This window comes from Undibacterium sp. Rencai35W (assembly GCF_049340185.1).
Lineage (GTDB): Bacteria > Pseudomonadota > Gammaproteobacteria > Burkholderiales > Burkholderiaceae_D > Undibacterium.
Genome location: NZ_JBMPPC010000004.1, coordinates 230687 through 288357, shown reverse-complemented (window position 1 = coordinate 288357; position 57671 = coordinate 230687). Strand labels below are relative to the sequence as shown.

Sequence of the window (57671 nt, the reverse complement as noted above, 5' to 3'; positions counted from 1 at the left end):
ACCCGGCCAGGCCGATACTCACGACCGTCGGTACTGGCCAGCCAGCTCTGCCGGGCGCTGCAATCTTGCGCGGTGCCCACCAGCCCAATGCCAGATAGCCAAGCAACAACACCAGGTTCAGCATAAACAAGGCCTGCGCCGATGCATTTTTATCCATGCCCAGCACCGTGATCATCCACGGACCAGCCCATAAGGTCTGAAACGCAACGAAAATACCTTGTACGACAAAACCCAGCATGCCCATACGGCGAAAATAAGGATCGCTAAAGATTTCACGGTAACCGCCAGCGGCAGGCGTTTTGCCTGCGCTAGTTGAATTCACCGGTGTGCTGAACGACTGCTCTGCGTCTTTCAGCAAAAAAAACAAGGCGGTCGCGACCAGTAATAACAAGCCGCTGGTAATCCAGAACACGCCACGCCAGCCGATGGCAGGCAGCGCCGCATTCACTGGTACCGTAGCGATCAGTGCACCGGAGGTACCCGCAACCAGCATCCAGCTGGCGAGCTGGCTCTGTTGTTGTGGCGCGAACCACTGGCGATAGGCTTTAAATGAGGCCATCAGACACGCCGAGACACCTACGCCAATCAAGGCGCGACCTATCCATAGACCGAGCAAGCTATGGCTCATGGCAAAAATCGCTGCGCCGAGTGCCGCGAATAAGAGCAGCGTGGATTCGGTACGACGGGCGCCATATTGATCGAGCCAGATACCAAGCGGCAGTTGCATGCAGCCAAAACTCACGAAGTAAGCGGAAGACAACAAACCCAGATCCGCATTGCCGAGATGAAGTTCTGCGATCAGGGACGGTGCGATAACCGCATTGACCGCACGCAAGGCGTACGACAGCAGATAGCCGGATGCAAAACACAGAAAAACACGGATCGCAGCGCGGCCTTGCAGGGGGAAGGTTTTCAAATGCGGGCGGCCTAATTAATTTTGAACGAGGTCATATAGGTGTCGATGGCATCACGTGTCACCGCTTTTTCACGTCCCATCACAATCACCTGATAAACCCAGGGGCCGCGTGTGACGAACTTCGCAGCAAGTATGACGGGCTGACCATTTTGCAGATTGCCGCGTGCCTCGATATCGCTTCCTTGCAGTGTTGTGCTGGTTTTTTCGCTGGTGATGGTACCGTGAATATTGCTGAGCATACCGCTCTTCATTGCAGCCAGCACGGCGGGGATTTTAGTCGCGTCGTCAATTTTTGCACTGCCTATCGCAAAGCTGACACCATCCGCATCTGCGCCAGTCATCTGCATGGTCAGCGTTACACCTTCCAATTGCATGGCACGTGAATACGTCGATGGCTTGGCAGGCAATAGTATGCTGTAAGGCGCATCGCCACCGCGCACTTCACGCCAATCGAACTTGGGAGAGCAGGCGCACAGCAGCACTGCGCAACATAGTGCGGCGAAGCTGGCGGAGTAATGGCGAGCAGTGCAACGTGGTGTGGAGAGTGACGCGGACAAGGATGGCAGTGAGAATAATGAGAAGGACATAGAGACGATAAACTCATCACCTGTTATCAGGCGGTTTGCTGGAGAAGAGAAACGTATTGTATGCCACACGAGGCATATCGGCATCTGCCAGCGGATTTTTCGCATACCGCGGATGTAGTTGCGCATGGATACAGCCTCAAATGCTTTACCGCTTATCTGTTGCAATCACAGCTCAATCCCCCTACTCTGCCATTGGTCGCATGGCGATGGATAGAGGTTTTTGTTTGAAATACAGTGTGCTCATTGGCAGTTGAATGCCATCTCAACAATGTCACTAAGCGAAGGAATTGAATCATGAATCAGCAACAAGATCATCAAGCTAACGAGCAAAGCAGCCAGCAAAATAAGGAACAAAACAAGGAGCACACTACGCTACAGGCCATCACCGCCTTGTTGCGTGACTTGCTGTCTGAATTCGTCGCTCTGGCACGTCGTGGTTTGCGCTGGGCAAATCGGCTGCCTATGCCTCAGTTGTTATCGCTGGCAATCGGTGTCGCCTTATTGCTGACGATCTTACCTCTGGCCTTAACCCTGTTCATGGTGTTTTTAATCATCAAAGTGCTGCTGTTATGCAGCGTACTGGCGACCCGCAAGGCGCGTCAACGCGGACCCCGTTTAGAGTTCTCGCGGCCCGCTGAGTCCGGCACCGCAGGCAAGGATGAAGGCGTTCAATGAGTTCCCGCAACGGAGATAACCACATCCTGACGGTCGTCCTGGATATTTTTGAGACGGCGACTGTCTTGTGGTGGCGCTTCTTCGACTGGGTCGCCGTGATGTCGTGGAAGACGCTGGGCGTAGTCGTACTGACCGCCTTCATCATCGCTGCACCTGTGTTGAAATTGCCTGAGCTGGGTTTGTTTTTTGTGGTGATCTCGGTCGCCATCAAAGTGCTCGCAGGCGGGAAGCGCAGTGCAGATTTAAAGGCTGCAGAAGCTACCAGTAAGGCCAATGTCGAAGCTCTGGAACGACGTCTGATGGAAGCGCAAATGGCCGCGTTGCAGGCGCAGATCGAACCCCATTTTTTATTTAATACTCTGGCTCTGATCGGACAACTGATTGAGACCGATCCTTTGCAGGCATCACAAATTCATACGCATCTGATTCAATATCTGCGTTCTGCCATGCCGCAGATGCGGGAAAAAAATACCGGCAGGCTAGGGCAGCAAGTCGCGCTCTCTCGTGCATATTTGAACATCATGCAAGCACGTATGCGTGACCGCTTGACGGTGAATTTTGATGTCCCCGTGTATTTGGCGGATGCGGCGTTTCCGTCGATGATGCTACAGACTCTGGTTGAGAATTCGATCAAGCACGGACTGGAGCCAAAGACTGAAGGTGGCCATATCGATATCCGTGCAGGTCTGGCCGGTAGGCATTTGCAGGTGACCGTCAAGGATAACGGCGTTGGTTTTGACGTACATGCCGATGACGGTATAGGCTTAAGTAATATCCGTGAACGATTGAAGGTGCTGTACGGACAAGAAGCACAACTCCTGATTGAGGCACCGCTGGATGGTGGTGCGCAAGTCAGTATTTCTGTACCGTATTCACCGGGCTAGATTCAATCGCAGCGTATTTTAAAATAGGAGGATAAACCCTTTGACTACCGCCATGATTGTTGATGACGAACCGCCGATGCGCGAGCAGTTGCGCGCCCGTTTGCACGAGGTCTGGCCAGAATTGCAGATCGTTGCCGAGGCGGGAAACGGCGTCGCTGCAGTCGAGCTCACTGCACTCCATCATCCGCAGATTATTTTTCTCGATATCCGTATGCCAGGTCAAAGCGGTATCGAAGCGGCGCGCCAACTGCTCGGTCAGGCGCATGTTGTCTTTGTGACGGCCTATGACGAATACGCGGTACAGGCTTTTGAACAAGGTGCGGTCGATTATTTGTTAAAGCCAGTAGATATCGAACGCCTGCGCACAACCTGCGAACGGATACGTCAGAGAATTGCAGTCTCATCTGCGGTATCGCCTCAGCCGAGCACCAGTATGAATACGGGCAGCAGCGGTAGCGCTGCTAACAAGCCGCAGGCAGCATCGCCGAGCGAACAGATCATGCAGTTGCTGAATCAGCTCAGACAGCATCAACAGCCCAAGCGCGACTATCTACGCTGGATACAGGCCAGCGTCGGCAGTAGTTTGCGCATGATCAGCACCCGCGAGATTTTATTTTTTCAATCGGATGAAAAATATACCCGCGTGCAAACCGATACCACCGAAGTGCTGATCCGTAAAACGCTGAAAGAACTTGAAGATGAACTTGATCCCGATGAATTCTGGCGCATCCACCGCTCTACCTTGGTGCGGGTGGATGCGATCACCGAAGTCGTCCGTGATTTTCGCGGACGACAATTAGTGCAGCTCAAAAATCATCCTGAAAAACTCGAAGTCAGCCGTAATCACTCACACTTATTTCAGCAGATGTAAGTGTCGTCAATGCGGTGCCGGCTGAAACGCCCGCACTGCTAGCGTCACACCCGCGCACAGCAAGACCACACCAATCAGGATTTGCGGTGCTGGCAAACTACCACGCAGGATAAACGCGTACAACAAGGCGGACAGTGTTTCAAACACGATCAATTGTCCGGCGAGACTGGTAGGGAGTTTTTGACTGGCGAGGTTCCATAACAGCGTTCCCAGCCAGGATGCCAGCAAACCTAAGGCTGCCATGACAAGAACAAACTTCAACGGCGTGCTTCCCAAAGGAAATGCAAAAACTGCTCCGCTAACGGCAGCGCCAGAATCTCGCTGTAGCCAAGCAAAGGCGCCATATCCAAGATAGCCGATCAGTGCCAGCGGCAGCGTTGCCAGACCTTGCGCCGTTGCCCAGGTGCTGGAGCTGATATGCGAATGCACCTTCATATAGCGACCATTCATGATCGGGTACCAGGTCCAGGCCGCGACCGCAATCAGCGCAATCAGACCACCTTTGACATAGTCAGCAAGACTGCGCTGGCTGTTGAGACTCACTTCGGTGAAATGCGCCATTTCAGCCGCATTTACAAAGAGTAATCCCGCCAGAATAATCAGCAAAGGCAAGGCCAGTTTTTTCCACGCGATACTGTCGCCGGGATGGTGCGGTGACCAGTTGGAACAGATCGCGATTACTACGGGCAGCATGCCGATGAGCATGGTCGGCAGCGGCGCATCCGCAAGCTGAATTGCCGTGGCAAGCGCGGAGTAATAAATGATATTACCGACCAGCGCGAGTTTCAGCGCAGCTAGCCAGTCCTGACGACGTAATTGCAAAATACGCTGACGGTCAAACCACGCAGGAACCAAGGCGATCAGGCCAAACGCTGCATAGCGGCCAAACGACAAAATAACACCCGGATAATCCGGCAAAATCAGCGGCGTGATGAATACCAGTCCCCATAACAAGCCTGCGCCGAGTGCGGCAAGTACGCCGCTCAGCATGGGATGCCATTGAATAAAAAGAGCGGCATAGTGTGAAATAACATGGTCATGGTCGTCGTTGGTAATGGAGTTTTTACGTAGTCGATCCTGCGAAGGCAGGAGTCTAGCGGCTTTCATTGGCTGACCGACGTCAATGGTCAGCGGATTCTGATTTTCTTGGTGCTGCTGGAATGAGTCACTTTACAGATAATTCTCTGATCCCTTGAGCTCTGCATGTATGAGCACATGAGCACATGAGCATGTGTCAACCAGGCTTGCCGTATCAATCGTCTGTCCGACATCATCCCAGATTTTTCATCACACCGCTTTACCGCCGCAAATGGATTTATCGCTGGCATTTTTGGATGATGCATACTTCAGCGGTGTAAGCGCCTGCACTATCTGCCAGGGGTTTCCTGCTTTTTACCAGCGATGACACAATTCGCACCAGAAAGATGAAATGCTCTGCAGGATTTGTTACCATGACATATCACCATATTTGATCGGTCTCGCGATGTCACTCCGTTACTCCCTGTGCTTATGCATCTGCGCAATGACTTTGCTCTCGGCTTGTGATCGTCTTGGTCTGCCCGACCCCGCCAAAGAAGCCGCCACTAAAGAAGCCGATGCCCGTGCGACCGGCAGTGCCTGCCGTCATTCTGGCCGGGCGATTGAGGACTGTTATGCCCTCAATCCTGATGCATCACGCGCTGCAGTCTACGCTGGCTGGAAAGAAATGAACGACTACATGCGTGAAAACAAGATCGAGACCGTCAAGCCAGAAAAAGAACTGGAAGCTCCGGCCAAAGCAGATGAAAGCGCGAGTGCCTCTGCCAGTGCCTCCGCATCTGCTTCCGCCAGCGCAAGTTCAAAATCCTCTAAATCTTCTCACTAGTAGTCCGCGGGCTGGCTGAGCGGCATGGTACAAACAGCCTCATTCATGCAATCCGCAAATCTGCGCAGGATGCATCGTTACCACCTGATGTTTAACATACTCCTATAGGGTATTTTTAAAATCACTAGGTAATTAGAGTGGATTAGGCCCTATTTTCTTAAAAAGAAGGGGAGTATATGTCCCCGCTATGTAATGAACTATCGACTCATGCAGGCTGCGGATCTCACCGCAGTCTATGCCATACAAAAGCTATGCTACCTCCCCGCGATGGTCGAACCACTTGCTTTACTCCAGTCACGCTGGCATTCGACGCCCGATACCAGTTGGGTCGCTGAGGATGAGCAAGGTGTTTGCGCCTACCTGTTTGCCTATCTCTCGGTACGAGGCAAGATCACATGTTTAGGCGCTGATTTTGCCATTGCTGCTTCTCCCGATTGCCTATATCTGCATGATCTCGCGGTCGACCCGCGCGCGGCAGGACAAGGCGCAGGAGCTGGCTTGGTACAAACTGCTTTGCAGAATGCCATGGGTTTGCGGTATTCTTGCCTGGTATCAGTACAAAGCACCCGTCAGTTCTGGCAACGGCAAGGCTACACCGAACAGATAGAACTGGACCAAGAGCAGCAGGCTTGTCTGGAGACTTACACCGGACTCGCTTCGTATTGGGTCAAACTTCTGACCGCACCATCAACAGCAGCGAGCACTGCTGTTACCGTTCAAAAAGGATTATGTATGCACCCGAATGCCAAGTTGTTAGAACAATTTTATTCCGCATTTCAACGTCTGGATGCTGAAACGATGGCGGCTTGTTATGCCGCTGATGTTGAATTCTCTGATCCGGTTTTTCCGAGTCTGCAAGGTAGCGAAGCAGGTGACATGTGGCGCATGCTGACTTCGAAGGCACAGAATTTTTCTATCGTCTTCGACGGTATCAGCGCTGATGATCAGCGCGGTCAGGCGCATTGGGTCGCGACCTACACTTTTTCACAAACCGGCCGCACCGTGGTCAACGACATCCAGGCAAATTTCGCTTTTCGCGACGGCAAGATCGTCAACCACCACGATCATTTTGATCTCTGGACATGGTCACGCCAGGCACTGGGATTAAAAGGTCTGCTGCTGGGGTGGACGCCGGTTGTCAGAAATGCGATTCAGGCGCAGGCGGCGAAGGGGTTGGCGATATTTCGTAGTAAGAAATAGTTTGTTTCGGGTTTGTCGAAAACCGAAAGTCGACATTGCTATTTTAATGATTAAATTGAGCTTCAAGTGAGTCAGGACTGACCGAAATAATTGGCCTTAAATGGCAATACTAACTAATTCTTCAATGGCAGCTTTCCCAGTACCGATTAACAGATTCCGCTCCCTGATCCAGGTTGTCGCGACGCCAACCAATAAGAAATGGGACACTGGGTTTGCTTCATTTTGGTCAAAGAGAAGAAAGATTGGTGAGCCGCTGATCCCGTGTGGTTTTGGAAACGAGCGACCTGCCCCGTCTAACCCAAAGCTTCGCTTGCGATCGAAATGAAGGCAGATATGGGAGTCTTGATTGACCCCATTTTCCGCGTATGTCGATGCTGGCACAGACATGCCAATGAACCCGTAGGGCGATACTCGAATCTCTGCAGGATAATTGCGTGTACGAGATCGCGAAGCTGGGAACCCGACTAGTCCATATCTGGCGGTAAGAGAAACAGCTTTTTTTGGCTTTAGCCAAGATAGTGGAATCGCGTACTTTTCTACGTCAAGATATGGGGGGAGGTTAGTGCCACTAAGTTGCACTGCTGCCAAGTCAATTCGATCAGTCTCTCGCGAACCGAAGTGACGGTTCGTTGCCAAAGAACCAGTCAGGAATCTTTTAACATTTGACTCACTGTAGTAATAAATCTCAGCAGGATTTGTTTGTTCAAAGACATGCGCTGCAGACATAAGCAGCAATGAGGTTTTCAATTGTACAAAGAAACCCGTGCCTATAAGCGCAGGTATGCCATCACTATCTATATAGAGTGGTACAGATAGCTTTGTGAGAGTCTTGAATGCACTCTCGAAGGTGGCTGCCAATAAAGTCAAAATCGTTGAGAAGTATTTATCTTGGTAGCATTAATCAAGTCAAAAAATTCTGATCTCACTCTTCTTTATCGGCTTTTGCAGATTTTGTTTTAGTGTAGATAATTTTCTTTTTGCCGCCATCACAAACACCGACGACGCGGTTTTTTGTTTCTACGTCTTTGCTGACGACTTGCAGGCTGTAGTTCTTGACGCCTTTGCCTTCGAGTTTTTTCTCGACTTTTTCTTTTATATCCACACAAGGCGTGATGGCTGCCATGCTGCTGGTGGAGATCAAAATCAAGCTGCTTGCCAGAATAAATGGTTTCATTGAACATGCTCCTCGGTTTTGATGGGTATTCGTGAACAGTTTTTTCTTGCTATGCAAACATCGCATATAAATCCCTACTCGGCAATCACTTGCTCGAATTCAGTAATAGTTGATGGTAAAAACGTATCATTTCTACATAGTTCTTGACTGAAATCCGTTCATTGGTACCGTGGAAGCGCGGCAGGTCCTCCGATGTTGCCCTGACTGGCGAGAATTTAAAAATATGCTGGCTCAGAGCTGAAAAATGACGTGAGTCAGTGGCGCCCAGCATCAGGCCCGGTGCCACTATCGTATTGGGAAATACCTCGCGCACGGTTCTGTGCAGATGCTGGTAGGCGGCAGAATCAATCGGTGATACAGGCGAGGGTTCCGAATTGCTGGGCATGGCGCTGACTTTAATCGCGTCATTGGCGATAATCGTATGAATGTGTTGCGCTACCGTAGTCTGGGTGTCTCCCGGTAGGGTGCGGAAGTTGACCGAGGCGTCGACCTGACCCGGTAAGACATTGTCCTTGTCGCCTCCATGGATGACGGTGAGGGCGGTGGTGGTACGCAGCATGGCGTTGGTGCTCGCACTCTTCGCGAGTTGTTGCTGCACCAGCGGACGGAACAGCCAGAGATTCGATAAGAGAACACGGTTGAGACCGTGCATTTCTGGTGCGATGGTGTCGAACATATCGAGTGCGACACCACGTATCTGCGCCGGAAATTGCTGGTCTTCCAGTCGTGCGAGTGCGACACTCATCATGCCGATGGCGGTTTTTTCGGTTGGCATGGAGGAGTGCCCCGGCGTCGCTGTGGCGCTGAGATTGAAGGTGGCGTAGCCTTTCTCTGCGACGCCGATCAGGGCTGCGGATTGGTCGAGTCCTTTGAGGATGCCTTCGGTGATCAACATTCCTTCGTCGAGAATGTAGTCGAGTTTGACAGCGCGGCTTTGCAAGAGGTTGGCCATTACTTTGGCGCCTTGCAGACCGTTAACTTCTTCATCGTGGCCGAAGGCGAGGTAGATGGTCTGACGCGGTTGAAAGCCGCTGGCGAGGAGTTTTTCTACTGCTTCGAGTATGGCAAACAAATTACCTTTGTCATCCCATGAACCCCGCCCCCAGATAAAACCGTCTTTGATGACGCCGTCAAAAGGCGCTTGTTGCCAGTTTTGTTCGGTATTTGGTGCGACGGGAACCACATCCTGATGTGCCATGAGCATGATGGGCAAGGCTTTTGGGTCACTGCCTTGCCACGCGTAGAGCAGGCTTGCTGCGCCGACAGTTTCGCGTGTTAGCCTGGCATGAATCAGCGGGTAGGCCTGATCAATATGTTGATGCAGTTTTTTAAATTCGTCCGCGCTTTGTTCCGGTAAGCCTGCTTTTCCTTGGCGTGAGATGGTTTGATAGCGCAAGGCAGTCGCCAGCCGTTGTGCTGCAGCACTCTCGTCGATCGCCAAAGGAGCGGCTGGTTGAACGGGTAGTTGACGTGAACCGGTGCTGACGGTTTTAATGAGGACTGCCGCTATCAGGCAGATCAATGCGACAAGCATAAAAAGAAAGAAGCGTTTTATCATGAAGTCTGGTCTCATTATTGTTGGCAGGTGTACGATAGTATAAGCATAGACTTTACTTATTGGATTTCTAAATCAATCGTGCGGTTATGGTGTGCTTACCATCATTACTGCCAGCAAACTGCATGACAGCACTACCTCGACCTGACAATTCAGGCAGGTTAGTCTGGAAGTACAATGACACCAGCCCTGGAAACAGAACCGGACGAGAATGCATGAAAAGTAAGGGACAACAGACAGCTCGTTTGGCTACCGCACTCGGTGTCTTTCTGGTGCTGACGATTATTGTGTCTGCTGCCGTATCAGTATGGGCCTTGCATCAGCAAGAAATCGAGAAATGGGAAGAGCAAAGCGACGCTTTTAGCCTGATGCTGGCCGAAAATACATCGCAACAAATGGGCACGGCTTATCTCGCTCTGGATAACGTGGTTGAACGGATTCAGGATCGCTGGACGATTGACGAGGACTACTTGCGCGGTTTGTCCAAGAACGCTGATTTTCACCAGATGCTGGCGGAAAAAAAGAGCCTGTCTTCACAGATTGATGTCATTTTTGTGCTGGATGCTAAGGGGACGGTGATTGTCAATTCCCGCAGTTTCCCTAGTCCGGCGATGAATCTGGAGGAGCGCGATTATTTCCGTGCTCAACGTGATGATCCGAGTAATAAAACCTATGTCAGCAGCTCGCTGATCAGTAAGTCGACGGGTAAATGGACGTTTTTCATCAGTCGCCGCCTGACGGGCAGTGACGGCGAATTTATCGGCATCGTCGGCATTGGTGTGTCGCCATCTTTTTATTCCCGTTTTTATGAAAAGATCAGCATGAACGGACGGGCCACTATCAGCTTGCTTCGCGATGACTTCACGTTCCTGGCACGCTGGCCGGAACGCGACGATCTGATGGGCAAACAGAACTTGAGCGGCAGCACTTATACCCTAGTACACGATCAGAAGAAAAAGTCCGGGGTCATTATTACTGATGCCAGGCGCATGGCAGATAACGATGCCTCACCGACACGGATGGCGGCTATTCAGGTATTGGATAAATATCCGCTCATCATCAATTTCACGATAGAGGAAGCAATTTACCTGGCCGACTGGCGCAAGATCAGCCGCGTCATCGTTGCAGTTGCTACCGGTAGCGTGGTTGCTGTCACGGTGGCTTTTATCTTGTTATTGAGTTTGCTAAAACGTCGGGAAACGGATCTCCAGGTCACCCGTGAGTTGAAACTGCAAGCCGAAGTGATTAACCGTAAACAGGCGCAGTTATTACAGGATCTGACCAAACAACAGCGAGAATTGAAAGAAGCTGCGGATCGCTTTCAGGCGGTGTTTCAAAGTGCTGCAGATGGCATTGTTATGATCGATCAGGAGGGGCGGATCGAGGCGACTAATCCGGCATGGCGGCGTATCTATGGCTATGACGAAGAAGAAGTAATAGGCAAAAATGGTCGTCATTTTTCTCCGCCAAATGGTCGGGATTTGTTGGGATTGGCCAGCAGTCATGCTGAATTCATCCAGCAGGGTAGCGTGCATATGGAAGACGAGCGGATGCGTAAGGACGGTAGCTTATTTCCCGCCGAGTTGTCGATTAGTGAATATACTTTTTCAGGGGAGCAGCGGTATCTGGTGATCGTGCGCGACATCAGCGAGAGACGCCGCATGGAGCGTATGAAGAGTGAGTTTATTTCTACCGTCAGTCATGAGTTAAGAACACCCTTGACTGCAATTCGCGGTGCGCTGGGGCTGGTGCTGGGCGGTATCGCAGGTGATTTTCCGGCTAAGGCGCAGGAGCTGATTGCGATTGCACATAAAAATAGCGAGAGCCTGACACGCCTGATTAATGATTTGCTGGACAGTCAGAAAATCGAAGCTGGCAAAATGGATTTTAATTACGAAATCTGGCCGCTGGATGATTTGCTGAAGACGGCTGTTCAGGCTAATCAGGCTTTTGCCGCGAATCTGAACGTCGGTATCCGTTTGTCTGGCGCACCGGTACTGGTGCCTGTCAGAGTTGATCCGGGGCGATTCCAGCAAGTGATGGCCAATCTTTTATCGAATGCCTGCAAGTACTCACCGCAAGGAGAAAATGTCCAGGTAGTCGCAAGGGTCCTATCAACGGAGCGGGTGCGGGTCGAAGTGATTGATCACGGTAGCGGCATCCCTAGCGATTTTGAGCAACAGATTTTTCAGAAATTTTCGCAGGCGGATTCTTCCGATAGCCGTGCCAAAGGCGGCACGGGTCTGGGCTTGGCAATTTCAAAATCTATCATGCAGCAGATGCTGGGAGAGATTGGTTATCAACCTGGTGGTGTGGGGGACGGTACCTGTTTTTATATCGAGCTGCCTATCGCACAAGGCGGATCAGATCAGCCCGAGGTCGCGTGATGTTACGCCGCTAAACACCTGATCGAGCTGTTTCGCATTCAAGCCGTAAATACCAGCGAACAGCCCGCCGAGCACCGCACGATATTCGTTGAGAACAGGGTAGTCACGATTTTGAAACAGCTTGGACGCATCGAGCCTGACCTGTTCACCTGCAACCTGCCCCCCTTTAATACCACCGCCTAACACCCAGTACACGCTGCCATGTCCATGATCGGTGCCGCGCTTGCCATTTTCGCGGAAAGTACGGCCAAATTCACTGATCACAACCACAGTCGTGTTACGCCAGGCAGCGCCCATTTCCTGCTGATAAGCGACCAGGCCGCGACCCAGTTCATCGAATTTGGTCGCCAGGGCACCGCTGGCACCGCCTTGATTAACATGAGTGTCCCAGCCGCCGACATCAACAAAGCCAAGTGCATATTTATCCCGCATGAGTTTGGCGATGCGACGGGCTTCCTGTTCAAAGCCTTTAGTCGAAATCGCATTGCGGTTAGCCACATTCATTTCATCCTGCATCTCACGCACGACTTCTTCGCGTACCGCAAAGCCTTCGCTGACTTGCTGTCCCAGCCCGGTTTTGCTATACATCTGGGAGATGATTTTGCTCTGGCGACTATCTACATTACCTTTTCCTAAAGAGCGCAGGCTGGTATTGGCGATCTGTGCGTTCCCTTGCATCATGAGTGGCAACTGGTCGGTGAAGGACATCGCAGAATTGTTGTTCAAGATTTCGGCCAGGCGGTTTAAAAAGCCCGAATGAAAATTCCGTGTGGTATTTAAAGCTTGCCCAAGTTCGATACTGTCCTGCGTTTCAAAGTGACTACGTGAGACATCGTCGGTACCAGCGAAAGGGATGAAGGCAGCTTCGCCCTTTTTATACAGCGGGTAAATGCTATCACGCAAAGCCGGATGCAGACCCCAGTCGGCATTGAGTTCCAGCGCGCTGTTGGCATCGGCACTGGGGCGGGCGATCGCGATATTCGGGCGGGATTCGTAATAAAAATTGCTGGAGGTCGGTATCAGTAAATTACTGGCATCGTAGCCGCCACGCAAGAACACGAGCAACAATCGATTCTGGGTTGCTGGTGCGGCGAATACGCTGCTGCTGATACCGCTGATGCTGGCGCCGGTGAGGGCAGTCAAAGTTTTAAGTAGGTCACGGCGGTTCATGATGGGTCTTTCTTTTAGTCGGTCTGTATCGAAGAGAATCGGTATGGGATCTGCGTGAGCGGCTGCATGTCATTGGATTACATTTAGCGCCGCATCATCTCCGGTGCCGCGAGGAAGAAGGCATTCCATTCCTGCGCTGAACTTGCCTGCGTTAATGCCTGTTGGGTACCCTGACTAAAATTCTTTGCCCAGTTTTTGACGTAAGCAGAGTTTGCCAATGCCGGCTGTGGCGGTCGCTCTTGCGGTGTTTGATTTTCAATTTTAAATAGTCCTGGGCTACCATTACCGATTGCCTTGGCGACGTCAAAACGTACCGTCATCTGACCCGGACTGGCCCAGGCGCTCTCAGTCATCGAGTAGCCGTCAGGCGTCTGGCGGCCGTTGGGCTGCTCGCCCAACATATTGACCCAATTCAGCATCGGCGCTGCGTTGACAATCGTTGTGCCGTCGTAGGCCAGGCGCACGGACGAGATGACGTAGTGCATAGGGTCTTTAAATTTGCCGCCAAGCGAAGCGATAAATTCGGGAGAGTCAAACATGCTGCGTAACACCGCCGGGATATTGCCATCGCTCTGTAAAAAACGCTGTGCCATATGATTCACCAGCCCGTCTGATGGCATATCCGAGACAAAATAAATAGCGAGTTTGCGGCTGATGAATTGTGCTGTTGCAGGCTGGCGACTCAACGTATTGATGATTTCATCGACCTCTGCCAGACCACGTCCGCGTATGTTTTTACCTAGAATGGTTTTGTCGCCGAAGTCGTGGCGGTTCGGGTTGAATTCAAAGATTCCCTGACGCACGTAGAGCCGTTGTAGCTCTGCCTTGACGCGGGGTGAATCCGTGCTCTGGTTGACGCCTACTCCGGTTAGTACCCTTGCTAATTCCTGCACATCGCCTTGCGTATAGCCACTGCCTACGCCCATGGTATGCAGCTCCATGAGCTCACGTGCGTAGTTTTCGTTGATACGGTTGGCAGCGTTATGTTCATTATCGAGATAGCGCAGCATAGCCGGATGAAATACCGTTGCCCGCAAGAGATCCCGGAAATTTCCTAGCGCATTTGGTCGTATGGCTCGCTCTTCAAAATCACCGAGCATGGCACGTACATTGTGCTTGGCATTATGGATATTGAAGTGATTCATCCAGAACCAGGTCATTTGTTCTTGCAGTTGGTTCGGCGAGTACACCGCGCGAAGCAGTGAGCGGGTTGCAGCTTCGCGCGCCAGTCGGGTAAGCTCTTGCTGATATTCCTTGCGTAAGGTGTCATCGACTCCTTTTTGCTGTTCGGCGGTGATGCGACGTGTTTCCATGTCGATCATCAATTTATCCAGAGGGCGCTGAGCGATGGTCATGCTGTCAATTTGTGCCTGGATTGCTGCGGGCAGGGGCGTTGTTTGTCCGCGTAGCTGCTGATCCAGATAACGGTCCATTCCCAATATCTGAAGTTGTTGCGACGAGGTGGAGTTGGCGCCCCAGGTGATGCGATTCAATAATTTTTCGGGGTCAACATGGGCTGCTTCCAGCGCATGACTTACAGGTGCCGCCGGGGTGACAACCTGTGAAGTCTGACGCGGTGGATTGCTACAGCTTGCTAATACCAGTACCGCACTGAGCGGCAGAGTCCAGCGTAATGTCTGTGGGAGCTTGGAAATCATGGTGAGCCTTGAGTGTGGTCGATAGCGGTATGCGCAAGAGAATATGGCTAGTGTTAGCATACAACGCAATACTGCCAAAAAAGTTATCACCGCTTGTGCAGAAATCTGAAAGTTTGGTAACAGCCTGTAACGCGTGTTTGTAGTAAGGACTATTTGTAGCAATGACTATGTCAGGAGTGATGCATGTTTTTTAGTCGAGGAATGTTCCACCGGTGGATGCTGGGTTTAATCGGTATGTGCTTGTCACATGCGGTGGCTGCGAAGGACATCGCGACCGATGCAGTACAGCCAGGTATTGCCGCAGCGGTAAGCCAGCTCGAGGCCGACGGCTTTCGTGGTTTAGTTTTGGCTGCCCATAAAGACAAGATTTTGGCAGAGGCTGTGGTTGGTGACAGCGTGATGAATGCGGGTAACAAGCAACGGCTGACGAAAGAGGATATTTTTCGCTTTGCCTCCATCACCAAACAGTTGACGGCGGTTCTGGTGATGCAGCAGGTTGACGCGGGCAAAATCGATCTGGATCAGGCATTGGGTAAATACTGGCCGGACTTTCCCAATATCGCGACGCGTGCGGTCACTATCCGGCAATTGATGATGCATATGTCGGGTTTACCTAATCCGGATAAGGTGCCTCAGTTCTACACCCGACGTAGTAAATCCTCCGGCGATATGCAGGTAACTGCACAGGGTATTTGCGCCGCAGCATTGCAGCGTACACCAGGTTCGGGGTTTGACTATAACAATTGCGACTACATTGTTTTAGGCGCTCTGCTGGAGAGAATGAGTGGCGCTAGTTTTGCAAGCTTATTGAAGGAAAAAATCTTTGCACCAGCGCAGATGACAAGCGCTGGAATGTATACAGCGACTTATCATGACAATCCGCGCCATGTACGTGGCATGATGAGCGGTGCGCCGGAGATTACTATTAATTTTGCCAGCTATGGTGCTGCCGGGGCGGCATTCGGTAGCATGCGCGACTTGCTGGCATTCGATCAGGCTTTTACGCAAGGCAAACTCATGTCTCTTACCAGCCGCAGTGAGATGGTGAGGCCAAATAATTATGGCGCTGCACTCGGTGTCTGGTCGTATCCATTTGCCGCGAAACCTGATCAGGCTCCCGTTATGATCGTTGAGCGTCAGGGCTGGATCGGCGGGGTGCGCACGCTGAATCTGATCGATATCAAGAATGAAGTCTACCTGGTGATGGTCAGCACAAACGGTGATCTGGATTTGAGTCAGACCTGGGCAAACAAGGGGCCAGCGGCAGGCGTCTTACGAGCAGCCTTGCTGGCTGCCCAGTAATTGTTGAGTGATGCGTTTGTTGGATAGTTAAGCGTCATCAAAGTCGCTGGAATCTGCGTAATCGTCCAGACTATCTGTATCGGCAGCGCTGGCAATATCACTGGTTTCCGCCTTTGCCGGTGCACTCGTCTGGTCGCTGTCAAAATAGCTCGGGAGCAGGCCGCTGTCTGCCGGATTCAGGCTGGCTGCGCCATCGGTGACCGGCGAGTGATGACCACTGCCGAGCAAATTTCCTATTCCCTGGAACAAGAACGCGCCCGCAGCGACCCCGGCAGCCGTCGCTGCAACTGTACCCAGCATGTTCCCGGTACTTGAACCGAAAAAGCTGCTGGCAGGTGCGATATTCTGTACAGTCGGGGATGCCATATTGGCTGCGGTCGCCGCAGTATTGAGTGGCGCACCCGTGACCGATGTTGGTATTGCCGAGGTAGTCAGCGGTGGACTGTTGACGCTATTTCCCCATGCGTTCGCAGCGGGCTGTAAAAAACTGCCGGAGCCACTGGTGCGGCCATTTTTTAATTTGGCGTTTTCTGCTTGTAATTGACGGATTTGATTTTGCGCATTAGCCACGGCCTGTTCTAATAACAGACTACGCTGCACAAGCAGATAGGCGGCATCAGCCTGCTTGCTGACTGCATCGGTAATCATTGCCTGCGCCTGGGTATCTTTGCCCTGAGCCTGCGTCGCTACTAATTGTGCCAAAAAAGTTTGCAGCAATTGAATTTCGTTTGGTGACATGATGTTCTCCTTGAATGGACGATCATGCACACTATCTGGCTGCGTTTGTGCTCAATTCAAGTGTGATAAGTATGACTTGACGGCAATCGGCCCAAATCTCATTGTTCCCGTAAAGCACGTCGGTATTGGATCGCCTCTGCAACATGCGCTTGCGCTATTTGTTCGGCAAGAGCGAGATCCGCAATCGTGCGTGCTACTTTGAGGACGCGATGGTAGGCGCGTGCAGACCAGTTTAGTTTGATCATGGCATTTCGCAGCAATTGCTCCGCCGCCTGATCTGGCTGGCAATATTGGTCTATCTCGGTGGTGGACAAGTAATTATTACTCTTACCTTGACGCTGAAGCTGGCGCTCAAATGCCGCTTCAACACGGGCATAAATGATTTCGGTCGTCTCGCCATCTGCCTGTTTCAGTAAGTCTTGGTGCGGTAATGCACCAACTTGAATTTGCATATCAATCCGGTCCAGCAGCGGGCCGGAGATTTTGTCTTGATAGCGCGCGATATTGTCCGGAGTACAGCGGCACTTTCCATTCAAATGTCCAAAAAAACCGCACGGACAGGGATTCATTGCCGCAATGAGTTGAAATTTAGCCGGAAAATCAGCTTGCCGTGCTGCCCTGGAGATCGTGATGTGCCCGGATTCAAGAGGTTCACGTAATACTTCAAGAACTTTGCGATCAAACTCCGGCAATTCGTCAAGGAACAAGACACCTCGATGTGCCAATGAAATTTCACCAGGGCGTGGCGTTCCGCCGCCGCCAACCAGTGCCACTCCGGACGCAGTGTGGTGCGGCGAGCGAAAAGGACGTAATTTCCATTTATTCACCGTAAACCCGCTAGTCAGCGATTGAACCGCTGCCGACTCTAGCGCCTCCTGATCCGTCATACCGGGCAAAATTCCCGGAAAGCGGCTAGCCAGCATGGATTTGCCCGTGCCCGGAGGCCCCACCATGATGACACTATGACCGCCTGCTGCGGCAACTTCCAGCGCTCGTTTGGCTTGTGTCTGACCTTTGACTTCTCTAAAGTCAGGGTAAACTGGGCGAAGTGCCGGTGCTCTGACACGGTGTGCCTGCAGCTTTGCATCGGCGTCAAATCCTGCAAAATGCGCGCAGACTTGTAGCAGGGTATCCGCCGGATAAATAGTAGCCTCACTGACTAATGCTGCCTCATCTGCATTGGCCCGGGGCAGGATAAAAGCTCGCGGACTCTGGGTATTTTTGCAGATCGCAAATGTCATGGCGAGAGCGCCTCTTATAGGGCGCAACTCTCCTGATAGCGACAACTCACCGGCAAACTCATATTGATCTAAGGCGTCTCCGGGGATTTGTCCCGATGCCGCCAAAATACCGAGTGCGATAGGGAGGTCAAATCGTCCTGATTCTTTTTGTGAAAAATATTGTTATTCGAGAAAACAACCAACTGTATTTGCAAAAGTAATGCTTTTACGCAGATTCAAATGGTTTCGATAACGTCTCATAGAAAGAATCGTAAATGAACATATCAAGATGGTTATCTCTCCTTCTGTCCAAGCACTATCGGTCCTTTGTTAAGAAGTCGCCGCTGGGTATTAATCAGGAAAAATATTTTAAAGGAAAGCCGAGATCCTATCTCGAAGCCAAATCGCTATTAGTAATTGATAGACGTATTGCGGGATTGGTTGATGCGATGAATTGTCCCGCAACAATTTGGACTACTGGAAGTTGCGAAGGTCACGGATGGGGATTTATAAAATCATCACCGTACGTTGCGTTTAAGTGCCGAGTGAATATTGCGGCGGCACTATCGAGAATTCTTGTAAATGACTTTTATTCCGACTGCCCCGTATTAAATTACTTTTGGGAAATGACGGCACATTTTGACCCAAATTTTGATTTGACCTATGTATTTCAGGTACCAGGCATAACTTCCCGAAAATGGTTCTATGCCACGAGGCGTGGAGTAGACCAAGATTTAACAAAGATCGAATTATTGTTTAGAAATGAAATCTCTAAACATTGGGATAGTCAAAAAGTCGGATTTGAATGCAAAGAAGAGACATGCACCAAGTATAAGGACGAAAATTCCAAAATAGAAACTCAACTTATTTTTCGCACGTTGCCGCCCGAAAGGATCAATAGAATTGCAACCGCCACAACTAATGGCAGTTTCGCTAAGTCCTTTGCCACAGTCAATACATTTATAAAGCGCCATACATACTCCAATAAGTTGGTTTTTGGCAATAAATTAATCGTATCATACACATTCAAAAGATTTGAAGTATTTCTTTCATTTTTTGAATGTAAGTGTTCAAAATACAAATCGTCATCTGAAAAGAAATGCGCCCAAAAATTATCAGCATCCATACAAAAAATGATGTCTCTCTCCAGAGTTTTTTGGAGGGGGGCAAAATGCTAATGCCCGTTCGTGAAATAACGGCTTCCAATTTTGGGATTAAGTCGTCCTTTGCGTCAGAGAAAAATCCCACACCTTCGCAAGCTGAGTCAATGCTTGAGCATGACTTACTCACGCTATTGGAGTGGGATTCCCGTGTTGAAAAATACGTTACACAACCATTTACGGTCAATTGGATGGACGCAGCTGGTGTGTTTCGTACATATACGCCAGATGTTCTGGTTGCATATCACTCTCTAGCCCGCGGCCATGATAAAAATTTAATGCCTACTGTTTTTGAAGTTAAGCCATTAGCTAATTTGAGACGGGATTGGATTATTCTGAAACCCAAATATCAAGCTGCAATTGCGGCGCTTCGACCAATCGGAATTCGCTTTAAAATCGTTACTGAACGGCACATACAGACCACATTATTAGAAAACGCACGTTTCTTACTGGCATATAAAACCATGCGATATATCAACGCGTCCCCGCGCGAGCATGAAATGCAAATAGAGATAAGACAAGCATTATTGCGAATGAAAACGACGACCCCCAAAAACCTGTTAGACGAATTATCCGATAGTGACGAGAAAAAAATTCTTTACATACCTTGGATATGGTGGCTCATGAATGCCGGATTAATTCGTGCAGACTTAACCAAACGTTTGACAATGGCTAGCTCAATTTGGACTATCGATACTGAAAAATCTATTCCTATACGGTGACTTGGTATGACGCAAATTGTTCAAATATCTCCAGGCGTTCTGGTCGAAACTCTGAAAGGAACCCGGTGCATAGTAAAGCGTCTCGAAACACCCACCAAAGTGGTAATTCGAAATCTCGTTACTAACGAAGATGAGATCGTTGAATTGTCCTCTCTTCAGCCAATAAACAAAACACGATTAAATCCCCCGAGAAATTTGGATTCAATTGACGAAGATGAATTTAATATCGCGTATGAAAAATATTTAGCTATAAGCCGGCTCGTTGAACTTGATACACATTCAGTAAGAGATATTGATCTCGTAGCGGCCCAGGCACAGGTCAATCGCTCTACGGTTTATAGATGGATGGCTGACTTTAAACAGGGTGAACTCGTCTCTAATCTGTTGCGAAAACGTAGATCTGATATTGGCGCTGCAAAAATTTCAGTCGATGCAGAAAAACTTATCGGTCAGGTTCTTACCGATTTTTGGTTAAATACTCAGCGGAGATCTATACGTAACGCATATCGCGAACTCAGTAGGCTCTGTCGTGCAGATAATATTGTTGTTCCTTCGTATAACACCTTTCGTGCCCGCATTGATAAGCTTGACCAAGGATTCGCCGCGACCAAACGGAGTGGCGCGAAAGCTGCACAGCGATTTCGGTTGAGCGAGGGTACTGTGCCAAATGTTGATTGCCCATATTCCGTTATACAAATAGATCATACATTTCTAGACGTTATGTTGGTTGACGAAGAACATAGAGTTGCAATTGGTCGTCCTTGGATTACTGTTGCGATTGATGTATTTAGTCGAATGATCGCCGGTTATTACGTTTCATTTGATCCGCCCGGAACTCTCGGCACTGGTATTTGTATAGCGAATGCCATTTTGCCGAAGGCCAGTTTTTTGACGAGACTGGGATTAGATGTTAGCTATCCATGTATGGGAAAGCCGAGGGTTATACACGTGGACAATGCGAAAGAATTTAGAGGTGAAACTTTAAGCAAGGCCTGTAACAACCTCGGGATCAATTTGATTTTTAGGAAACTGAAAACACCTAATTATGGTGGCCACATTGAACGGCTAATGGGTACTTTAGCGACCGAGATACACGCGCTACCAGGAGCAACGTTTGCCGATCACGATCAGCGCATGATTTATGACTCTCAAAAGAACGCTGCCATGACATTAAATGAATTCGAGAAATGGTTAGCAACCTTGATCGCAGGCGCGTATCACTATAAAGAACATGGTGCCCTCAAGAAATCTCCATTGCAGCGATATACCGAAGGGTTACTTGGTTCGGATACCGAGATTGGTAGCGGGCAAATCGCTCTGGTGACAGACGAAGAATCACTGCGTATTAGTTTTCTCCCTATCATTGAACGGACAATTCAGCACTATGGAGTGTCTATTGATGGTATTCATTATTACGCCGATGTGCTTCGCCGGTGGGTAGGTGCCGCCGATCAAAGCAGTAAAAAAGTTAAGCGTAAGTTTCTCTTTCGTCGTGACCCAAGAGATATTAGTTTTTTATTATTCTACGATCCTGATGCCGAAAAACATTTCAGAATTCCGTATCGGGACACTAATCGCCCTCCTATGAGCCTTTGGGAGTTGCGAGCTACCTTACGTTACTTGGCGGAGCAGGGCAAAAGAAATGTGGATGAAGTTCAAATCTTTCGAGCGTATGACGAAATGCGCCGTATTGAGGAACTATCAAAGACTACAACCCGTAAGACACGCCTTGCACAAACTCGAAGAAAACATCACGAAAAATTTCGTGAGGAATCGAAATATGACGAGTCTGTATTGGTGGAATCGTCTCCGGTTCAAGAGGCACCTGCCAACATCGAGCCATATGATGAAATCGAACGTTATTAAGGTTATCGATGAAGCAGAATTTGCCTCTTGAGTTACGTATTCGCAGCCTTCATGAGTCAACATGGATAGGGTATGGAAGAGCTATTGAAATTCGGAATACACTTGAACAATTGTTGGTACACCCTGCCAAACACCGGATGCCAAATTTAGCGATTATTGGCGAAACAAATAACGGCAAGACGATGCTGTTAAAAAATTTTTTGAGGCGACATGCACCAAATCCAGATCCGACAATTGATATAGTTAGCTTACCAGTTTTGATGATTCAGACTCCACCTGATCCCGATGAAACGCGTCTTTACGGCGCATTACTAGAACGACTGCAAGCGTATGGCTCACCTCGAGAACCAGCTGACGCTAAATTACGTCGCTTGCAAAAAATTCTCCAGGACTTACAAACTAAAATGATCATGTTGGATGAATTTCAGCATGCATTAGCTGGTACTCCGATTAGGCAAAGAAAATTTCTGAATGGCCTTAAATATCTGGGAAACGAGCTAGAAATACCTATTGTCGTTTCTGGAACACCAGATGGATTAAATGCGCTTCAAACCGATCAGCAAATTGCAAATAGGTTCGAGCCGGTATTTTTACCGAAGTGGCGCAAAGGTGAGGAGTTTCTGCGTCTATTAGCAAGTATTGAAAAAGTATTGGGACTCGCTTATCCATCGGGATTAGCTTCGGATAACATGGCTGCAAAAATACTAGATGAGTCAGAGGGAACGATTGGTGAGGTTATGCGGCTGATTCGCTTACTAGCTGAGCAAGCGATCCGTTCGGGAATTGAAAGGATCACTTTTGACGCAATTAGGGACAGTAATTTGAAAAAAATAGGATGGCGCAAACCATCAACAAGAACTAGATATCCGGGTTAAATGGAACAGGACAGCTTATGGTTTGTCAGACCAAAACCGCTAGAGGATGAAATTCTTTCCTCGTGGATTGTGCGATTAGCTTGGGCTCAAGGATTAAAACTAGAAAGTTTTTGTTTTCGGTCATGGGGACGTGGGGCCCAAGTGATGTCAGGTGACGTAGATTTATTCGCACGCCATGAGATTCTAAAAACTCTTCAGATATGCACTGGAGCATCTTATGAGCAAGTAGTGAATACTACTTTTCAGCCACTAATTGGTACACTTTTTTATGATCTCCCAAAACAGAGCTTTACTTCCTGGATTACTTTTTTGGGGAATCGTAACCGAGTTAACCGTGATCGCGGACTTTCTTTTTGCCCAGATTGCCTCAGACAAGATATCACACCATATTTTCGCAGGACATGGCGTTTGGCATTCGTTACAACATGTCTAGTCCATAAGAAACAGTTAATTTGTTGCTGCCCTCATTGTGATGCGCCTGTTTCAATTGATCGATGGGATAAATCTAAAAACTATATGGAGTCCGGACATCCAATTACGCATTGCCAAAGATGTAGGAAAGATCGAACTATTCGATCAGTAGGAATTTCGGTTCAAGACAATATTCTTCTTAATTTCCAATGGTTATTAGAAAGGACTCTTGCTTATGGATGGGTAAATATATCCGGGAAGCCGATAGATGCATTGCTTTTCTTTCGAGGCCTACTAATGATTGTAAATATATTACTAGATAGACGTAAAACAGATCGTTTGCGTATTGGATTTTTGGAGTTAGGAAAACTGACGAATCTCATAAATGAACCAACAAAAAAACGTCGAATGGAGTCCTTACCGATTTCTTTGCGCTCCGAAATAATGCAAACGCTTGGATGGTTATTCGAAGACTGGCCTCATCGATTCATCGGCCTTTGCAAACAACAAAAATTCAGTAGTTCATATCTATTTGATCAAGCTAAATATAACATCGCTGATGTGCCATTCTGGCTTTGGGAGCCAACGTATTTGTATTTGCATCGGCGTTATTACGCGCCTTCTAACGGCGAAATTGACTCTGCTGCTGATTATCTTTTGCGTACGAAGGGGGAGCTAAAAAAGGGTGAGTTAGCGAAAATTCTTGGGGTGTCTTGGCTGAATAAAAAGACGTTAAATCGATATGCAAGTCAGTTCACAACTAAATGATTTATATGACGGCTGTGATTGTTAAAGAACACATTAAAGTTTAGGCTGGTTGATCTGGAATTAGCTTTCTTATTTCTTTTTCTGCCTGGATCATAGAGCTAGTTCGTTCAAAAAATTTCACTTGCTCGATAATTTTCTTAGCGCGATCCATTTTATTTTTACGCCATTTGGTGTCAAAGTCTGTATCTAATTTATCAAATACTCTATAAAGGTAGTCCCGTTGGTTTTTTTGGATCCAAAGGTAATTCATTTCGACAATGTTTTTTTCCAAAGAGTATGAATTGAAAACATACCCATTACGTGCATTCCAATATTTTATTAACCGGATTGTTGGTTTGATCAAATTGTCGTTATTTTTATTTTTTTCCGTTAACTTTTTGTTGAATCTTACCGGATCAGTAGATTGCCAATTGCCGTCAATATTAGGTATCTCGTATCCCCACCAAAAACTATATCTTGCGGGTACTAGTTCAAATCTTATGTGGTTTAACTCTAATAAAATTGTTGGATGAGATTGACGTACTTCGGATTTTTTGTAGTACTTCTCGACGAATTTTCTAAGCCGATCAAGGTAGGTTTGTGACGATACATTGCTATCGTTGAACACAACCATTAAGTCGATATCAGAGTGTTCATCCATTGACCTTGGAAGTATTGTCCCGCGAGTTGAAGAGCCAAACTGAATGTACTCGCGTATATCACCGAAGTGCAGATGCAATCGTTTTTTTAGAGTCAATATTGATGTTTGGATGGAATTATCTTCGGACTGGCTCATAACAGCTTTTTTCGCCTGCTCCTCGAGGTAACTTATTACAGACATTACTTTTTCCTTTTTATTCTGGCTTCGGGAAACCGATACAATCAACAAATATTAGATGCAATAAAGAACACCAACTTAAGTTGTTGAAGATCGTTATTGATAGCAATACCAGTGGAGCTCAATGAAATACCTTGTTCTTATTAGTTTATTGGTTTCAAACGTTGCGTTTTCGGGAGTCGGACAACGAAAATCCTCAGAGGGATTCACGACTTCGTCTAGCCCAACGTTTTACGCACCACCTTCGGAGCCGCTTATTGAAAGTGCGTTCTCTCCTGGCCCAAATGGCGAAGCGCTAGTGATCAAAATAATCTCCACATCAAATATGAGTTTGCGTTTGGCGGCGTATACGTTCACGTCTCCTGCAATTGTTCGAGCCTTGCTGAACGCAAAAAAAAGAGGTGTTGACGTTCAAGTTATTGTCGATGAAAAAGGTAATCGTTCAAAGACAAGTACTACGGCGCTAAATCTTTTAGTAGAAGCAGGTATCCCAACAAGAACAATTTCTAAGTTTGCGATTCACCACGATAAATATATTGTGGTTGACGATCGGCACGTACAAACTGGAAGTTTTAATTACAGTCAAGCCGCAACAAAATCAAATAGCGAAAACGTATTGGTAATTTGGAATAATCCAACTTTAGCTACAACATATTTAAATCATTGGCAAAGTCGGTTTGATCAGGGAACTGACGTCAGGTCGAACTTTTAATTATCAATTCGCTTTTTCCTAAAAATGATTTCTTTTGGACACGACGCATTTGAGCTAATTGCCAAATATCTTTAACGTTCACGGTGATTCTAATTTTCGTTTCTGCACCTGATCAGGCGTTGCTGCCCCCCCACTAGACATCAAGACCCTCTACTAGATTGTCATAGTTGGTATGCCTTTATATTCATCGTATTAGCAATGTATCTATTTTATAGGACATCGGCGTCCTATACCTAATAGACGTAAATGACGTCAGGCAATAGATAAATATGTCTAGTGGCCATCTGTATCATCTCTCGTTTAACTGCTATACAGTGTCGCTTATCGTTTAGGAGATAAGTATGGCAAAAACATCCAGTACAGCACAGGTTGCGCCAATTCGATCCACTAGGGCAGCGGAACATATTTCTGACAGAAAATGGGGAAAGCAAGTAATGAAGTTGGGATTTTGCATAATACCTTCGATGTTGCTCCAGGCACAGCAACGTTTGGGTCTTAGTCCTACTCAATTAGCGGTTCTTTTACAGCTTGCTGATTTTTGGTGGGACAACGATCGCAAACCATATCCAAGTAAAGAAGCACTAAAAGAACGACTTGGTTTAAGTACTCGTCAAATCCAGCGTCATATTGCGGATTTAGAGCAAGCAGGATTAGTTAAGCGAATTGAAAGGCGAGCAGCGCATCTAGGGAAGATTAGCAATGAATATGATTTGTCAGGTCTGGTCGAACGGTTAAAGAAAATAGCGCCTGATGTTGAAAAGGCAAAAGAAATAAAACGTCAGGCAACGCGTCGAGGTGGGCTAGCTAATAAAAAAATGGAGGATATCTGAAGGTATTATTTTTGAATTAGTATATTTAACTGATTGAATTAGCAGTGTTTTTTAATCTTCTTTAATATTTAAGAGATTATTTTTTAGAAAAAACTAACGATTGAATTATTTCTTTCGGATTGGAAATGATTATTCGCCAGTTTGAGCTGCTGCTAATATTGGGGTCTACCCCCTACGCCTTTTTATTACTTACGCCTGTAAGGCTGTTCTAACGCATTCTGGAGGGTATTTTTAGGGGGGATTAAAAATATTTGTGTTATTATTAGCACTCAACGTACGACAGTGCTAGAATAATGTCGTGATAAAAAGAAAAACCGGTCATGCCAAATGGCACGCCGGTTCTCATTTCAAACAATCTTTAAGCGCAAGCAACATTCTTGGCGGAAGCATGCTAGCACTTACTTTATTAACTGCGAGGTAAATTATATGATGTGGAAATTCATCAGTAAAGTAATTTAATTAATATTGACTATGTTTTTTGTAACGTCAAATAATATTTGTTAAATTTTTTTCTGCTATTTTTACTCATGTGATGAGCTTTGCTACGGCTTTATAAGGAGAACCTTATGCCGAAGCATCAATGGAAATTGAATAGATGTTCATGTCATAAATATAAGTTATCTACCGTTCCGCGTTCGTGGAATAAGCAACTTGAGTCGATGAAATCACCCAAAGCTTGGGCTCTGATTTCTCGTTGTGTTCAGAGTATTCGCTCAAAAATTATTAACAAGAGAACTAGCTTAATTTGGAAGGAGAGTTTCCAATGAAGCGAGATCTTCCATCCTTAGCGAACCGAGTGCCAGTTTCTCTTGAATCTTCCGCACGCTTTTTCTATCTTATTGACGCCATTGCAAGTCACAACGAGCCTACCCAAACCCAGTTAAACGCACTTGAATCATCATACCGCAGCACAGGTGATTATTTGTCGGAATGTCCCGAGTTTGTAACGCTCATTCAACATATTCATCCTCATGGATCTCGCCAGTTGGGCACCATAATTCGCCCAATGGACGATACAAGAGAGGGTTTTGATATTGATCTGGTAGCACGATTAAGCAATGATGCTATGAGGAAATATGGTGGTGAAAACGGGGCATCGTTATTGCTCAAAAATTTAGGCGATGTCCTTAGCCGCTATGCTGATGCACATGGTTTAGGAATCCGTCGCTGGGAGCGCTGTGTCACTTTGGAGTATGCAGGCGGAATGTGCGCTGATATAGCGCCAATCATTGATGATCCACTATTTTCGGTGCCTTTCGGTGAAACTCACGGTCGGATACCCGACCGCAAATTACAAAACTATAATTCAACTAATCCGCGAGGTTACGCTAAATATTTTGATCGAGCTGCTTCTATATCTCCCCAATATATTGCAATGGAATCTTTTGCGAAAGCTTTTGATAGTATAAGAGCAGAAGTAATTCCATTATCAAATCAAGAGGAAGTTTTTAATCGTCTGTTAAGTAGACTTGTTCAGTTATTAAAGCTCCATCGAAATTTAACGTTTAGTGGAGAGAAAACCGGGCAGGATATTTCTCCAACTTCGATCTTTGTCACTTCATTGGCTGCTATTGGCTACACTGAAAACGCGCCTTTGCCACACCATAGTCCACTTGATCTGCTCTTAGACATTGTCGAAGGAATGCCGAATTATTTTAAACGAGTTGTTTCCCCTGATGGCTCAGAAGAATGGATACTTTCTAACCCTTCTGCATTAAATGACAACCTAGCTAGCGGGATGAATACTGCGATTCGCCAAAAAGCATTTTTGTGGTGGCATACAAAACTTCTAAATGATTTGCGAGAAATACTAAATACCATCGAGCAGCGTCTTGGTATGGATATGTTGCTCGAAAAAATAACGACCGTTTTTGGAGAACGGGCGGCCAAAGCTGTGGAGCAAGACGAATTGAATCGTCTTGATAAGCAAAGAAAGGCTGGTCGGGTTGCTATCTTTACTGCGGGTGCCATGCCCGTAAGTGTGAAAGCTAAATCGCATACGTTTTTTGGTCAGCAATGATGCGCCATTCTGGCTCACGTAACCCTACGCTCGCTCAACGGGCGTGGGAATTAAACGCACTACAAATACCAGGTGCATCTGCGACTGTTCGATCTGGCCGAGAACTAATTTATAGATTCAGTATTTCACCAAGCGCATATGGTCGTACATATGAATGTATGTTGCGTGTAAAGCCTGATGCGCGAACGCCAGAATTAATTGTCTTGAAGCCAGATTTGGTGCTTCTCGCGGGTGGTCGACCTTTACCTCATATTTATCCGTACCCTGGTAACGGTACTAAATTATGTTTGTGGTTGCCGCGCCAGGGAGAATGGAAGCCTTGGATGAGTTTAGCTGAGACATATTTGCCTTGGACAGCAGAATGGCTCGGGTATTTCGAGAATTGGCTTCACTCAAATAACTGGGCGGGTGGCGGTGCGCATCCGCTACCAAAGCGAAAAAGTTCAGATCGACTATCTAGAAATCTGTCAGAAGACAATATCTAGGCGCTTTGGTGGCGATGGTCGACTACTTGGCCGTTCCATCATAATGGAAGAGGTCAAAGTATGATGACATTCATATTTCAAGAATTTAAAAACGATTAGACACTGCCATCGACAAAACTCGACAATCTTGTTTTCGCAGATACGCTAGCAATATCAGACGAAAAATTGCGATTGGGATTTGACGATAAATTTACTTCTTATAGATAACTACAACAATCAGGACTTATGAGCAAAAATAACCCTACAGGTCGTCAAGATCCTATTCGAGAAAATTATTACCGACCGCTTGAAATTGCGGATGATTTTTCTGATTGGGCATTTTATGCGGGCGCTATATTATCGATCGTAATATTAGTGGTGGAGAAGGTAACCCATCCCACTCTATATCAGTGGTTACAGATAGCTTTCGTGCTTATTGTTGTGGGATTTTTTTTAACAGGAATAGTAACGCGATTATATTTTTTTCCGAGGGCAGAGGATGCTCGCCGCAGTGAATTTCTTTCAAATGTGTTTGGTGTTGAACTAACGTATGAGCGAACGCAAGGTTACTATAACAACGATGAAACTGACCCATACAAACGGTTAAGTCTTTGTGTGCTTGAAAATTCGTTTTTTAGTAAATCAATATTGAGAAAAATGGTGGCGCGGGAAAGGATCAAAGTTGCAGTCTATTTTTTTCTATTCTTAGTTGTTATCCTGTGGCGCGAAACACCTGGTGATTGGTTAGTAGCGAGCGCTCAAGTGTTGTTCAGTGAAGTTATTTTTTCAAAATGGTTGCGACTGGAATGGCTCAGGAATAGAGCCGAGAACATATATCAGAGTACATATCAGCTTATTCAGTCTCAACCAAAAGCCGACAGACTTCAGGTGTATGCGTTGGATGCATTCGGTAGGTACGAAACGGGGAAAACGTTATGCAGTATTTTGCAGTCAAAAGATTTTTTTGAACAATTAAATCCCACCCTTACTGCTGAATGGGAGCGCGTAAAACAAGGGCTTATATAGTAAATTAGTCGCTAAGGAATGGTGCTATTGAATCTTAACAAGATTTTTATTTAAGGTTGTATCGCAGCCCATTTTTCCAATGGAGCGTCGCGACTTATCTCCATTTTTTGGTGCATATTAGCGGAATTATGTAGTAACCACATAAACATAAAAGCCAATGAGTAAGGTAACGGTCGCCAATTGCACGACTGTCACTACACTTAAATACTTGAGCTATATGGAAGTGTTTTTATGTAACCTTCCATAAATTTCCAATCTGGTTTGCCTGCCTTCGTTACAGGTAGCCGAATCACAGAAGCTTTCATGCGCTCCAAGTGCCATTTACGACCATAGTTAAATCGGAACTTTTCAAACCGAATCAATGCACAAAGAAATAGTCCAATTTCTGGAGATATTTTAAATAATGGGTACAAAACGTTCACGTCGTCGGTAGCCCAGAAGTTCGTTGTTTGGTAAAAAGCCTCTGCAACAGACCCATTGTACGCAACTGATATTGTCTTTCCTCGATGAATCGCTGCTTGCCCAACAAAGGCAGTGATACCATTTTGTGAGTCCGTTGAACCGATGTAAGGCGTTGTACCAGGCAACATATCAGCTTTAGTGAGTCTCTTTCCCTTCTTGATTTTGAATAGCTGCTGCAACTCAAAAGGCTTCCAATCCAAAGTGGTCAATTGCGCTGGAGTCGTTGTTATACAAGGCCGTGCAGCCCCTTCGTAGAGACTTATGTCAGTCGCTTTAACCCAAGCTGGAATGTCTTGAATCTCTGGCAGCATAATATCCCGTAGAGTTCGGTTAGCTTGACGCCCGTAGTTATACCTGTACTTGTTGGCACGTATGCATGCGCAGTAATATAATTTTTGGATAGTACTCATTTCAAACTTGGGAACCAGATAATATAAATCTCGGCCTGAATAAAAAGGTTCCGGCTGTAGAAAAGTTTCCAATACTGATCCGCCTCCTGCCACCGTAAGTGCGCCAGAAGGGATAGGGTTTAATCCATCTATGGGGGCCACGGTAGCTGAAATTCCGTTATTTTTTGCAGTCCTGGATACAAAGTTAATACCGTTCGCCATTGGCGTTAGCCGATTTAGTTCCAAATTTACACCGTAATGCACATCGAACAGGTCAGAAAGCTTAATCATCTGCCGAGTCCTCTACATCATCACTGCCGACATTAGGCGGCGCTCCCAATAGCTTAAACATGGCGTAGTTACGTACAACCGTCTCAAAATCAGATTGTGCGAGCATCGAATAATCTGTCTCCATATATGCTTCCGCACACCACTCGTCACTGTGCGTGACGTGCTGCATTACACTCTCACCAGCGTGAATTTCACGATTGCGAAACATTTCAACCCAACGGTCACGAACTGCAGGCCATTTCTCATACTGGTCAATGCGACCTTTATTTTTTGTCTTGATAAAACCGTCATCTTTCCAATATCCAAACCAAGTTTTTTTTCCTGACTGTTTATGTGGAATAGCAGATGTCCAAACCATGATGCAAGTGACTGTACCAACTGGATAAAATAATTCTCCTGGCATAGACATAACAGCCTCAAGGGTGTGATGTTTCATCAGTTCTTCACGCGCAGGACTGGGTGAAATAGCGCAAGACATCGGCACGATCGCAATTCCAGTGCCGCCACGCTTCAAGCAATCTAGCATTTGTTTTACAAAATACAGCTCGTGCAATTCGGCGTCACTTTTGGATTGCGCATAAGGTGGATTGAGCATACCGATAGTAGGTTTTGATTTTTTGACGGCGGCAATTATGTCGTCATCAAAGCAGCTACTTTGATGTAAATTGGCTTTGCCATCACCGCGTAAAATCATATTGCTGGCCGCTAGCGCAAACATCTTTGGATTGTTTTCAATACCTATAAGCCTATTTTGCTTAATATCCATGCGCTCTGCATCGGTAACTGCTTGTTTCAGCATGTGCTGCATCGCCGAAATGAGAAAGCCGCAAGTCCCAGCACAAATATCCAAAACTACGTCTTTAGGGCCAACATTGGTTAGCAACGAAAACAACTCAGCGATATGACGCGGTGTAAGCACTATTCCCAAGGCTTTTTTGTCGCCAGCGGTGTATTTTAAAAATTCACCGTAAAACTGACCTACAACATCAAAGTCGTGATAGATGTTGATGTACGGCCAAACGTTGTCGTTAATTCTTGAGATTATCTCCTTGAAAACTCCGTCGGGATATTCTTTCGCTAGCCGGGTATCTGGCTTGGCTAAGTTTGGGTGTACTGCAATCGTGGAGTACGGCTGAATCATCGTATCTTTTTTTCCTTGCGGAATATTGGACTTGTCTAGCTCCTTTTTGATCGCTCCAAGCCATGATTCCTGCAAATCATCCGCGGGCAGTGCTGTGAAGGTTTTTCCAAAAGCCGAATTCATCAGCGCAATCAAAGTACCACTTACAAGCAGGGGCTTGTCTTCTTCTGATACCTTTGCTTTTGTCCAAATTAATTCGTGCAGCTCACGAGAGAACGAAAGCAGGTCAGCATGACGTTTCTTCGCTACATCTGGATCAAACGATGACAAGCGATAGTAATCCTCAAATGGAATCAGCTCCTTTACTACGGAGCCGGACTCATTCACTAAATCTTTAGGCTCGGCAGCACCGGCTGGATATAAAAAATTCGAAATTTTTAGTGAGCTTTTTGTTGCGCCGCTGACCGCGATGGCCACAACCGTGTAATGCTTAGCTAAATGCTTGGCGTAATGTAGAACGCCATCAACAGCGAATTCCATAGCCTTATTGCGGCCAAGACTTTCATGCTTTTTCACATCTGGTTTGCACTCGAAAACAATAAGAAAATTTACATCTTTTTTGTTTGAGATAATGAACTCAGGGTAGCCTGAGTTGCCTTTTCCATTCTTACTAGCTTTTGACAGCAAGCTTTTAATTTTTGCAATTTCAGATTTCTGTTCTTCTACCGTAATGCCATTATCTTGGCCGTAGTATTCATGACTCCGCAACTTATCACGAACAAGATTTTCAGTTATTCGTTCGCTTGGCTTGGCTTGGCTTGGCTTGGCTTGGCTTGGCTTGGCTTGGCTTGGCTTGGCTTGGCTTGGCTTTCAAATTATTGTTTGGTATTTTCATTTTTCAAGTTTTATTTCACGTTTACTCGATTTTATTTGAGTGCAGATCGTTAAAGAACTAATCATTAAAGTGGATTGTACGGCACCCCAAGGCATCAAGGCATTGAACAAAAAATACAGCGGAAAATTTTCTCCGGCTGATGAAAATACAGGGCCAATCGAATTGCGTTGATTTCAGTCTACCTCTGTAGAGAAAATGCGATCAAGAAAATCAATACCGTTTCTTAAGGAACCGGGCGGTATAGTATGTTTTCGGTATCCCATTTGCAAATCACTAATACAACTCTGATCCTTCATCACTGAACGTGCTTGCGCAAATCCACGGATCAAGCGACGCAAATCGTAAGCAGTCAATTCTCTTGATGATTCTGTCCACACGACTACGATATTAGAATTCTTTGGATTTGGTTCAAAGTCTAGTATAAAGCGTGTTTCGAATCCTTGCGGACTGTCGTTAGGGCGAGTTATTTTAGCGGCCAGTGCTAAACGAGCTTTTTTAGATTTGGCTTTATATAGCCAACTGAATGTTTCATGCCTGATTTTTCTTGGAAGCCTATAAAGCTCAAACGTTTCTATGAGGATGGGCGGCCCCCACAATGACATAAATTCGACATTGGCATTTGTTTTATCTCTGATATTTACCAGGCCTTGAGCAATTGTTAGTAGATCGTTATTTGGCGTATGAATGGGCTCATCTGATTCATGTAGTTCGTCGTCTTCAAATTCAGTATTGGACAATAGCTCCAAATCCTCAGTTGTAAGGATGACTGATTGAATCGCTGACGCAGAACTGGTTCCATCCATTGTCGATAACAGGCCAGTCCAACGATCATGTAATAGCGCCTGGTATTTCTCTCCCTCAAACTGAGTTTCGAGTTGAGGGAGCTTGTCTACTTCTGCAGAGATTAACCACTCAAATCTGTCGTTAATCTCTTCCATTGAAATGATCTCTGACGTAAATCCCGGATTTGATGGCAAATCTGTGAGATCTATAAACTCATTCTCATCTTCATGTGGATTAGGTTTAGTAAAAGGAGCGGCTGGCCTATTGAGTGGATCCTTCGTATTACCATCTTCATTGCTACCCTTTCGTCCATCGTTATCTCGATCAAAACGAAGTTTGTTGAACGGCGGGTGCCAATCGGTGCTGAGAATTTGAAGGATGACTTTGGTTGTAGTCCCTAACCCATTTTTGATTGACACCCATTTAGCCTTGATATTTACCCAATCGTGCATTGGTGGTACCGCACGTAATATTCGGTTCTGATCTACAGCAATTGATCGATAGAGATCCATTCCGCGTTTAACTGAAATTGGATCGAAAGCAATAGAGGCGATGAACCATGCATCTTGATCGAGCATCCATTGCCTAAGCCATAGGAGGGCTTCCTTACGCTCAAAATCTATTGAAGACCGTTCTGGATTCCAAACAAAACGTCCCCATTCTAGAAATCTTGAATCAAGAAATACGTCAGACATCCTGCTTGAAACGGCGTAAAAGAAGCGAAATACCTCGTAGCTAGGTATTGCGTATGCAAACGGATCTCCATACGCACCAATGTACAAGAGCGTGCCTCGATAATTTGAATCATTTGGTAGGGAACTAGGCGCACGAGGAAGTAAGAGCTTTTCTGCTGGTGATGAATCATCCGTAGAATCAACACATGTCCATCGATCAATAATTTTCACATTGTCGTCAGTGAAATTAAGCGCAAGCATGCCTTTACGTAAAGAAAATGCCTCGTCTTCATATTGTTTGACGGGCACGCCTTGAAAAAACAGTGTTCCTATTGGCATATCTAAGATATCGCCAATGGGAACATCTTTCCAAAATGCTTCACCAAATCTTTTGGGCTTCGTATTGTTTTGAGACGAAGTTAGAATCTCTGTAAAGTAGGCTCGAACGACAATATTTTCCTTGGGACCAGGGACGCTGACTAGCCGTCCCACCCAAGTTAATTGGCACAATCCCTTAAAATCTAAGTAAGTTCGGCGTAGCGTTTTAGCCAAAGCTCGTTCTCACTTAACGTTGCTATTTCGCAGATATCCTCAGCTGTTCGCAGATATCAATGTTCTTGACACTTTTGGTAAGTCTGCGGGAGCCAGGTTGACAGTGATTCTTTTCGCGGGAAAATCGAAGCGCGCGTTTTGCAGTGCCGCTCTTACTCTGTCCTTGGATTCTTTGACCTCTGTTTCTGGAAGTCCAACAATTGTGAAGGCAGGTAAACCGTTTGCCAAGTGCACTTCGACGGTAACTTCCGGCGCTTCCATGCCTGTCAGGGCGCGACTTTTCAGGACGGCTAAGCTCATGTTTATTGTTGTTAATTGATTGTTAACGACAACAATAACAGACTCAGGGCTGAAACGTCAAAGACGGTTGCTATGCAAAAAATTTGAGGCAACGAGGTTGAACCTAGCAAAAATTTTTTATAGTCTGTCGGAAGTTTTGTTGTGAGACGTAGCTCTTAAGACAAAAAATTTTGGAGTCGGTCATATTAATGCGACACACGTAAAAATCGTGCGGACACATGGCATCTGTAAATGCAGTAGAAAGTGGTAGTGCCTATTTGCTCCCTCTTTGTGCTGAAGTACGAATATAAAAATTAGAGCTGCTTGATAGCTTGATAAGCAATTCTCATGCGGCTGAGCAAGACGACCACCTGGAATCCCGCATGAGTTATATCTCTGCTATCGAGAGATTTGCGCCGGCGCAGCAGTTGTTGGTAAGTAATATCCTTGACGGCTGATCTCTTCGGGCGCATTCGCTACCTCATAAGCAATGATGGCTAAGGTAATTGCAGAGTATTGTTGTGCAGTTCTAAATGGTCGTACTTGTTCATACGTGTCTAGCACCGTGTGATGTACCTTGGCATAGTCAAAATCACTGGCATTAATCAGTTTGGGAGTGGGTACGCCGTTCAAGGTAAACACAGCGTCATCACTGCTGGCCCGGCCACTAAATGCCTTTGCTGTATCACGGGGAATATCATTGAACGTTGCTTGAAATTCAAACACTGGGTGCGCATTCTCTAAATCGTTTGTCACACGATCAAACACGCTCTGCCATTTCGTTGGAACGGTGATGCCGGTAATTGCACCTGGTTTGGTATCACGGTTGAGCATCATGACGACCTTATCAAGTTCGCCAGCATGACGCTGTGCAAAAGCATATGCACCTTTGCAGCCCAGTTCTTCTCCGGCGAAACCTATCATCAAAATAGTGCGGCGCGGTCTGACACCTGACTTTGCTAATAGACGCATCGCTTCCATCATGCTACTAAAACCTGCGCCATTATCAGCTGCACCGGTACCGCCATCGAAACTATCCAGATGCGCACCCAAAATCACTATTTCTTCCGGTCTCTCACTCCCTTTAATTTTGGCCAGTACATTATGGTAAGGCACCGGCCCAGGGTAAAACCAGTTGCGAATATCGAATTCCAAGCGCACTTCTTTGTTTGTACTTAAGTTCTCTTTGATGTGATTTTTTATTTCCAGATACTGATCTTCGGCTAATTTTATATCGGGCAGGTTCGGCAAATTTTCCCAGTGTGTGGGTGTTGCGGTAGCCGAGAATAAAGGTTCTTCGGCGGATTGTATTGTGCCTAATGCGCCAGCCTCGATGAGCAGCAGCGTAATCGGTTTTGGTTGATCCACACCATTGCCGTCGCGTCCCTCCCCTGTACTTTCTCCTTCTATCAAGACCCAGGCATTTTTAAATTCATTCTTACGCGCCTTTGCCTCAGCCAACGTGTGCGGTCCGATAACTACAGTGCCACTTTGGACTCCTTTTGTTCCTGAAGAATAGGCTGGAGTAGTAAAACGCAATGGCTTCTCCAAAGGAAGCAGCATACGGCCCGATGAGGGACCACGGTTGAATCCCAAAGGCATGGTACCTGCTTCTTCCAATTCAGATGCAAGCCCCCAAGCTCCCAATTGCGTTTTGGCCCACAGCGCCGTATGAGTATAGGCGTCACTACCCGTCATGCGTCCACCAAAACGATTGCTCATCACATCAAGCCAGGTCATGACTTGTGGATCGGCTTTGCCAAGATCGACGATACGTTTGGCAGTAGTATCTTGTGCTTGTGCCAGGCTGGTCGTTAAAAGAAAAATAGCGGGAATAAAAATACTACGCATATAGACTCCAGTTGAGATTGCTTAGGATGGAAAGTATTCGATGAGTTTTTGATCGAACGCGCAATTTAGGATGCCGATAGTCATCATTCCTGCATTTGCGAGAACAACCAGATGCAGGTTTGCCTGAGTTTGGAGATTAGTCTCGACCTGAAACGATTTTCAGAAATGCAGGTAATTCACCTTTGTTGCGTGCAGCTAAAGCCACATCCATTTTGGCTGAGCGATGATGCTGATTTTGAATCAGGAGCGTTTCATAAGCCCGCAGAACACCCTCCATACCTGCCAGATCGTTGGCACTTTGTTTTTCTGCCATAGCAGGATTTTGAATCTGAAAAGACATCACGCTTGCCACAAACTGAAAATTGATAATCTCACGTATCTCTTGCTTGACAGCTCTCGCCAGCCAGTCCTCCACAACAGCACGATTTAGGATCAGGTCAGGCACGTCGTTCACCCATTTTTTTAGCCACTCGCCGTTCGCTGCATGGATCTGTGACGGATTTTTTTCTGAATCTGCCGCCATCTTTACGACTCGCGCCCGTTCTTCGGGAGTGGACGGGCCGCGCTCGACGGGAGCCGTCGAAGTGATAACCAGCGGCTTGATCGGGGATGCAGAGCGTGACCCAACGACAGGTTTAGCTGCGTCGTCTCCATACGCTACCAGGCGCGTGCCCCCTAAGACATTGTCTTTGGCCTGTAGTGTCCATATCACGTTGACTTCTGTACTGATTTCTTTGCCACGTGGACTGGTATGAGTTCTTGTACCAGAGTGAGTAAAGATGGCATTTCCCTCACTGACACGCCCCTCCATCTTACGTAATGATTGTATGTCACCACGATCATCAAGCCAGCCGATTATGGCAATAAGGCCCTGCTCCTTGTATGCAATCTGTATAACACCTTTAACCATGAGGTCGATTTCCTTGTCTCCCGTTCTTGTGGTTCCGGTAGCTGTTTCAAAGTTCCATTGGCCGATGATGGAAGACGCTGGTTGAGACGGTAAAGTTTGTGCATGCAACCCTGTAGATGCAAGACTGCTGTTGAAAATGATGCACAGAATGACAGAGTGACCAATAAATTTCATTTCTTCTCCTTGTTTACTGACGAAAGTAATCAATAAATAATTGATTGCACCTAATGTAAACAAGAAAAAAATTTTGTTATCGGGTATCCGACCAAACCGGGTTGTTGACGACTTAAAAGGCAAAATTGCCGACGAAAGCTACCGCAAAAATGAGAGGTATAAAAATTGCCAGGAAGTTGGTCTGTGCTGGTTGAACTTGAATTTGATATTGACCGATTTTGACTGTTCTTGACTACAACTGTATTGAACGCAGTAATCCATGTTGTGCACGGCTGGCGTACGCAATATTGGTTTACATATTCCTGAAGATAATCATAAATGGCTGGCTAACGCTCAGCGTTTCTGGTCGTGTTTTGAGTTTGATAATACCCTTGCCGGTATCTTCACGTGTGACGGAGGCGATCGCCTTAATATTGACGATGGTAGAGCGATGAATTTGTTTGAAAATAGCAGGATCAAGCAAGTCTAATAGTTCTCTGATGGGTTTGCGTAACAAGGCTTCACCCTGAGCCGTCATAACCACCGTGTATTTGTTGTCCGCCTGAAAATAGGCGATATCATCTATCATGATCAATCGTGTTTCCATTCCGGCACTGGCGGTAATCCACACTAACGGTTCCGGCCTCGCCGGATTAGGTAAGCTTGAACTAAGTTGCCTAATCAAGGCAGTCATTGTAGCGCTATCATTGGCACCGTTGTTATTGCTGTCGTTGCTGTTAATGGTGCGCGTTTGCAGACGCTTGGCAGTACTTATTAGTCTCTCATTTGTGATGGGCTTTAAAAGATAATCGACCGCACCCTTTTCGAATGCATCGATAGCATATTGGTCATAGGCAGTCACAAACACGATTTGCGTCTTGGGGCTGGTCATTGTCATTGCCTCTGCTACTTCTAAACCACTTAAGCCTGGCATGCGGATATCCAGAAAGGCTATATCCGGCTGGTGCATCGCGATCGCTTCCAGCGCGCTGCCACCATCATCGCAAGCAGCAAGTATTTTCAGATTAGGCCAGACCTGTGCTAATGAGTCCAGTAATGATAACCTGAGCAAGACTTCATCTTCGGCCACCACACACGTAAGCATTTTATGCATGACTTGCACCCTGCAAGAAGTTAGCAGGGACATTGATGGTAGCGGTGACACCGCTAGGAAAATTGGCGACTATCGCAAATGAGGCAGTGGCACCGTAGGCCAAACGCAGGCGCTCACGTACATTGTGCAAACCTATACCTGTGCCCGCGCCCTCTGCGCTGAAGCCATGGCCGTCATCTGCCACCGTGACCGAGACGGATTGCTCGTGATGTTCATTAAAGCGCGCCAGGATCCAAATCGTGCCGCCGCCGGATTGTGGTTCCAAGCCATGTTTAATGGCGTTCTCGACCAGGGTTTGCAACATCATGCTGGGAAATAAAACCTTGCGTAAATTATCACCAACTTCAATTTGTAATTGCAGGCGACTGCCCATGCGTATTTTCATAATATCCAAGTAGGCTTTGGTACGTTCAAGCTCTTCACCCAGGGTCGATAAAGAATCTTCAGTGCGTGGAAGTGAATAGCGCAGGTAAGTAATGAGATTACCCAGCATCTGATCCGCTCCAGCTGGATCGGTGCGCGTTAAGATTTGCGCGCTGGCTAAGGTGTTGTACAAAAAATGCGGCTCTACCTGTGCATGCAAGAGATTGAGTTTGGCAACCGTGAGTTCTTTTTCAATGACCGTTTGTTGCGCGCTGACCTTTTCCTGGTGGCGCTGTTCTGCTATCCGACGCGAAATAGCGCGGCCGATCGCCTGCATATTTTCTAAATTGGTACCGTTGTCGACCAAAAACAGATCGGTCCACACGGCTTTTTCTGGTTCGCAAAGTACGCTGATGCTGCCCACATCGTCACCAGGTGTGACAGTCGCCAGTATCTGATTGCGTTTAGTCACCAGCCAGCTTAAACATTTGATCTGACTGAAAAAATGATCTTGATAGGGATTGATGCGTTTAATTTTGGCGCGCACTTGCAGGCTGTCGTGGGCACTTTCAACTCGCTCTACCCCGGGCAATTCGCGTATCGCCGCCTCCACTAAAGCAAACGCTAGACTTGTTTCTAAAGGGATCTCGATCTGACGGCGCTGCCGGTTGGCCAGAGTACTGGCGGTGACTTCTATAGAAATCAAACGTACCCGACGTACGTGTGAAAATGCCACGGCAGCAATTAACGCACTTAGCACTACAGGGACCAAAAAAAACCAATCCGGTGGATTGTATCTAAACACCACATTGACCACTAATACAATGAATACACTGAGTATGACCATCCCTCCAAAGGTTTTACGAAGAATAAATACTAAGCTGGTGAACATGGTGATTTCCTGATGATTGCAATTGTCGCCAAGGTTAGCGAGCATGTTTCAGGGCGTCGCCCGTTATCCGACGAAAGCCAATAAATAGAGATGAACCTTTGTCTTAGCAGGTTGAAAATAGATTATGTGGACAATGCAGGCTCTCTCAAGAGCGTTGAGAGAGCCTGCATTGCACGGGTAAGTACGTGCTGATGAATTCAATACAGGCATACTTCCAACACAAGTCCGCCTTATAAGTCTTAGGCATACAAGATTCGCCAGATAAGATTGCACGGTGGTTTAGGGTGCGTTGGGAACGGCTTTTTTGTATGTCGTGCCCGAGTTTGCCGCTGGCTGAGTGCAACAGCCCCGTAGTTCTATGCGTCACAGCAGTAGTTTGTATTCTGGAATATGATGTTTATAGATTGGCAAGGATATTATCGGTTTTTGGCCGCAGTTTCTAATTCCGCAATCCGCGCTTCAAGAGTATCTAGTTTGGCTCTGGTTTTAGTCAAAACCTGTGCCTGTATATCAAATTCTTCCCTGGTCACCAGGTCTAGCTTGGAGAAGCCTTGGCTCATCATTGCTTTGACATTTTTTTCTATATCTTTGGCGGGGGAGTTCTCTAAAACCTGATTGATTTTAGATTGAATCTCATTGAAAAAATCAGGCTTACTCATAAGAATCCTTGTAATAACTAAAAATTGCACGATACTGGTGCGGTGATGTGGGCTGATTTATTTTGGATTTGCATTAAATTGGTGCGACGCCTTGGTGCAACTTAAAATAAATCGCCTGCTAACTAGTAAAAAGCATTTTATCGTCATTGGAATGATAGCGCATCCCTTGAATCAAATGCGCACATGACGCCGTTTTGTCCGGTGTTGTCAGTGTTTGCTGCGGGAGTATTGAGATTTTGGCGAATTTTATTTCGTTACTTTGTCTAGTTGGCACGACTCCTGCTAATACCAGCTTGGAATTTACGTTTTCTAATCTGTTTATTAACCAAAAGAGGGACGCGCAATGAAAAAACTATTACTCGCCGCTGCAGTTGCCGCATCGTTCGTGGGTAGTTTGGCATACGCAGAAGATGCAAAGCCAGACAATGAAGTCAGTTTCAATATTGGTGCAGTGAGTGACTACCGTTACCGTGGTATTTCACAAACACGTCTGGATCCAGCCTTACAAGGTGGTGCAGACTATACCCATAACCCGACAGGTTTTTATGCCGGTACTTGGTTGTCTACCATCAAATGGACCAAAGATGCGGGCGGTAGTGGCAACGTCGAATGGGATATCTATGCTGGTAAGCGCGGCGAGATCGTCAAAGATATTTCATACGATGTCGGCGTACTCTCTTATGTGTACCCATCCAACGGTTTGAGCAATGTTCCTGGATTTGCTAATGCGAATACCACGGAGATTTATGGTCAGGTTGGTTATGGACCAATCTACGCAAAATATTCCCATTCAGTGACTAATCTGTTCGGCTTCGTCAACAGTAAAAATAGTGGATATCTTGATATTGGCGCCAATGTTGAATTTACTCCTGGTTACACGCTGAATTTGCATGCGGGTCATCAAACAGTGAAAAACAATACGGCGTATGCATACACTGACTGGAAGGTCGGTGTAACAACTGAGTACGCTGGCGTGACGTTTAGTGCTGCCGCGGTTGCAACTCAGGCAGACAGCGCTTTATATGTAACACCTCAAGGTAAATTTACTGGAAAAACAAGTATCGTTTTGTCAGCCCTTAAATCATTTTAAGTAACGCATTATCTAATCGAGGTCAGCATGAAACTGATTACTGCCATTATCAAACCGTTTAAGCTCGATGAAGTGCGTGAAGCACTGTCGGCTATTGGTGTACAAGGGATTACCGTGACTGAAGTTAAAGGTTTCGGTCGTCAAAAGGGACACACTGAGTTGTATCGTGGTGCGGAATATGTGGTCGATTTTCTACCAAAAACAAAAATTGAAGCAGCGGTTGATGATGCAATCGTTGATCGCGCTATTGAGGCGATTGAGGCTGCTGCCCGCACTGGCAAGATTGGTGACGGCAAAATTTTTGTTTATGACTTGCAGCAAGTTGTGCGTATTCGTACCGGCGAAACCGGCAACGAAGCACTCTGACCGATATTCTAAGATCCACAGGGAGATCACACATGAAGAAAATATTTTGCAAAGCATTAATCAGTAGTGCCTTGCTTTTGTCAGTCGGTTTTGTATCGTCGTCTGCCATGGCAGCGGATGATGCATCGGCTAAAGTAGACGCATCCGCTGCATCTGCCGTCGTTGTTGCGCCCGCATCATCGCCTGCAGAAGCAGCACCCGCCGTAGCTTCTGTTGCGGCAGCACCTGCTGCTCCAGCAGTCACTGCAGACGCAGCGGCATCAGCTGCCGCCGTACCTGCACCTGTGCCAAATAAAGGCGACACTGCTTGGATGATGGTGTCAACTTTGCTGGTTATTTTGATGACTATTCCTGGTCTGGCACTGTTCTATGGCGGTTTGGTCCGCTCTAAGAATATGTTGTCCATACTGATGCAAGTGTTCATGATTTTTGCCGTCATCATTGTTTTGTGGTGCGTCTATGGTTATTCACTGGCTTTCACTGAAGGTGGACGTTTCATCGGATCGTTTGATCGTTTGTTCCTGAACGGTATCTGGGATCCGGCAAAGGCGACCTTCTCTACTGCAGCAACATTTAGTAAAGGTGTCGTTATTCCTGAGTTCGTTTATGTGGCATTCCAGGCGACTTTTGCGGCAATTACCTGCGGCTTGATTATCGGTGCATTTGCAGAGCGCGCTAAGTTCACAGCAGTCTTGTTGTTCGTGGTGTTATGGTTCACATTCAGCTATTTGCCAGTCGCTCATATGGTCTGGTTCTGGACAGGTCCTGACGCTATTAAAGACGCAGCAACGGCGGTTACTGAAGGTGCTAAAGCGGGCTTCCTGTTCCAAAAAGGTGCGATGGACTTCGCCGGTGGTACGGTTGTGCATATCAATGCAGCGGTTGCCGGACTGGTCGGCGCTTACCTGATTGGCAAACGTGTTGGCTACGGTAAAGAATCCATGGCACCACACTCACTGACAATGACGATGATTGGTGCGTCATTATTGTGGGTGGGCTGGTTTGGTTTTAATGCGGGTTCTGCTTTAGAAGCCGGTGACGTAGCTGCTCTGGCGTTCGTCAATACCTTACTGGCAACTGCTGCAGCGACTGTTTCTTGGGTATTTGGCGAATGGATGTCTAAGGGTAAACCTTCTATGCTTGGTGGTGCGTCCGGTGCAGTGGCCGGCTTGGTAGCGATTACTCCTGCTTGCGGATTCGTCGGGCCAATGGGTGCCTTGATCATTGGTTTGCTCGCAGGTGTCATTTGCTTGTGGGGTGTCAATGGATTAAAACGCCTGTTAGGCGCGGATGATTCACTGGACGTATTTGGTGTGCATGGCGTTGGCGGTATCTTGGGTGCATTGTTGACTGGTGTGTTTGCAGCACCGTCACTTGGCGGTCAAGGTGTGTTCGACTACGTGACAAACAAAATGTCTGCTGATCCTTATTCCATTATTGGTCAGGTGACTACTCAGGCGACCGCTGTTGGCACAACTATATTGTGGTCTGCAGTCGTATCCGTGATTGCTTACAAACTGGTTGATCTTGTGGTTGGTCTGCGTGTTCCTGAAGATGAAGAGCGCGAAGGTCTGGATATCACGAGCCACGGTGAGTCTGCTTATCACTCGTAATTATTGACGATTGAAGAGAGTCAGCAACGACTCTCCAGTTTTCCAGGGTAGTATCTTCAGTGCATGTTTAGAGCGCATGTGACTGATTTTAATAGGCACCTTCACAGGTGCCTTTTTTTATGCCTGTGAATTTTATGGGGCGAACTTAGGCGAATCTATCGTAAGTATTTGGGAGACGATTATGTTGTCAGTACAAGTGAAGCTATATTTATATAATTATGCATATGACGAATGAAAAAAAGGACATGCAGCGCATGTCCTTTGAACCCCTGAAATTAAGTCGTTCGAGTCAGTTAAGATGAAACTGAATTAACGGACCAATAACCACAATCTACCAAGATCGCTTGTTCCATCATTGCCTTGAATGGTCTTAAAAATTTCTGCAGCTTTTACCTTATTGTTTGCTTGCAAATAAGCCATGCCGAGATGCAGCTTCGCTTCTTCCGGTGCCTTCAATCCACCTTTTGCTATCCCTTGTTCAATCAAGGCGATTCCCTTATCTGCTTGTCCCTGGATTGCATAGTTGTAGCCCATACTCACCATGCCCGTACCATTTTTTGAGGCTTTTGCAGCAGCTTCGCCAGCATCTAAGGATTTAGCGTCTTCAGCCGCTTGCTTATTCACCTGATCGCGCAGTTGTTTCTGTTTGGCTGCTTCTTTTCCAGTGCCTAACATATTGTTAGCAAAACCAGCGTCGACAACTTTTTTTGCCTCTGCGGGTAAGCCAGCTAACTGTGCTAATTGCGCCATCTCATAATATTGCGCACCTTCTTCCAGATTGTCTGTCGCCAGTAATAAACGGTATAAATCTAAGCGCAGACGTTCTGCGAAACCGGGTTTATGCTCGATGCGGTACAGCAAATCTGCCCAATATTCTTTCTTAGGATAATGAGTAACCAGGCGCTCTAGCACAGCTGTGTATCCGGCATTATCTTTTAACTGCTGGTAACAGCTTCCCAACAAACGCAAATTATCGTTACTAGGTACACGTTTGGCTTCGTCATCTGCTTTTAAAACGAGATTCAGTTCTTTCGCTGCACCTGTGAAATCATCCTGCAAGTACATCGCACGAATAATCAGATTGTGCATGGACTCGTTATTACTATCTTTATCAAGATATCGCTGAGCCCATTGTTTCGAAAGGCTATATTTTTTTTCGTTGAAATAAGTACCTGCCATTGCCTCGATCAGGCGTAATTGCTCTGGCAGCTTTAAAAATGGTGAGTTCAGCATGCCCTCGAATGAGTTTGCTAGTAGTGGTGTATCGTTAAGGCCGGAGGCGACCACAGCGCGTAAGCGGTGCATTGCAAATTGTTCGTACGGCGTCTTGTTTTCCATTGCATCAAGCGCATTGATTTTTTGCAGTGCTTCGGCGTATTGTTTTTTATTTAGCAGATCCTGAATTTCCGCGAGTGGCTTACCCATCTCTGCACGTACGGTCTCGGACTTTGCTGGCTCAGCCGCTGCGGTTTGTGCCTGAGCACTGGAGATAGTCAATGGCAATGATGTAGAACCAATAGCCAGCATTAAAGCGGCTAACAAAAGTGATGAATTCTTTTTCATGAACGTTATCTTGAGATAGAGTTGTGACAGGAAACAACCGGATACTGATGTGAGTTTTGCGGTGTCAAAACAATGCTGCTCTCTGACAAGGATTTTACTCGTGTCGCACATTATATCTGAGCAATTTGGGTATGCTTGATTCCTTTAGTATTTCTTGTAAAAGTAGCGTTTTGAAAGTAACAGCTTGCTACTGTTTTTAAGTGCAAACCTGAACCAGAATCCAAGGTTTCACTACGACAGCCCATAGCTGAGCCTCTGTTTCTAGCCAGATTTTTGCCTGCTCGTCGCTGACTTTGGCGACGTTGTTCGCGCTCAGCCATTCCTCTACTAACGCTTTATTGTCGCTAGAAATCTGGAAGGCAACCTCGACCAGGTCCAGCTCTGACGCAACAGCAATGACGGTGCCGGATGCAAAATGTTTTAGTAACTCTGACCAAGGCAATCTGGAGGTTTCTTGATTGATCTTGGTGCGTAACAATTCGTCTGAATTCATACGGGTAAATAAGAAAAAATAACATGCCCATTGTAACCCCGGAGTAAAGCCGGTAATGCGCTCACCACGATTTAAGCCATTCATCCGTCCAGCTAGCAACTTGATTTCTCCAGACTCTTTGGGAGAAAGTGTGATTGGCATTTTTTAGCTCATGTACGCGGAATTGAGGTGATTTAGATAAGTTTTTCCACGCTTTGGATCCCTGCAGCACATCCGCGAACTCTCTGGCGGTCAAATCATTTTCACTCAGGATGATCAGCGTCTTTCCGGTAAATTGTTGCATTGCCGTGAGTATCTGGTCTGGTAAGTGTACTTGCTGGGCTGTTTCGCCTGATGCTTTGTCGGTTTTGAGAATTTGGCTTAGTTGGCTAAGCAAAGATTTCGCTGTCGCACGATAACTGTACTGACCATGAAGAATTTTTTTCCAAAGCAAGGGATCAGTCAGCCGGTCTTTGTAATAATGTTTTAAATGGGCTTTTGCGCTACCGGCCTCAGTTCTTACCCATGGATTAATCAGTACCATGCCTTTAACGCGCGTGTCGCCTGACGCATACAACATAGCGGCAGAGGCCCCATCACATAAGCCCCACAATACAATTTCTGATAAGTGCGGATTATGGAGGAAAAAACTGTTGATCGCTGACTTGATATCATCGTGAATATTTAAAAAATCGCATGCATCCCCCTCGCTGTCTCCCATTCCACGATAGTCAAAACGCATGGCACTGAAGCCATTTAAGGCTAAATCACGTGAGAGTAAAGTGAACTGACGGTGACTGCCTGCTCTATATTGTGGGCCTCCAACGATGAATAAAACACCTCGACTGCCAGGACTGGCTGGCAAGGACATGACACCATATAGCAGGTCCGTACCTACTTTGAAGCATATGGTTTTTTCTGTGCTGGTATTTTCCTGGGGTATCTTCATGGGCGATGAAAAATTCCTGCGGTGGCATCAACTAAATCTGTATTGGTAGTAGTTTCCTGGCTCAACCAAAACGCAGAGCCTGTAACCATCTGGATATTGACTTGAGTTCCTCTCTCCATCCACCGGGCAAGAACCTTTTGTCGGGCAAATGGCAGGGCGGCATTGTTCTCTGAAGGACATTCAAGCCAGTGCAGGTCACTTGCTCCAAAATGCCACTCAGATGCATCAAGAGTGTCAATGCTCGCTGCAAGTGCAGGGCTTATCTCGTAGCCAGCAATTTCCACAATTTGGCCTTGGTCTAACAGTGTTCTGACTGGCGGTGCCGTTAAGGGAGATATTTTTTCTATCAGCATATCGCCTGCTAGACGCAGTCGAAAAAATTGACTCAAAAAACCTGTGCCTTGCAATACTGGTTGCCAGAGTACGACTTTTTCGACTGTGGTTTCAGTGCTCTGAGCCAGATCCAGTGCGAGTAAAGCCCCTAATCTTAAGCCCCAAAGGCTGATGGGCGTTTTTAGTCTGGCGCGCATCCAATCTATCGCGTTCTGGACGTCTGCTTTCCAGAGGGACCAATTGGCATCCTTCAATTCGCCGCTGCTATCTCCGCAACCAAAAAGATCAATCAGCAAGACGCCATAGCCACTTGCCGCCAGGCGCCGGGCTTGCATTGCCGCCATTTTCCTGGATTTGTTCATTTCCTCTGCAAATGGATGAATGTAGACAATGCCACCAAGGCATGGCTGATCTTTTTTCGGCGGGAAGTAGAGGCAAAACCGATATCCTGATGAGGTCTCAAGAAAAAAACTCTCAGCGGGCGATACAGCTGGGCTTAGCATTAATTCAGCTTACTGCTGACGTAAGAAGTCAAACTTCCTAGCGTCTCAAAGGTTGTGCCATTAATTTCGTCATCTTCAACTTGGATGCCAAAGTGTTCTTCAAGTGCCGTAATCACATGAACGACGGCCATAGAGTCTAGTTCTGGCAAACTGCCGAGTAAAATTGATTCTGCCACCAAGTTATTTTTTTCTGAGCCGAGCTGCAAAACATCTGACAGTAAATTTTTAACTTCCTCTAATAGTGGCATGTGGTATCCAGAGATGATGATATGAATGAGAGTATCTGATCAAATTTGATCAGCATAGACAGAGATAATCTTACAGGAAGATAGTTTGGATGCAGATACTGTTGGAATTGCCTTTTTATTATTTGAGACTAGATTTTATCTAAAAAATAAGCGAAACTCCTAAGTGTTTTCAAAAAAACAATCTAAAAAGCGATTCAGTCTGTGCGTTGAGTGCAAATAAATACGCGAAGTGTTTTTTTGCCATTTAATTGTCTTGTCGAAAATTTTTACGAAAATTTTTTAAAAATAAAAATCGCATAAATTTATGCTAATTTTTATTTTCAAGTCGTTGAATATAAAAGCTTATTTATTTTAATTCCAATATGGAATAAAATTTGCTTAATCTAACGGAAGATACGCATTGCTGAAATTAAAATCACATCAAATGCTGCTTAACGTAAATCAAAATGCAGGACGGAGAGCGTCATGACCACACAAGATCAACATAAAGAAAACGACGGGCGATCATCTTCAGAGCTGAAGCATGGGTCTGGTACTCAATTTCCGGGTGAGGCGCGTCGTCGCTTTACAAAGGCTGGCCTGGCTACAACCGGTGTGTTGATGACAATGGCGAGTCGCCCCGTTCTTGGCTGTACTACTCAATCGCCTTCTGGTTTTCAGTCGGGCAATCAAAGTCATCGTGGTGTTCCTCAGACCAGTTACGCTTGCTCCCCATGCTATTGGGCGGGAACAACTAGCTGGCCCGGTGGCTTGAAGCACGATAATCCGGATAAAAAAAATAACGGCACTAAATTCCAGGACGTTTTTACTGACTGCTCAAAATCCTCTAAATACTATGGTGTAACTTGTTCAGACTTGGTCGCAGGGTTGTCATTTGACAGTAGTAATTACTATGTCGGAATGTATTTGATGGCGGCATACCTGAATTCCCTGAGCCACTGGACGCCATTCCTTACTACGCAAAAGATTCGTGATATGTTCACGCAGTGGCAAAGTAAGGGCAAATTCTCCCCTTCTCCTGGTGTATATTGGAACGCGGCTCAAATCGTTACCTATTTAAAAGCTACCTGGACCTGATTTGTGCGGTTGGACTTACTATAGGTTTCTCGCTGTCATTCAATAATAAATTTTAGTTCCGGGTGGATAATTCGTATGCAATGGAGAGTGCTTGCAAGCACCGCTAGCAATTCTCATGATTGGGGTGATGAAGTCGTATTGTTTAATTGTCAGTCCGGTGCTACCCACCTACTGGATCGTGCAGCAGGACAAATTCTGGATCAACTGACTACTTCACCTGGCGATGCAAAATCAATCGCAACCAAGATGGCAGATCTATGGCATGTTGAGATCGACGAAGATTTAGTTCGTTATGTTCGTGACGTCCTTATCAGTCTGCATGCTCTTGTTTTGATTGAGCGTGTTTAATTTGAAAGTAGCTGATTTATCCTATCCCGAGCTGTGCAAAGAACTGCAGCACGGTTTGTTTCTGCAGATGGGGACATTCGTCCTCAATATCCAAACACAAATTCCAGCGGCAATACATAGCTTTGCCAAAATTTACGCAGATTATTCACTGGTCGGTCGTGAGTTTGCGGATTTTCATGTCCGGTTGAAATCCTCAGGCGGCATGCGACGTTGGGTGCGACGGCAGGTTTTGTTTGAGTGCGATGGTACCCTGCCGTTTAAGCCGCTCCCATATAGCCAAGCTTTTCCTATGCTCGAATGGGGCATGAACTGGTGCGTGTCAAGCCACGCGCATAGCTATTTGATGATTCATGCTGCGGTATTAGAGCGGGGTGGTCGCGCGGTTATCTTGCCTGCGCCGCCAGGATCTGGCAAAAGTACCTTATGTGCCGCGCTGACGCATCATGGCTGGCGTTTATTGTCCGACGAATTAACACTAATCAATTTGCATAATGGTAATGTAACACCATTGCCGCGGCCGATTAGTTTGAAAAATTCGTCCATTGACGTCATAAAAAAATTCATTTCTGATGCAGTTTTCAGTAATCCTGTAAGCGATACCATCAAAGGTACGGTTGCACATATGAAGCCGACTTTGAACAGTGTCGTGCGAGGACAGGAAGTAGCACACCCTGCATGGATTATTTTTCCTCAGTTTCTGGTAAATTCTGAAACGATTATCAACACGGTTCCTAAGGCCCGTGCTTTTATCCGGGTTGCAGACAATGCCTTTAACTATAGTCTGCTTGGTGCTGCGGGCTTTCACGCTTTAGCTAAAGTAATAGACGGTGCTGACTCGTTTGAGTTTACCTATAGCTCCCTTGAGCAGGCCATCCAATTTTTTGATTCCTTAGTCGAGGCTAAGGGATGACATCGCATTTGAGTGACAAAATCCAGAGTGATATCGATCCGCGACGACTTTTGCTGCGTAGCTTGCGCGAGCCAGAACTCATTCAATCTTTCACATTGTCCGATTGGGATTTGCTGATCCGGCAGGCGCGTGCCGCAAATATATTGGGTAGTTTGTATTACCTGTTTAAAGAAACAAATTTATTGCCATCAGTCCCCGACCAGCCCCTCAGGCATCTGTTATGGGCGGAACAGGTCGCACAAAAACACCGTCAGGCAGTTCAGTGGGAGGTGCATATGATTGCAAATGCACTGAAGGACACAGATGTGCCCGTTGTATTGCTGAAGGGCGCTGCTTATGTCATGGCGGACTTACCGGCAGCGCAGGGGCGTCTGTTTTCTGACATTGATATCATCGTCCCCAAGGATGTGCTAGATGCCGTTGAGGCCGCATTGATGTTGCATGGCTGGGAGTCTACGCATCACGACGAATATGACCAGCGCTATTACCGGCAATGGATGCATGAATTGCCTCCCATGCAGCATGTAAAGAGAATGACGGTCGTTGACCTGCACCATGCAATCTTGCCCGAAACTGCCGCGGTACATCCGGACTCAAAAAAATTGCTTGATGCCACGATTTGCTTAGGAAGCGACTCACAGATTCGGATACTGGCACCAGTGGATATGGTGTTACATAGCATGGTACATCTGTTCTATGAGGGCGAGTTTCATCACGGATTGCGAGATTTAATCGATATTCAGCGCTTGTTTGCGCATTTTGGTAAGAATCCATTTTTTTGGTCTGCCCTTGTTCCAAGGGCAAGGGAGTTAGAGCTGGGGCGGCCTTTATTCTATGCGCTGCGCTATATGCAGCTGATACTGCAGGCCGATATTCCTCAGCACGTAATGGAGCAAGCCCAAGCAAGCGCACCGCATGCCTTGCTTAAGGTTTTTATGGATCAGTTATTTATGCGAGCCTTGTTACCTGTTCATCTTAGTTGCGATGACTGGTTCACAAAAACGGCAAGAAGTATGTTGTACGTGCGCGCAAACTGGCTGCGTATGCCGCCATTTTTGCTGATGCGCCATTTATTTCATAAGGCATTTATATCGCCGCGAGATGCTTAAAGACTGATATTTCTTTTGGGAGTATTTTGCTTGTAAAGCATTCTCAAGAGCAAATTATAGGAAGCTGATCAGGTTGAAATAAAGTCAATATAGTTGTATTTTTAATACTGCATTAATTCGATTTGCCTGTAGTATATAAAATAATAACAATCACAAAAAATATCGGGATATTGACACTCAAGAACGACAAGTGATCTTTGTCAGATCAACACCGTTGAGACGCTCAACCGATACAGCCTATTTTATGTTCGCTCGTTTAATTATATTTTTCTCTGTATTGGTGTCGGCGAGCAGTATTACGCTCGCCGAAGAGAGCGCGCCCGGCTCTTTATATGGAGGGCTTGGAGATACGGGGGATAGCCGCGCCTTGACGATCATGGCGGCCAGATATGAGCATGCAGAGGGGGTACCAAAAGATTATCCGTATGCGTTAGCGTTATATTGTGCGGCAGCGAAATTAGGTGATGCTGATGCGCAATATGCGATGGGCTGGATGTACGCTAACGGGCGTGGTGTCGAGCGCAACGATGCTACTGCCGCTCAATTATTTCAAGTGGCTGCTGAGCAGGGTCACGAACTGGCAAGAAGAATGATCGGCAATATGTCAACCGAGGACATATCGGCATTACCTGCTTGTCTGAGTTCTGAGATGATCAATCTGGACGAAAAAAAAGATCTGGTCTTTTTACCCAAATACCCAAAAGGCCGGATTTCGCAGCTAGTCGAAAAATGGGCACCAAAATATTCTGTCGACGCTAATTTGGCATTGGCTGTTATCTCAGTGGAATCTGGTTTTAACGAGCAGGCCTTATCTCCCAAAAATGCTCAGGGCCTGATGCAGCTAACCCCTGATACTGCCCAACGCTTCAGCGTAAAAAATGCATTTGATGCGGAAGATAACATCAAAGGAGGCTTATCTTATTTACGCTGGCTATTAGCTCTTTTTCGGGGTAATGTCTCACTGGTAGCAGCTGCTTACAACGCTGGCGAGCGTGCCGTAGAGAAATACCATGGCGTTCCACCTTATTTGGAGACTATGGATTACGTGCAAAAAATTAATCGCTTATACCAAAAATCGACGCACCCGTTTCAACGTAATATTGTTGACGCATCGTCTATCGTGATGCGCCCCACCCGCAGCAGTAAACCTTAAATCGGAAGGCACATGCTGATTAAGAGATTACTTAGCAAGCGCGATATTCTGGTTCCTTACTTTAATTTCCGTAAGGAATTAAGTGGAAATATTGAGTCCACTCTCCTCAAAGAAATTTTTCAACTGAGATATGAGGTGTACTGTCTCGAATGTCATTTTCTGCCTACTGAGGAATTTAAAGATGGTTTAGAAAGTGATGAGTTTGATGAGTGCTCCACGCATTTTGCCGCCTTCACTATGGATAACCAGATTGTTGGTACGGTGCGCCTGGTGCAGCCATCTCCTGATTTGAATTATCCTTTTGAGGGGCATTGTAGCGTTTTTGATGACTATGTCATGCCCGCCAGGGAGGCTGCTGGTGAAATATCACGCTTAGTCGTCCGCAAATCACATCGTCGTCGTAGAGGCGATTCGATGGAAGGTGTATCTCAGGATTTCCGGGAAAAAGGGAATGCCGCGTCAATTCAGCCGCATCAGGGCGGGAAAAAACGGGACGGTAACAGCCCTTTACTATTACTAGGTTTATATCGGGAGATGTATCGCTACAGCCGAAAAAATGGCATTCGCTATTGGTATGCGGCGATGGAGCGCTCGCTGGCAAAATCGCTGGATAAAATGGGATTTCGTTTTGTGCCGATAGGCCCGCAAACTGACTACTACGGTCCGGTTACGCCTTTTGTCGTGGATCTGGACGAACTTAATAAACGGCTACATAAAGAAAACAAATTTCTGGCCGCCTGGTTTAATGACGAACAGATACCGTACAACGTAATTATCAGAACCATGATCAGTACATTCTGGCAGCAGATAACAAAGAAAAAATAAGCATAGAAATGCAGGGACTCCAAAACAAATTCAATTTCTGGAAAACAAAAAAATGAATCCAATTTTTGCCAGATTAAGCAGGCGGATAATTCGCTATCAGTTAGCGAGAACCACGTCTGATCAGCTTATTCAACTGGGTAAAAAGAAGCTGATTCGTGCATTTCGCAGAGCCGCCAGATGCTCACCTGCCTATCAAATTTTGCTGCGTGAATATGATGCTTCAGTAAGCAACATTAATACTGTTGATGATTTTGTGCGACGTTGTCCTGTCCTGGAAAAATCTAATACATTCCGCCGTTTCCCTATCGATCAATTAATTGCCCGCGATACGGATACATCGCAGCTCGCCTCCATACTCACCAGCTCAGGTCATGGGAGTAATGGTTTTGCGATCGGACTCAGTACCAGAAAGCAATTGAAATCAACCGCGACTCTGATTGATATGGGGCTTGAGTTAGCCTTTGATATTGACCGCTATAAAACTTTGCTGATCAATTGCTTACCGATGGGGGTGACGTTTCAATCGGATACCGTATGTGTGGCTAACGTCAGCGTCAGAGAGGATATGGCTTGCGCAATTGTCGAGCAAGCGGGTGCTGCTTTTGAGCAAATTATTCTTTGTGGCGATCCTATTTTTCTTAAAAAATTATGTGATTTTTCTCAAACTAAGAGGCTTGACTGGCGTCGTTACCGAGTTAATGTCATTGTCGGTGAAGAAACGTTTAGCGAGTCATTCCGAGATTATCTTGCACTGGTTTTGAACGGCAATCCTGATGATCCAACCAGTGGCCTGATTGGCAGCTCTATGGGCGTAGGCGAATTAGGACTGAACCTGTTTAATGAAACAAGAGAAACCATTGCCATACGCAGAACATGTATGAGTCAGCCGGACTTGCTGATCGATTTATTTGGCAGTAGCGCAATTGACGCACCAGTGCCGTCCTTCATGGTCTTTAACCCCATGCGGACTTTCGTCGAAGTGGTGAATACGGACAAGCACGGTAACGGAGACTTGTTAGTTTCCATGCTTGATCCGGATATACCTATCCCGTTGATGCGTTATAAAACCGGGGATAAAGCAAAGTTGCTCAGCAATGCTGAATTAAATGCGATATGCAAAAAAACCAATAAAGATTTTTCTCCCCCCTCTTTACCTGTGATTGCCTTACATGGGCGAGCTAAGGACTATCTGCCAGATGGTATGCATCTGGATCATTTTAAGCACCTGCTTTACGCAGATCCGGCAATTGCGGCTCAAGTCAGCGGAGCTTTTCGTTTGACCTCTGCCGTGAATGGTCTTCGCTGGGAAATCCAGTTGCAACACGGAAATGAAATTTCCCCGCAATCAATTGCATCCTCGCTACAAGCTGCCGCCAGTTTGACGTATGGGCGCGTAGAAACTATTTGCTATTCCTATCACGATTTTCCATACGGAAAATCCTTGGATTATGAGCGTAAATTTGTTTATTGGCTGGGGTAAATATTTTATGTCGGTTATTTTTACAGCAATGTATTTTGATTGCCTTTTAGTTAATTTAAAAAAGTATTTTAACTAATAAAATCAGTCACTTATGATTGTTTGTGATTTCTGGCATACCTTGTGCTTATAGATACGCGTCGAGATAGTGATTTGACCTAAATTAAGGGGAAGCTCAAATGAATATGAAACAAATTTCAAAACTGGTTGCAGGTTTGGTTTTGGCTGCAGGTATGGTCGGATCAGCAAGTGCGATTAGTCTGGTAGCAGGCGATCTGAAATTCACGATCGATAATTACGATGCGGGCACAATCGGGTACGGCGCTACTCCAGGTGTTAAGTGCTCAACAACAAGTGGCTGTGACGGTATTGCCTCCAATCCATGGCCAAATTCTTACGGTGATGATACTTGGGGTATTTTTTCCGTAGCGTCAATTTCTAAAATTTCTGATGGCTCCATCGTTTGGACTAAAGGAACTGGTCAGTATTTAACTGGTTTGTTCGGCGGTCTGAAAGATTACTATGTCGAAGTTAGCACAGGTCTGGTCAAAACAACGACTGCACTGGCAACTGGCGGATGGATGGATTTGTATCTGAATAATGTTGACTGGAATCCAGCGACAGCAACTGCTGGACGCACAAGTCAATATGCATATACGGGCATTACAGGAGGTACTAATGTACTGTCCGCAAACTTTGGTGCCGGCGTAATTGGTGATGATCCTGCTGCTAGCTACATTACTTCTTATGCCAACACTGGCTTGTCCGGTGCTGGTCAGGGTTTCCTGGATGTAACTGGCGGTGCATGGGCAGCGCAGTTTGACACAAACACAGCGATTGATCCGAATGGTAACGCGCATGACTTTTTGTTAAATGTTACGTTCGATAACTTGGGTAACAAAGCTTCTAACATTGGCTGGACAGTAAAATCAGCTGGTCAGGTAAGCGGTAATGCAATCCCAGAACCTGCATCACTGGGCTTGCTGGGCTTGGGCTTGGCTGGTCTGGCAAGTATTCGTCGTAGAAGAAAATAATCCAAGTCGACCTTGGTAAAAGCTGCCTGGTGTAAACCAGGCAGCTTTTTTGTTTGTATCTGCCTAAAGAGTTGTTGTGAGATATCTATTTTTCGATATTTAAAACAAGTCACATTAAGCGCTGTGAAAATTATCAAAAATATAGTAATCTGTCACATAAAGAATGTTATTTTTACAATATAATTTATTTGTCGGGTTGTGGAGTGTCGATGTTTAGAATTGCTAATCACCATGTATCGCGTATTACATCAATTCTTCTATTGATTGAATTTAGTATTGCACTTGCTTCGGTTTATTTGGGAGCCATCATCCGCACATTAGATAGTGCTTTTCCTTTTTCTGAAAAATCAGATAATTTCTTTAGTACGGCTTTGGTTTTTGCATCGATTGTTGTGTTCAGCATGAGTGCTTTGGGGATGTACCAGATCAATTTTCGTGAAGGCATTAGAAATACCTTTTTAAGATTGATGCCTTCTTTAGCGTTAGCGCTCATTTTGGTTACGTTGACATTTTATGTGCTTCCCACATTATTCATTGGGCGTGGTGTACTGGGCATTGTGCTGGTGATTGCTGCTATTGGCATTTTGACCGCAAGAGTCTTGATTTTTAAAACCTCAGAATCAGGGTTGCTGCGATCAAGGATCATTTTTCTGGGCTCGGGTTCCTTGGCAAAAGAATGTTATGAACTGGCGCTGACCAACACTGCTCACCATGAATACGAGATTTTGGGATTTGTACCCGTCACCGATGAGATATGCCAGGTTCCAGTGACGAATCTCTTGTCTTCCGAAGCGAGTCTGAGTTCAGTTGCAGAGAAGTACCATGCTGATGAAATCGTGGTTGCCGTACAAAACCGTCGTGGTGCGCAGTTCCCCATTGACGATTTGCTGGACTGTAAATTAAATGGTGTTAAGGTCATTGACGCCGCGGCATTTTTTGAGCGTGAAGCATGTCAGATTCGTGTTGAGTCTTTGCAGCCGGGTTGGTTGGTTTTTGGTGACGGGTTTAATCAAAGTTTTTTAAGACGATTTGGCAAGCAGATATTTGATTTGACCGTGAGCGCAATCATATTTTTACTGTCTTCGCCGATCATGCTGGTGACTGCCTTATTGATTTACATAGAAGATCGCGGACCGATTTTTTATAAACAAGAACGAGTGGGTAAAAACGGAAAAACCTACATGGTCCTGAAATTCCGGAGTATGGGAATCAATGCAGAAAAATCTGGCAGCCCGCAATGGGCGACTAATAATGATCCGCGTACAACCAGTGTTGGTAAAGTCATCCGTAAATTACGTATTGATGAGTTACCTCAAATCCTGAATGTATTACGCGGAGAAATGAGTTTTGTAGGTCCGCGTCCGGAGAGGCCATTCTTTGT

General features: G+C 46.3%; 52 protein-coding genes and 3 pseudogenes (2 of these 55 running past the window's edge). 29 read left to right on the top strand and 26 right to left on the bottom strand.

What is annotated here, in order from left to right; genetic code table 11:
- Both ACO0K3_RS10845 and ACO0K3_RS10840 read right to left on the bottom strand, forming a co-directional pair.
- On the bottom strand, positions 1–916 hold the 5' portion of the coding sequence (locus tag ACO0K3_RS10845) for an MFS transporter (protein WP_422984468.1). The gene continues 347 nt to the left of window position 1, outside the view; the window shows 916 of its 1263 coding nt (coding positions 1–916); it begins with the start codon at positions 914–916; its stop codon lies off the left edge, out of view.
- An 11-nt stretch (positions 917–927) separates the two neighbouring features.
- Positions 928–1629, bottom strand: coding sequence for a hypothetical protein (locus ACO0K3_RS10840; protein WP_422984466.1), 702 nt, complete (start codon positions 1627–1629; stop codon positions 928–930).
- Between the two features lie 168 nt (positions 1630–1797).
- Between ACO0K3_RS10840 and ACO0K3_RS10835 the strand changes: the two genes are divergently transcribed.
- The 3 genes from ACO0K3_RS10835 to ACO0K3_RS10825 are packed head-to-tail and all read left to right on the top strand — an operon-like array spanning position 1798 to position 3933.
- Positions 1798–2178, top strand: coding sequence for a hypothetical protein (locus ACO0K3_RS10835; RefSeq protein WP_422984464.1), 381 nt, complete (start codon positions 1798–1800; stop codon positions 2176–2178).
- Positions 2175–3062 carry a sensor histidine kinase gene (locus tag ACO0K3_RS10830; RefSeq protein WP_422984462.1) on the top strand — a complete coding sequence of 296 codons (888 nt, stop codon included), beginning with the start codon at positions 2175–2177 and terminating at the stop codon, positions 3060–3062. Before ACO0K3_RS10835 ends, ACO0K3_RS10830 begins: the two co-directional genes overlap by 4 nt.
- 52 nt (positions 3063–3114) lie before the next feature.
- Positions 3115–3933, top strand: a complete 819-nt coding sequence (locus ACO0K3_RS10825) for a LytR/AlgR family response regulator transcription factor (protein WP_422984835.1) — start codon at positions 3115–3117, stop codon at positions 3931–3933.
- Positions 3934–3939: 6 nt separating this feature from the next.
- On the opposite strand, the gene ACO0K3_RS10820 is transcribed toward ACO0K3_RS10825, so the two are convergent.
- Entirely contained in the window at positions 3940–4923 is a 984-nt protein-coding gene (locus ACO0K3_RS10820; protein WP_422984833.1) for a DMT family transporter, read from the bottom strand.
- A 532-nt stretch (positions 4924–5455) separates the two neighbouring features.
- Here ACO0K3_RS10820 and ACO0K3_RS10815 point away from each other — a divergent pair.
- The 3 genes and pseudogenes from ACO0K3_RS10815 to ACO0K3_RS10805 all read left to right on the top strand — a co-directional run bounded on the left by ACO0K3_RS10815 (position 5456) and on the right by ACO0K3_RS10805 (position 6997).
- Positions 5456–5797 (top strand): hypothetical protein, encoded by a 342-nt coding sequence (locus ACO0K3_RS10815; RefSeq protein ID WP_422984460.1) that lies wholly within the window; start codon positions 5456–5458, stop codon positions 5795–5797.
- A gap of 192 nt (positions 5798–5989) precedes the next feature.
- A pseudogene (locus ACO0K3_RS10810) lies at positions 5990–6385 on the top strand (GNAT family N-acetyltransferase); the annotation flags it as partial.
- 144 nt (positions 6386–6529) lie between these two features.
- The gene (locus tag ACO0K3_RS10805) at positions 6530–6997 is read left to right on the top strand and encodes a nuclear transport factor 2 family protein (protein ID WP_422984831.1); all 468 of its coding nucleotides are present in this window, start codon (positions 6530–6532) and stop codon (positions 6995–6997) included.
- 96 nt (positions 6998–7093) lie between these two features.
- Here ACO0K3_RS10805 and ACO0K3_RS10800 read toward each other — a convergent pair whose 3' ends face one another.
- The 3 genes from ACO0K3_RS10800 to ACO0K3_RS10790 form a co-directional block, all read right to left on the bottom strand.
- The gene (locus ACO0K3_RS10800) at positions 7094–7864 is read right to left on the bottom strand and encodes a hypothetical protein (RefSeq protein WP_422984458.1); all 771 of its coding nucleotides are present in this window, start codon (positions 7862–7864) and stop codon (positions 7094–7096) included.
- Between the two features lie 55 nt (positions 7865–7919).
- Positions 7920–8171 (bottom strand): DUF1161 domain-containing protein, encoded by a 252-nt coding sequence (locus tag ACO0K3_RS10795; RefSeq protein WP_422959048.1) that lies wholly within the window; start codon positions 8169–8171, stop codon positions 7920–7922.
- An 85-nt stretch (positions 8172–8256) separates the two neighbouring features.
- The gene (locus ACO0K3_RS10790) at positions 8257–9729 is read right to left on the bottom strand and encodes a M20 family peptidase (protein ID WP_422984456.1); all 1473 of its coding nucleotides are present in this window, start codon (positions 9727–9729) and stop codon (positions 8257–8259) included.
- Between the two features lie 212 nt (positions 9730–9941).
- Between ACO0K3_RS10790 and ACO0K3_RS10785 the strand changes: the two genes are divergently transcribed.
- A complete protein-coding gene (locus tag ACO0K3_RS10785; protein ID WP_422984454.1) occupies positions 9942–12113 on the top strand; it encodes a PAS domain S-box protein in 2172 nt (723 codons plus the stop codon).
- On the opposite strand, the gene ACO0K3_RS10780 is transcribed toward ACO0K3_RS10785, so the two are convergent.
- Both ACO0K3_RS10780 and ACO0K3_RS10775 read right to left on the bottom strand, forming a co-directional pair.
- On the bottom strand, positions 12090–13283 hold the full coding sequence (locus ACO0K3_RS10780) for a DUF1501 domain-containing protein (protein WP_422984452.1): 1194 nt from the start codon (positions 13281–13283) through the stop codon (positions 12090–12092). The genes ACO0K3_RS10785 and ACO0K3_RS10780 overlap by 24 nt on opposite strands.
- Positions 13284–13366: 83 nt before the next feature.
- Positions 13367–14941: a DUF1800 domain-containing protein gene (locus ACO0K3_RS10775; RefSeq protein ID WP_422984450.1), complete on the bottom strand. Its 1575-nt coding sequence runs from the start codon at positions 14939–14941 to the stop codon at positions 13367–13369.
- A 183-nt stretch (positions 14942–15124) separates the two neighbouring features.
- Between ACO0K3_RS10775 and ACO0K3_RS10770 the strand changes: the two genes are divergently transcribed.
- Positions 15125–16243 (top strand): serine hydrolase domain-containing protein, encoded by a 1119-nt coding sequence (locus tag ACO0K3_RS10770; RefSeq protein ID WP_422984448.1) that lies wholly within the window; start codon positions 15125–15127, stop codon positions 16241–16243.
- A gap of 27 nt (positions 16244–16270) precedes the next feature.
- Here ACO0K3_RS10770 and ACO0K3_RS10765 read toward each other — a convergent pair whose 3' ends face one another.
- Together ACO0K3_RS10765 and ACO0K3_RS10760 are read right to left on the bottom strand one after the other, a co-directional pair.
- Positions 16271–16981, bottom strand: a complete 711-nt coding sequence (locus ACO0K3_RS10765) for a DUF2076 domain-containing protein (RefSeq protein ID WP_422984446.1) — start codon at positions 16979–16981, stop codon at positions 16271–16273.
- Positions 16982–17079: 98 nt separating this feature from the next.
- Positions 17080–18369: pseudogene (locus ACO0K3_RS10760) on the bottom strand (YifB family Mg chelatase-like AAA ATPase); the annotation flags it as partial.
- 107 nt (positions 18370–18476) lie between these two features.
- Between ACO0K3_RS10760 and ACO0K3_RS10755 the strand changes: the two are divergent.
- From ACO0K3_RS10755 to ACO0K3_RS10735, 5 genes are read left to right on the top strand one after another with little or no spacing between them, the layout of a single operon-like run.
- Entirely contained in the window at positions 18477–19379 is a 903-nt protein-coding gene (locus ACO0K3_RS10755) for a hypothetical protein (protein ID WP_422984444.1), read from the top strand.
- Positions 19373–20083 (top strand): Tn7 transposase TnsA N-terminal domain-containing protein, encoded by a 711-nt coding sequence (locus ACO0K3_RS10750; protein ID WP_422984442.1) that lies wholly within the window; start codon positions 19373–19375, stop codon positions 20081–20083. Before ACO0K3_RS10755 ends, ACO0K3_RS10750 begins: the two co-directional genes overlap by 7 nt.
- A 6-nt stretch (positions 20084–20089) precedes the next feature.
- Positions 20090–21949: a Mu transposase C-terminal domain-containing protein gene (locus tag ACO0K3_RS10745; protein ID WP_422984440.1), complete on the top strand. Its 1860-nt coding sequence runs from the start codon at positions 20090–20092 to the stop codon at positions 21947–21949.
- A gap of 8 nt (positions 21950–21957) precedes the next feature.
- A complete protein-coding gene (locus ACO0K3_RS10740) occupies positions 21958–22824 on the top strand; it encodes a TniB family NTP-binding protein (RefSeq protein WP_422984438.1) in 867 nt (288 codons plus the stop codon).
- Positions 22825–24003 (top strand): TniQ family protein, encoded by a 1179-nt coding sequence (locus tag ACO0K3_RS10735; protein ID WP_422984436.1) that lies wholly within the window; start codon positions 22825–22827, stop codon positions 24001–24003.
- Positions 24004–24043: 40 nt separating this feature from the next.
- On the opposite strand, the gene ACO0K3_RS10730 is transcribed toward ACO0K3_RS10735, so the two are convergent.
- A complete protein-coding gene (locus tag ACO0K3_RS10730; RefSeq protein WP_422984434.1) occupies positions 24044–24823 on the bottom strand; it encodes an SMODS domain-containing nucleotidyltransferase in 780 nt (259 codons plus the stop codon).
- A gap of 121 nt (positions 24824–24944) precedes the next feature.
- On the opposite strand from ACO0K3_RS10730, the gene ACO0K3_RS10725 reads away from it, so the two are divergent.
- The 4 genes from ACO0K3_RS10725 (at position 24945) to ACO0K3_RS10710 (ending at position 29872) form a co-directional block, all read left to right on the top strand.
- On the top strand, positions 24945–25532 hold the full coding sequence (locus ACO0K3_RS10725; protein WP_422984432.1) for a phospholipase D family protein: 588 nt from the start codon (positions 24945–24947) through the stop codon (positions 25530–25532).
- 341 nt (positions 25533–25873) lie between these two features.
- Entirely contained in the window at positions 25874–26362 is a 489-nt protein-coding gene (locus ACO0K3_RS10720; RefSeq protein WP_422984430.1) for a helix-turn-helix domain-containing protein, read from the top strand.
- Between the two features lie 763 nt (positions 26363–27125).
- Positions 27126–28382, top strand: coding sequence for a nucleotidyltransferase domain-containing protein (locus tag ACO0K3_RS10715; protein ID WP_422984428.1), 1257 nt, complete (start codon positions 27126–27128; stop codon positions 28380–28382).
- Positions 28383–29092: 710 nt separating this feature from the next.
- Entirely contained in the window at positions 29093–29872 is a 780-nt protein-coding gene (locus ACO0K3_RS10710) for a hypothetical protein (protein WP_422984426.1), read from the top strand.
- 200 nt (positions 29873–30072) lie between these two features.
- On the opposite strand, the gene ACO0K3_RS10705 is transcribed toward ACO0K3_RS10710, so the two are convergent.
- The 10 genes and pseudogenes from ACO0K3_RS10705 to ACO0K3_RS10660 form a co-directional block, all read right to left on the bottom strand.
- Entirely contained in the window at positions 30073–31014 is a 942-nt protein-coding gene (locus ACO0K3_RS10705; RefSeq protein WP_422984424.1) for a restriction endonuclease subunit S, read from the bottom strand.
- Complete coding sequence (locus ACO0K3_RS10700) at positions 31007–32863, bottom strand: HsdM family class I SAM-dependent methyltransferase (RefSeq protein WP_422984422.1); 1857 nt, start codon at positions 32861–32863, stop codon at positions 31007–31009. The genes ACO0K3_RS10705 and ACO0K3_RS10700 overlap by 8 nt, the downstream gene beginning before the upstream one ends.
- Positions 32864–33047: 184 nt before the next feature.
- The gene (locus tag ACO0K3_RS10695) at positions 33048–33131 is read right to left on the bottom strand and encodes a DUF6471 domain-containing protein (RefSeq protein ID WP_422984829.1); all 84 of its coding nucleotides are present in this window, start codon (positions 33129–33131) and stop codon (positions 33048–33050) included.
- Positions 33132–33163: 32 nt separating this feature from the next.
- Positions 33164–34999: a hypothetical protein gene (locus ACO0K3_RS10690; protein WP_422984420.1), complete on the bottom strand. Its 1836-nt coding sequence runs from the start codon at positions 34997–34999 to the stop codon at positions 33164–33166.
- Positions 35000–35065: 66 nt separating this feature from the next.
- Positions 35066–35299: pseudogene (locus ACO0K3_RS10685) on the bottom strand (magnesium chelatase domain-containing protein); the annotation flags it as partial.
- A 378-nt stretch (positions 35300–35677) separates the two neighbouring features.
- Entirely contained in the window at positions 35678–37129 is a 1452-nt protein-coding gene (locus ACO0K3_RS10680; protein WP_422984418.1) for a M20/M25/M40 family metallo-hydrolase, read from the bottom strand.
- Between the two features lie 136 nt (positions 37130–37265).
- The gene (locus tag ACO0K3_RS10675) at positions 37266–38213 is read right to left on the bottom strand and encodes a hypothetical protein (RefSeq protein WP_422984416.1); all 948 of its coding nucleotides are present in this window, start codon (positions 38211–38213) and stop codon (positions 37266–37268) included.
- Between the two features lie 292 nt (positions 38214–38505).
- The gene (locus ACO0K3_RS10670) at positions 38506–39306 is read right to left on the bottom strand and encodes a LytR/AlgR family response regulator transcription factor (protein ID WP_422984414.1); all 801 of its coding nucleotides are present in this window, start codon (positions 39304–39306) and stop codon (positions 38506–38508) included.
- Complete coding sequence (locus ACO0K3_RS10665) at positions 39299–40561, bottom strand: sensor histidine kinase (protein WP_422984412.1); 1263 nt, start codon at positions 40559–40561, stop codon at positions 39299–39301. Before ACO0K3_RS10665 ends, ACO0K3_RS10670 begins: the two co-directional genes overlap by 8 nt.
- Positions 40562–40977: 416 nt before the next feature.
- On the bottom strand, positions 40978–41220 hold the full coding sequence (locus ACO0K3_RS10660) for an accessory factor UbiK family protein (protein WP_422984410.1): 243 nt from the start codon (positions 41218–41220) through the stop codon (positions 40978–40980).
- A gap of 343 nt (positions 41221–41563) precedes the next feature.
- Here ACO0K3_RS10660 and ACO0K3_RS10655 point away from each other — a divergent pair, with 343 nt between their 5' ends.
- From ACO0K3_RS10655 to ACO0K3_RS10645, 3 genes are read left to right on the top strand one after another with little or no spacing between them, the layout of a single operon-like run.
- The gene (locus ACO0K3_RS10655) at positions 41564–42310 is read left to right on the top strand and encodes a TorF family putative porin (RefSeq protein WP_422984408.1); all 747 of its coding nucleotides are present in this window, start codon (positions 41564–41566) and stop codon (positions 42308–42310) included.
- A gap of 27 nt (positions 42311–42337) precedes the next feature.
- Entirely contained in the window at positions 42338–42676 is a 339-nt protein-coding gene (locus ACO0K3_RS10650) for a P-II family nitrogen regulator (protein ID WP_422959058.1), read from the top strand.
- Positions 42677–42708: 32 nt separating this feature from the next.
- The gene (locus ACO0K3_RS10645) at positions 42709–44289 is read left to right on the top strand and encodes an ammonium transporter (protein WP_422984406.1); all 1581 of its coding nucleotides are present in this window, start codon (positions 42709–42711) and stop codon (positions 44287–44289) included.
- A 309-nt stretch (positions 44290–44598) separates the two neighbouring features.
- Here the strand turns inward: ACO0K3_RS10645 and ACO0K3_RS10640 are convergent, their stop codons facing one another.
- From ACO0K3_RS10640 to ACO0K3_RS10620, 5 genes are all read right to left on the bottom strand, one after another.
- Positions 44599–45852, bottom strand: coding sequence for a tetratricopeptide repeat protein (locus ACO0K3_RS10640; RefSeq protein ID WP_422984404.1), 1254 nt, complete (start codon positions 45850–45852; stop codon positions 44599–44601).
- 196 nt (positions 45853–46048) lie between these two features.
- Positions 46049–46429 carry a DUF2288 domain-containing protein gene (locus tag ACO0K3_RS10635; RefSeq protein ID WP_422984402.1) on the bottom strand — a complete coding sequence of 127 codons (381 nt, stop codon included), beginning with the start codon at positions 46427–46429 and terminating at the stop codon, positions 46049–46051.
- Positions 46407–47273 (bottom strand): hydrolase 1, exosortase A system-associated, encoded by an 867-nt coding sequence (locus ACO0K3_RS10630; protein WP_422984400.1) that lies wholly within the window; start codon positions 47271–47273, stop codon positions 46407–46409. The genes ACO0K3_RS10635 and ACO0K3_RS10630 overlap by 23 nt, the downstream gene beginning before the upstream one ends.
- The gene (locus ACO0K3_RS10625; RefSeq protein WP_422984398.1) at positions 47270–48109 is read right to left on the bottom strand and encodes a hydrolase 2, exosortase A system-associated; all 840 of its coding nucleotides are present in this window, start codon (positions 48107–48109) and stop codon (positions 47270–47272) included. The genes ACO0K3_RS10630 and ACO0K3_RS10625 overlap by 4 nt, the downstream gene beginning before the upstream one ends.
- Positions 48109–48357 (bottom strand): acyl carrier protein, encoded by a 249-nt coding sequence (locus ACO0K3_RS10620; protein WP_422959064.1) that lies wholly within the window; start codon positions 48355–48357, stop codon positions 48109–48111. The genes ACO0K3_RS10625 and ACO0K3_RS10620 overlap by 1 nt, the downstream gene beginning before the upstream one ends.
- Before the next feature lie 465 nt (positions 48358–48822).
- On the opposite strand from ACO0K3_RS10620, the gene ACO0K3_RS10615 reads away from it, so the two are divergent.
- The 9 genes from ACO0K3_RS10615 to ACO0K3_RS10575 form a co-directional block, all read left to right on the top strand.
- Positions 48823–49434 (top strand): hypothetical protein, encoded by a 612-nt coding sequence (locus ACO0K3_RS10615; protein ID WP_422984396.1) that lies wholly within the window; start codon positions 48823–48825, stop codon positions 49432–49434.
- Positions 49435–49521: 87 nt separating this feature from the next.
- Positions 49522–49782, top strand: coding sequence for an HPr-rel-A system PqqD family peptide chaperone (locus ACO0K3_RS10610; protein ID WP_422984394.1), 261 nt, complete (start codon positions 49522–49524; stop codon positions 49780–49782).
- On the top strand, positions 49775–50692 hold the full coding sequence (locus ACO0K3_RS10605) for an HprK-related kinase A (protein ID WP_422984392.1): 918 nt from the start codon (positions 49775–49777) through the stop codon (positions 50690–50692). Before ACO0K3_RS10610 ends, ACO0K3_RS10605 begins: the two co-directional genes overlap by 8 nt.
- Entirely contained in the window at positions 50689–51801 is a 1113-nt protein-coding gene (locus ACO0K3_RS10600; protein ID WP_422984390.1) for a nucleotidyltransferase domain-containing protein, read from the top strand. The genes ACO0K3_RS10605 and ACO0K3_RS10600 overlap by 4 nt, the downstream gene beginning before the upstream one ends.
- Positions 51802–52045: 244 nt before the next feature.
- Positions 52046–52954: a transglycosylase SLT domain-containing protein gene (locus tag ACO0K3_RS10595; RefSeq protein ID WP_422984388.1), complete on the top strand. Its 909-nt coding sequence runs from the start codon at positions 52046–52048 to the stop codon at positions 52952–52954.
- A gap of 12 nt (positions 52955–52966) precedes the next feature.
- A complete protein-coding gene (locus ACO0K3_RS10590) occupies positions 52967–53779 on the top strand; it encodes a PEP-CTERM/exosortase system-associated acyltransferase (protein WP_422984386.1) in 813 nt (270 codons plus the stop codon).
- Positions 53780–53831: 52 nt separating this feature from the next.
- Positions 53832–55259, top strand: coding sequence for a hypothetical protein (locus ACO0K3_RS10585; RefSeq protein ID WP_422984384.1), 1428 nt, complete (start codon positions 53832–53834; stop codon positions 55257–55259).
- A 176-nt stretch (positions 55260–55435) separates the two neighbouring features.
- Positions 55436–56290, top strand: a complete 855-nt coding sequence (locus ACO0K3_RS10580; RefSeq protein WP_422984382.1) for a PEP-CTERM sorting domain-containing protein — start codon at positions 55436–55438, stop codon at positions 56288–56290.
- Positions 56291–56499: 209 nt separating this feature from the next.
- A protein-coding gene (locus tag ACO0K3_RS10575; RefSeq protein ID WP_422984380.1) for a TIGR03013 family XrtA/PEP-CTERM system glycosyltransferase crosses the window boundary here: on the top strand, positions 56500–57671 show its 5' portion. Its footprint extends 226 nt past the window's final position; the window shows 1172 of its 1398 coding nt (coding positions 1–1172); the start codon lies at positions 56500–56502; the stop codon falls past the right edge of the window.

Bases quoted from the DNA above. Each gene is read 5' to 3' on its own strand.
- ACO0K3_RS10585 (WP_422984384.1), top strand. From the start codon at position 53,832: ATGAATCCAATTTTTGCCAGATTAAGCAGGCGGATAATTCGCTATCAG.
- ACO0K3_RS10655 (WP_422984408.1), top strand. From the start codon at position 41,564: ATGAAAAAACTATTACTCGCCGCTGCAGTTGCCGCATCGTTCGTGGGT.
- ACO0K3_RS10825 (WP_422984835.1), top strand. From the start codon at position 3,115: ATGATTGTTGATGACGAACCGCCGATGCGCGAGCAGTTGCGCGCCCGT.
- ACO0K3_RS10580 (WP_422984382.1), top strand. From the start codon at position 55,436: ATGAATATGAAACAAATTTCAAAACTGGTTGCAGGTTTGGTTTTGGCT.
- ACO0K3_RS10835 (WP_422984464.1), top strand. From the start codon at position 1,798: ATGAATCAGCAACAAGATCATCAAGCTAACGAGCAAAGCAGCCAGCAA.
- ACO0K3_RS10745 (WP_422984440.1), top strand. From the start codon at position 20,090: ATGACGCAAATTGTTCAAATATCTCCAGGCGTTCTGGTCGAAACTCTG.
- ACO0K3_RS10650 (WP_422959058.1), top strand. From the start codon at position 42,338: ATGAAACTGATTACTGCCATTATCAAACCGTTTAAGCTCGATGAAGTG.
- ACO0K3_RS10715 (WP_422984428.1), top strand. From the start codon at position 27,126: ATGAAGCGAGATCTTCCATCCTTAGCGAACCGAGTGCCAGTTTCTCTT.
- ACO0K3_RS10600 (WP_422984390.1), top strand. From the start codon at position 50,689: ATGACATCGCATTTGAGTGACAAAATCCAGAGTGATATCGATCCGCGA.
- ACO0K3_RS10595 (WP_422984388.1), top strand. From the start codon at position 52,046: ATGTTCGCTCGTTTAATTATATTTTTCTCTGTATTGGTGTCGGCGAGC.
- ACO0K3_RS10680 (WP_422984418.1), bottom strand. From the start codon at position 37,129: ATGCGTAGTATTTTTATTCCCGCTATTTTTCTTTTAACGACCAGCCTG.
- ACO0K3_RS10725 (WP_422984432.1), top strand. From the start codon at position 24,945: ATGAAATACCTTGTTCTTATTAGTTTATTGGTTTCAAACGTTGCGTTT.
- ACO0K3_RS10710 (WP_422984426.1), top strand. From the start codon at position 29,093: ATGAGCAAAAATAACCCTACAGGTCGTCAAGATCCTATTCGAGAAAAT.
- ACO0K3_RS10730 (WP_422984434.1), bottom strand. From the start codon at position 24,823: ATGTCTGTAATAAGTTACCTCGAGGAGCAGGCGAAAAAAGCTGTTATG.
- ACO0K3_RS10675 (WP_422984416.1), bottom strand. From the start codon at position 38,213: ATGAAATTTATTGGTCACTCTGTCATTCTGTGCATCATTTTCAACAGC.
- ACO0K3_RS10740 (WP_422984438.1), top strand. From the start codon at position 21,958: ATGAAGCAGAATTTGCCTCTTGAGTTACGTATTCGCAGCCTTCATGAG.
- ACO0K3_RS10755 (WP_422984444.1), top strand. From the start codon at position 18,477: ATGAACATATCAAGATGGTTATCTCTCCTTCTGTCCAAGCACTATCGG.
- ACO0K3_RS10645 (WP_422984406.1), top strand. From the start codon at position 42,709: ATGAAGAAAATATTTTGCAAAGCATTAATCAGTAGTGCCTTGCTTTTG.
- ACO0K3_RS10785 (WP_422984454.1), top strand. From the start codon at position 9,942: ATGAAAAGTAAGGGACAACAGACAGCTCGTTTGGCTACCGCACTCGGT.
- ACO0K3_RS10590 (WP_422984386.1), top strand. From the start codon at position 52,967: ATGCTGATTAAGAGATTACTTAGCAAGCGCGATATTCTGGTTCCTTAC.
- ACO0K3_RS10615 (WP_422984396.1), top strand. From the start codon at position 48,823: ATGACCACACAAGATCAACATAAAGAAAACGACGGGCGATCATCTTCA.
- ACO0K3_RS10625 (WP_422984398.1), bottom strand. From the start codon at position 48,109: ATGCTAAGCCCAGCTGTATCGCCCGCTGAGAGTTTTTTTCTTGAGACC.
- ACO0K3_RS10840 (WP_422984466.1), bottom strand. From the start codon at position 1,629: ATGCGCAACTACATCCGCGGTATGCGAAAAATCCGCTGGCAGATGCCG.
- ACO0K3_RS10815 (WP_422984460.1), top strand. From the start codon at position 5,456: ATGACTTTGCTCTCGGCTTGTGATCGTCTTGGTCTGCCCGACCCCGCC.
- ACO0K3_RS10765 (WP_422984446.1), bottom strand. From the start codon at position 16,981: ATGTCACCAAACGAAATTCAATTGCTGCAAACTTTTTTGGCACAATTA.
- ACO0K3_RS10635 (WP_422984402.1), bottom strand. From the start codon at position 46,429: ATGAATGGCTTAAATCGTGGTGAGCGCATTACCGGCTTTACTCCGGGG.
- ACO0K3_RS10640 (WP_422984404.1), bottom strand. From the start codon at position 45,852: ATGAAAAAGAATTCATCACTTTTGTTAGCCGCTTTAATGCTGGCTATT.
- ACO0K3_RS10775 (WP_422984450.1), bottom strand. From the start codon at position 14,941: ATGATTTCCAAGCTCCCACAGACATTACGCTGGACTCTGCCGCTCAGT.
- ACO0K3_RS10830 (WP_422984462.1), top strand. From the start codon at position 2,175: ATGAGTTCCCGCAACGGAGATAACCACATCCTGACGGTCGTCCTGGAT.
- ACO0K3_RS10795 (WP_422959048.1), bottom strand. From the start codon at position 8,171: ATGAAACCATTTATTCTGGCAAGCAGCTTGATTTTGATCTCCACCAGC.
- ACO0K3_RS10820 (WP_422984833.1), bottom strand. From the start codon at position 4,923: ATGCTGAGCGGCGTACTTGCCGCACTCGGCGCAGGCTTGTTATGGGGA.
- ACO0K3_RS10630 (WP_422984400.1), bottom strand. From the start codon at position 47,273: ATGAAGATACCCCAGGAAAATACCAGCACAGAAAAAACCATATGCTTC.
- ACO0K3_RS10665 (WP_422984412.1), bottom strand. From the start codon at position 40,561: ATGTTCACCAGCTTAGTATTTATTCTTCGTAAAACCTTTGGAGGGATG.
- ACO0K3_RS10780 (WP_422984452.1), bottom strand. From the start codon at position 13,283: ATGAACCGCCGTGACCTACTTAAAACTTTGACTGCCCTCACCGGCGCC.
- ACO0K3_RS10660 (WP_422984410.1), bottom strand. From the start codon at position 41,220: ATGAGTAAGCCTGATTTTTTCAATGAGATTCAATCTAAAATCAATCAG.
- ACO0K3_RS10735 (WP_422984436.1), top strand. From the start codon at position 22,825: ATGGAACAGGACAGCTTATGGTTTGTCAGACCAAAACCGCTAGAGGAT.
- ACO0K3_RS10805 (WP_422984831.1), top strand. From the start codon at position 6,530: ATGCACCCGAATGCCAAGTTGTTAGAACAATTTTATTCCGCATTTCAA.
- ACO0K3_RS10720 (WP_422984430.1), top strand. From the start codon at position 25,874: ATGGCAAAAACATCCAGTACAGCACAGGTTGCGCCAATTCGATCCACT.
- ACO0K3_RS10670 (WP_422984414.1), bottom strand. From the start codon at position 39,306: ATGCATAAAATGCTTACGTGTGTGGTGGCCGAAGATGAAGTCTTGCTC.
- ACO0K3_RS10620 (WP_422959064.1), bottom strand. From the start codon at position 48,357: ATGCCACTATTAGAGGAAGTTAAAAATTTACTGTCAGATGTTTTGCAG.
- ACO0K3_RS10705 (WP_422984424.1), bottom strand. From the start codon at position 31,014: ATGATTAAGCTTTCTGACCTGTTCGATGTGCATTACGGTGTAAATTTG.
- ACO0K3_RS10750 (WP_422984442.1), top strand. From the start codon at position 19,373: ATGCTAATGCCCGTTCGTGAAATAACGGCTTCCAATTTTGGGATTAAG.
- ACO0K3_RS10770 (WP_422984448.1), top strand. From the start codon at position 15,125: ATGTTTTTTAGTCGAGGAATGTTCCACCGGTGGATGCTGGGTTTAATC.
- ACO0K3_RS10790 (WP_422984456.1), bottom strand. From the start codon at position 9,729: ATGATAAAACGCTTCTTTCTTTTTATGCTTGTCGCATTGATCTGCCTG.